Source organism: Vibrio qingdaonensis (genome assembly GCF_026191675.1).
GTDB lineage: Bacteria > Pseudomonadota > Gammaproteobacteria > Enterobacterales > Vibrionaceae > Vibrio > Vibrio qingdaonensis.
Genome location: NZ_JAKRRY010000008.1, coordinates 57,672 through 115,342 on the forward strand (window position 1 = coordinate 57,672; position 57,671 = coordinate 115,342).

At 40.6% G+C, this 57,671-nt stretch carries 47 protein-coding genes and 1 pseudogene (2 of these 48 cut by a window edge); 21 read left to right on the plus strand and 27 right to left on the minus strand.

Annotated elements, in window-relative coordinates:
* A protein-coding gene (locus MD535_RS08255; protein ID WP_265674399.1) for a GGDEF domain-containing protein crosses the window boundary here: on the plus strand, positions 1-916 show its 3' portion. The gene continues 323 nt to the left of window position 1, outside the view; only the last 916 of its 1,239 coding nucleotides appear in the window; its start codon lies off the left edge, out of view; its stop codon occupies positions 914-916.
* Between the two features lie 62 nt (positions 917-978).
* Here the strand turns inward: MD535_RS08255 and MD535_RS08260 are convergent, their stop codons facing one another.
* The gene (locus MD535_RS08260) at positions 979-1,953 is read right to left on the minus strand and encodes a Solitary outer membrane autotransporter beta-barrel domain (RefSeq protein ID WP_265674400.1); all 975 of its coding nucleotides are present in this window, start codon (positions 1,951-1,953) and stop codon (positions 979-981) included.
* 166 nt (positions 1,954-2,119) lie between these two features.
* The gene (locus MD535_RS08265) at positions 2,120-3,082 is read right to left on the minus strand and encodes a GGDEF domain-containing response regulator (RefSeq protein ID WP_265674401.1); all 963 of its coding nucleotides are present in this window, start codon (positions 3,080-3,082) and stop codon (positions 2,120-2,122) included.
* 234 nt (positions 3,083-3,316) lie between these two features.
* Between MD535_RS08265 and MD535_RS08270 the strand changes: the two genes are divergently transcribed.
* Complete coding sequence (locus MD535_RS08270) at positions 3,317-3,721, plus strand: DUF3069 domain-containing protein (RefSeq protein WP_265674402.1); 405 nt, start codon at positions 3,317-3,319, stop codon at positions 3,719-3,721.
* A 34-nt stretch (positions 3,722-3,755) separates the two neighbouring features.
* Here the strand turns inward: MD535_RS08270 and modC are convergent, their stop codons facing one another.
* The 4 genes from modC to MD535_RS08290 form a co-directional block, all read right to left on the minus strand.
* Positions 3,756-4,868, minus strand: coding sequence for a molybdenum ABC transporter ATP-binding protein ModC (gene modC / locus MD535_RS08275; protein WP_279348236.1), 1,113 nt, complete (start codon positions 4,866-4,868; stop codon positions 3,756-3,758).
* Positions 4,865-5,557, minus strand: a complete 693-nt coding sequence (modB, locus tag MD535_RS08280) for a molybdate ABC transporter permease subunit (RefSeq protein ID WP_265674403.1) — start codon at positions 5,555-5,557, stop codon at positions 4,865-4,867. The genes modC and modB overlap by 4 nt, the downstream gene beginning before the upstream one ends.
* A gap of 158 nt (positions 5,558-5,715) precedes the next feature.
* Positions 5,716-6,477 (minus strand): molybdate ABC transporter substrate-binding protein, encoded by a 762-nt coding sequence (modA, locus tag MD535_RS08285; protein WP_265674404.1) that lies wholly within the window; start codon positions 6,475-6,477, stop codon positions 5,716-5,718.
* Positions 6,477-7,946: a cobyric acid synthase gene (locus MD535_RS08290; protein WP_265674405.1), complete on the minus strand. Its 1,470-nt coding sequence runs from the start codon at positions 7,944-7,946 to the stop codon at positions 6,477-6,479. The genes modA and MD535_RS08290 overlap by 1 nt, the downstream gene beginning before the upstream one ends.
* Before the next feature lie 231 nt (positions 7,947-8,177).
* Here MD535_RS08290 and MD535_RS08295 point away from each other — a divergent pair, with 231 nt between their 5' ends.
* Both MD535_RS08295 and MD535_RS08300 read left to right on the plus strand, forming a co-directional pair.
* Positions 8,178-8,549 (plus strand): YgiW/YdeI family stress tolerance OB fold protein, encoded by a 372-nt coding sequence (locus tag MD535_RS08295; RefSeq protein ID WP_265674406.1) that lies wholly within the window; start codon positions 8,178-8,180, stop codon positions 8,547-8,549.
* A gap of 109 nt (positions 8,550-8,658) precedes the next feature.
* Complete coding sequence (locus MD535_RS08300; RefSeq protein ID WP_265674407.1) at positions 8,659-9,195, plus strand: hypothetical protein; 537 nt, start codon at positions 8,659-8,661, stop codon at positions 9,193-9,195.
* 125 nt (positions 9,196-9,320) lie between these two features.
* On the opposite strand, the gene MD535_RS08305 is transcribed toward MD535_RS08300, so the two are convergent.
* The 4 genes from MD535_RS08305 to nrdD (MD535_RS08320) form a co-directional block, all read right to left on the minus strand.
* Positions 9,321-10,025 (minus strand): ATP-dependent zinc protease family protein, encoded by a 705-nt coding sequence (locus MD535_RS08305; RefSeq protein WP_265674408.1) that lies wholly within the window; start codon positions 10,023-10,025, stop codon positions 9,321-9,323.
* A gap of 130 nt (positions 10,026-10,155) precedes the next feature.
* Positions 10,156-11,337, minus strand: a complete 1,182-nt coding sequence (locus MD535_RS08310; protein ID WP_279348237.1) for an amino acid aminotransferase — start codon at positions 11,335-11,337, stop codon at positions 10,156-10,158.
* Positions 11,338-11,467: 130 nt separating this feature from the next.
* Positions 11,468-11,938 carry an anaerobic ribonucleoside-triphosphate reductase-activating protein gene (gene nrdG / locus MD535_RS08315; protein ID WP_265674410.1) on the minus strand — a complete coding sequence of 157 codons (471 nt, stop codon included), beginning with the start codon at positions 11,936-11,938 and terminating at the stop codon, positions 11,468-11,470.
* Positions 11,939-12,142: 204 nt separating this feature from the next.
* Positions 12,143-13,465, minus strand: coding sequence for an anaerobic ribonucleoside-triphosphate reductase (gene nrdD / locus MD535_RS08320; RefSeq protein WP_265674470.1), 1,323 nt, complete (start codon positions 13,463-13,465; stop codon positions 12,143-12,145).
* 81 nt (positions 13,466-13,546) lie between these two features.
* On the opposite strand from nrdD (MD535_RS08320), the gene MD535_RS08325 reads away from it, so the two are divergent.
* The 5 genes from MD535_RS08325 to MD535_RS08345 are packed head-to-tail and all read left to right on the plus strand — an operon-like array spanning position 13,547 to position 22,370.
* Entirely contained in the window at positions 13,547-15,079 is a 1,533-nt protein-coding gene (locus MD535_RS08325; protein WP_265674411.1) for a tyrosine-type recombinase/integrase, read from the plus strand.
* A complete protein-coding gene (locus MD535_RS08330; RefSeq protein ID WP_265674412.1) occupies positions 15,072-18,884 on the plus strand; it encodes a hypothetical protein in 3,813 nt (1,270 codons plus the stop codon). Before MD535_RS08325 ends, MD535_RS08330 begins: the two co-directional genes overlap by 8 nt.
* Positions 18,877-19,545, plus strand: coding sequence for a hypothetical protein (locus MD535_RS08335; protein WP_265674413.1), 669 nt, complete (start codon positions 18,877-18,879; stop codon positions 19,543-19,545). The genes MD535_RS08330 and MD535_RS08335 overlap by 8 nt, the downstream gene beginning before the upstream one ends.
* On the plus strand, positions 19,538-20,047 hold the full coding sequence (locus MD535_RS08340) for a hypothetical protein (protein ID WP_265674414.1): 510 nt from the start codon (positions 19,538-19,540) through the stop codon (positions 20,045-20,047). The genes MD535_RS08335 and MD535_RS08340 overlap by 8 nt, the downstream gene beginning before the upstream one ends.
* The gene (locus tag MD535_RS08345) at positions 20,037-22,370 is read left to right on the plus strand and encodes an AAA family ATPase (protein ID WP_265674415.1); all 2,334 of its coding nucleotides are present in this window, start codon (positions 20,037-20,039) and stop codon (positions 22,368-22,370) included. Before MD535_RS08340 ends, MD535_RS08345 begins: the two co-directional genes overlap by 11 nt.
* A gap of 97 nt (positions 22,371-22,467) precedes the next feature.
* Here MD535_RS08345 and MD535_RS08350 read toward each other — a convergent pair whose 3' ends face one another.
* Together MD535_RS08350 and MD535_RS08355 are read right to left on the minus strand one after the other, a co-directional pair.
* Positions 22,468-22,728: an AbrB/MazE/SpoVT family DNA-binding domain-containing protein gene (locus MD535_RS08350; protein ID WP_265674416.1), complete on the minus strand. Its 261-nt coding sequence runs from the start codon at positions 22,726-22,728 to the stop codon at positions 22,468-22,470.
* Between the two features lie 91 nt (positions 22,729-22,819).
* Positions 22,820-23,071: a helix-turn-helix domain-containing protein gene (locus tag MD535_RS08355; RefSeq protein WP_023403758.1), complete on the minus strand. Its 252-nt coding sequence runs from the start codon at positions 23,069-23,071 to the stop codon at positions 22,820-22,822.
* An 82-nt stretch (positions 23,072-23,153) separates the two neighbouring features.
* Here MD535_RS08355 and MD535_RS08360 point away from each other — a divergent pair, with 82 nt between their 5' ends.
* Entirely contained in the window at positions 23,154-23,681 is a 528-nt protein-coding gene (locus MD535_RS08360) for a hypothetical protein (protein ID WP_023403757.1), read from the plus strand.
* A gap of 115 nt (positions 23,682-23,796) precedes the next feature.
* Here MD535_RS08360 and MD535_RS08365 read toward each other — a convergent pair whose 3' ends face one another.
* From MD535_RS08365 to MD535_RS08375, 3 genes are all read right to left on the minus strand, one after another.
* Positions 23,797-26,883 (minus strand): type I restriction endonuclease subunit R, encoded by a 3,087-nt coding sequence (locus tag MD535_RS08365; protein ID WP_265674417.1) that lies wholly within the window; start codon positions 26,881-26,883, stop codon positions 23,797-23,799.
* Between the two features lie 82 nt (positions 26,884-26,965).
* On the minus strand, positions 26,966-28,252 hold the full coding sequence (locus MD535_RS08370) for a restriction endonuclease subunit S (protein ID WP_265674418.1): 1,287 nt from the start codon (positions 28,250-28,252) through the stop codon (positions 26,966-26,968).
* A complete protein-coding gene (locus MD535_RS08375) occupies positions 28,242-29,789 on the minus strand; it encodes a type I restriction-modification system subunit M (RefSeq protein ID WP_265674419.1) in 1,548 nt (515 codons plus the stop codon). The genes MD535_RS08370 and MD535_RS08375 overlap by 11 nt, the downstream gene beginning before the upstream one ends.
* A gap of 390 nt (positions 29,790-30,179) precedes the next feature.
* Between MD535_RS08375 and MD535_RS08380 the strand changes: the two genes are divergently transcribed.
* The 8 genes from MD535_RS08380 to MD535_RS08415 all read left to right on the plus strand — a co-directional run bounded on the left by MD535_RS08380 (position 30,180) and on the right by MD535_RS08415 (position 41,021).
* The gene (locus MD535_RS08380; RefSeq protein WP_265674420.1) at positions 30,180-31,874 is read left to right on the plus strand and encodes an ATP-dependent nuclease; all 1,695 of its coding nucleotides are present in this window, start codon (positions 30,180-30,182) and stop codon (positions 31,872-31,874) included.
* Positions 31,875-31,878: 4 nt separating this feature from the next.
* On the plus strand, positions 31,879-33,501 hold the full coding sequence (locus MD535_RS08385) for a UvrD-helicase domain-containing protein (RefSeq protein WP_265674421.1): 1,623 nt from the start codon (positions 31,879-31,881) through the stop codon (positions 33,499-33,501).
* Positions 33,502-33,534: 33 nt separating this feature from the next.
* Positions 33,535-35,544 carry a DUF262 domain-containing protein gene (locus MD535_RS08390; RefSeq protein ID WP_265674422.1) on the plus strand — a complete coding sequence of 670 codons (2,010 nt, stop codon included), beginning with the start codon at positions 33,535-33,537 and terminating at the stop codon, positions 35,542-35,544.
* Positions 35,541-37,805, plus strand: a complete 2,265-nt coding sequence (locus tag MD535_RS08395; protein ID WP_265674423.1) for a DUF262 domain-containing protein — start codon at positions 35,541-35,543, stop codon at positions 37,803-37,805. The genes MD535_RS08390 and MD535_RS08395 overlap by 4 nt, the downstream gene beginning before the upstream one ends.
* Positions 37,806-38,451: 646 nt before the next feature.
* Positions 38,452-39,117 (plus strand): recombinase family protein, encoded by a 666-nt coding sequence (locus MD535_RS08400; RefSeq protein ID WP_265674424.1) that lies wholly within the window; start codon positions 38,452-38,454, stop codon positions 39,115-39,117.
* 411 nt (positions 39,118-39,528) lie between these two features.
* The gene (locus MD535_RS08405; RefSeq protein WP_265674425.1) at positions 39,529-39,939 is read left to right on the plus strand and encodes a DnaJ domain-containing protein; all 411 of its coding nucleotides are present in this window, start codon (positions 39,529-39,531) and stop codon (positions 39,937-39,939) included.
* Between the two features lie 12 nt (positions 39,940-39,951).
* Positions 39,952-40,401: a hypothetical protein gene (locus tag MD535_RS08410; RefSeq protein WP_265674426.1), complete on the plus strand. Its 450-nt coding sequence runs from the start codon at positions 39,952-39,954 to the stop codon at positions 40,399-40,401.
* 2 nt (positions 40,402-40,403) lie between these two features.
* A complete protein-coding gene (locus MD535_RS08415) occupies positions 40,404-41,021 on the plus strand; it encodes a hypothetical protein (protein WP_265674427.1) in 618 nt (205 codons plus the stop codon).
* Between the two features lie 370 nt (positions 41,022-41,391).
* Here the strand turns inward: MD535_RS08415 and nrdG (MD535_RS08420) are convergent, their stop codons facing one another.
* The 3 genes and pseudogenes from nrdG (MD535_RS08420) to nrdD (MD535_RS08430) form a co-directional block, all read right to left on the minus strand.
* Positions 41,392-41,859 (minus strand): anaerobic ribonucleoside-triphosphate reductase-activating protein, encoded by a 468-nt coding sequence (gene nrdG, locus MD535_RS08420; protein WP_265674428.1) that lies wholly within the window; start codon positions 41,857-41,859, stop codon positions 41,392-41,394.
* 9 nt (positions 41,860-41,868) lie between these two features.
* Positions 41,869-44,004 (minus strand): anaerobic ribonucleoside-triphosphate reductase, encoded by a 2,136-nt coding sequence (gene nrdD / locus MD535_RS08425; RefSeq protein ID WP_265674471.1) that lies wholly within the window; start codon positions 44,002-44,004, stop codon positions 41,869-41,871.
* Between the two features lie 196 nt (positions 44,005-44,200).
* Positions 44,201-45,094 (minus strand): annotated as a pseudogene (gene nrdD / locus MD535_RS08430) (anaerobic ribonucleoside-triphosphate reductase); the annotation flags it as partial.
* A gap of 322 nt (positions 45,095-45,416) precedes the next feature.
* On the opposite strand from nrdD (MD535_RS08430), the gene MD535_RS08435 reads away from it, so the two are divergent.
* Positions 45,417-46,280: an endonuclease/exonuclease/phosphatase family protein gene (locus tag MD535_RS08435; protein ID WP_265674429.1), complete on the plus strand. Its 864-nt coding sequence runs from the start codon at positions 45,417-45,419 to the stop codon at positions 46,278-46,280.
* Positions 46,281-46,295: 15 nt separating this feature from the next.
* Here MD535_RS08435 and MD535_RS08440 read toward each other — a convergent pair whose 3' ends face one another.
* The 6 genes from MD535_RS08440 to MD535_RS08465 form a co-directional block, all read right to left on the minus strand.
* Positions 46,296-46,490, minus strand: a complete 195-nt coding sequence (locus MD535_RS08440) for a YgaP family membrane protein (protein ID WP_265674430.1) — start codon at positions 46,488-46,490, stop codon at positions 46,296-46,298.
* Between the two features lie 87 nt (positions 46,491-46,577).
* Entirely contained in the window at positions 46,578-49,772 is a 3,195-nt protein-coding gene (locus MD535_RS08445; protein WP_390902910.1) for an efflux RND transporter permease subunit, read from the minus strand.
* Between the two features lie 9 nt (positions 49,773-49,781).
* Positions 49,782-50,786: an efflux RND transporter periplasmic adaptor subunit gene (locus MD535_RS08450; RefSeq protein ID WP_265674431.1), complete on the minus strand. Its 1,005-nt coding sequence runs from the start codon at positions 50,784-50,786 to the stop codon at positions 49,782-49,784.
* Between the two features lie 211 nt (positions 50,787-50,997).
* The gene (locus MD535_RS08455; protein WP_265674432.1) at positions 50,998-51,441 is read right to left on the minus strand and encodes a YeeE/YedE family protein; all 444 of its coding nucleotides are present in this window, start codon (positions 51,439-51,441) and stop codon (positions 50,998-51,000) included.
* Positions 51,442-51,447: 6 nt separating this feature from the next.
* On the minus strand, positions 51,448-51,864 hold the full coding sequence (locus tag MD535_RS08460; RefSeq protein ID WP_265674433.1) for a YeeE/YedE family protein: 417 nt from the start codon (positions 51,862-51,864) through the stop codon (positions 51,448-51,450).
* Between the two features lie 85 nt (positions 51,865-51,949).
* Entirely contained in the window at positions 51,950-52,264 is a 315-nt protein-coding gene (locus MD535_RS08465; RefSeq protein WP_390902908.1) for an ArsR/SmtB family transcription factor, read from the minus strand.
* 186 nt (positions 52,265-52,450) lie between these two features.
* Here MD535_RS08465 and MD535_RS08470 point away from each other — a divergent pair, with 186 nt between their 5' ends.
* Positions 52,451-54,154, plus strand: a complete 1,704-nt coding sequence (locus MD535_RS08470; protein WP_265674434.1) for an FAD-dependent oxidoreductase — start codon at positions 52,451-52,453, stop codon at positions 54,152-54,154.
* Between the two features lie 143 nt (positions 54,155-54,297).
* Here MD535_RS08470 and MD535_RS08475 read toward each other — a convergent pair whose 3' ends face one another.
* On the minus strand, positions 54,298-55,386 hold the full coding sequence (locus tag MD535_RS08475; RefSeq protein ID WP_265674435.1) for a ketoacyl-ACP synthase III: 1,089 nt from the start codon (positions 55,384-55,386) through the stop codon (positions 54,298-54,300).
* A 300-nt stretch (positions 55,387-55,686) separates the two neighbouring features.
* A complete protein-coding gene (locus MD535_RS08480) occupies positions 55,687-56,286 on the minus strand; it encodes an acyl carrier protein phosphodiesterase (RefSeq protein ID WP_265674436.1) in 600 nt (199 codons plus the stop codon).
* A 332-nt stretch (positions 56,287-56,618) separates the two neighbouring features.
* On the opposite strand from MD535_RS08480, the gene MD535_RS08485 reads away from it, so the two are divergent.
* A complete protein-coding gene (locus MD535_RS08485) occupies positions 56,619-57,236 on the plus strand; it encodes a YitT family protein (protein WP_265674437.1) in 618 nt (205 codons plus the stop codon).
* Positions 57,237-57,470: 234 nt separating this feature from the next.
* On the opposite strand, the gene lhgO is transcribed toward MD535_RS08485, so the two are convergent.
* On the minus strand, positions 57,471-57,671 hold the 3' portion of the coding sequence (gene lhgO, locus MD535_RS08490) for an L-2-hydroxyglutarate oxidase (RefSeq protein WP_265674438.1). The gene runs 1,038 nt beyond the window's last position; the window shows 201 of its 1,239 coding nt (coding positions 1,039-1,239); its start codon lies off the right edge, out of view; its stop codon occupies positions 57,471-57,473.

A 57,671-nucleotide genomic window follows, 5' to 3' on the forward strand; every position in this document is an offset into this window, starting at 1 on the left:
AGCTTTCTTATTTCCCGATACCGGTATTTTCAACCGGGGTATGTATATCTTTAGCGCCATTATCTTGAGCTTTTTGCTCTGGACCTACCTCATTTTGACGCATTTTTATACTGGCGGCTTTAGCGGGTTTGAAGAAGATCTTCTCTTCTCATTTCCAGCCATATCGAGACTGCCTATCGTATTGATTCTGTATTGCATCGCGATGACGGGGGCTACAGGTATTTTTGTCCTTAATTACAATCGTCCTATCGATGCTGTCGTTTATACTTGTATTTTGCTAACCAGCACAACATTCATTTTTTTCCACCTTCCTTATGTCTCCAGTACGCTTTTCTCTCTTGCTGGAGTATTAGTGATTATTTACGTAATTTCGGCAAGCCACCAAATGGCGTTTAACGACCGATTGACGAATATTCCAGGTCGACGAGCACTCGAGATGGATATGAAGCACTTGGGGCGAAAGTTCACGATAGCGATGCTTGATGTCGACCATTTTAAAAAATTTAACGATACCTATGGGCACGAAACAGGTGATGACGTACTGAAACTCGTTGCCTCTCGAATGGCAAGCACGGGTGGCAATGCGAAAGTCTACCGCTACGGGGGTGAAGAGTTCACTATTCTTTTCAAAGGAAAGACGGTCAAAGAAAGTAAGTCTTTCTTAGAAGATCTTAGAGGCGAAATTGAGCACTATAAAATGGTCATTAGAGACAATGAGCAGCGCCCTAAAAACAATAAAGCGGGGGCTCAACGTCGTGGTAAAGAAAATGACAGTTCCACAGTGAGTATTACCGTCAGTATTGGTGTATCAGACAGCAAAAATACTAATAAACCAGAACAAGTGCTCAAAAAAGCAGATAAAGCGCTATACAAAGCAAAAGAGCTAGGAAGAAACCGTGTTCATTCAATGACATAAGCACGCAAGCTACCTTCTAATGCCAGCCGTCGATCTCTTACTACACAATGTCAACAAGGTATCTAGTCTTGATTAAAGAACAATACCAAGCTCCCCCCCTTTAGAGCACTACCATAGTTAATGCTAAACCCCACGCCGATATTATCGACAAACTGAATCTTAAAGGGTGGTGTCATCAACCAACCCACGGTACCTTCATAGTAATACTGCGCGCCAATCGTACCAACGGTATCACCGCCAACATCAACACGTCGAATACTTGAATATAGCGTTTGGACAGAACGTCCCCAATCAGTAACGTCATAGAAGAATTTAGCTTCGTTGGACCAATACCAACCTTCTGGAGTACCCACATCACCATTATTCGCCTTCCCCCAACCCACACCAGAAAAATAGTTAAAGGTTGAGTTATACTTAACATGCCCCCAATTTCTTAGTGCTGAATACACAAATCCTACTTTAGGTTGCACTGTCGCCGCCCACGCATCTGTGTTGACTAATTGACCATCAATGACTGGTTTAAGATACTCTTGAGATACATTGGAGTTAAAGTCGTAGTCGCTGACATAGTATTGCAAATGTACACCTACGCCCGTTTCAAAACTCCAATGTTGAGAAAATTCAATATTTTGTTCATAGCCGGTGAATACACCAAGTATGGTTTCTTTATGTAAGTCCGTCGGTTGATTAGGGATATCAACAACATCTCCTTCTGCACGAAGGGCTGAAAACCTTAAAATCGCCCGCTGTTTCATTATATCGTTACCCTCGAGTTCGAAGGTAAAAGGTAAGGTAGAGACACCAATGCTCTTCCTTAAATCAAGTGCGTCCTGAGAACCGATATTATCGTTATCAATATTAAGCCAGTCGTTAGGATCAAAATCTTTAATGCCGAGCGTTAAGGCATCGCTATCGGTAAGAATAATCGCGGCAGCGAAGCTATCTTCAAATATGCTCGCGTAACGTGGATCAGCATGAGCCTGAGTACAGACAAAAAATAAAGCCGCCAGCGGAGAAAAGGAAGGGAAATTGCGCACTCAAACCTCTTAGAGTGTAAACATGTCACTAAATATCAAGTTCAGCGATGAAAAAGACGGTTAATGAAATCCGTATCTAGCTAAATATGTGGCCTTCGTATCTTAAACGGCGAAGTGCCCTGTACAAAACGTACCAAACATCACTCTTTGTTTTAACACAAAAATTCTATGTGATTGAAGGAGCTAAGTCTCCATTAATAGGCAAAACATATCTATTTCTACCACTACGTTTTGCTTCATACAACAATTTGTCGGCGCATTCATACAAATTAGTGATGGGTTCTGTGCCCTGCGGAATAAAACTGATGACACCGAGTGACAGCGTCACAAACTCTGCAGTAGAAGAATAAGCATGGCGAATATTCAAGCCACTTACACCGTCTATAACGCGCAACGCATGGTCTTCAGCCCCTGCAATATCACAGTTACTAATGAATATAACAAATTCTTCTCCGCCATAACGTCCAACATATTCCCCACTTCGAATAAACATAACGTCAAGAAATTGAGCAAGATCTATCAGGCACTGATCGCCTTGCGTGTGTCCATAATTATCGTTGTAGGCTTTAAAGTGATCGACATCCATTAAAATGACGGATAGTGGGGCTTGGTGGCGACCATGCCACTGGACTAACTCAAGTAATTTTTGGTCCATAAAACGGCGGTTAAATAGCTTAGTCAAACCATCTTCATTGGCTTGGTGCTGAAGCGCCTTATTAGCTTCTTCAAGTTGGGCGCTGGCCTGTTTAAGCTCTCTACGCATATGGGCAATTCTTTGCATTGCAATAAGCTTAGATTGCAACACTATTTTATCTACAGGTTTCACTAAATAGTCATCACCGCCCGCCTGAATAGCTTTAGCAATCATTTCAGGCTCTTCATGACTACTTAAAAAAATGATAGGAATCCAATCCTCTAGATACCGTTCCCGTATCTTAGCTGCGACTTCAAACCCGTCCATTTCTGGCATAGAGATATCCAGTAACACGAGTTCAGGATCAAAATTAGGATAAAGGGCGAGTGCCTCTTTGCCACTTGCTGCTGTCGCGACCTCATGCCCCAATTGTTTTAACCTGATCTGCAGTTGCATTCGCTCTAGTTGAGCATCGTCAACCAACAGTATTCTCATTGAAGAATCCATCGAAATCATAGCTTTCCCTGTAAAAACTAAACTTTCTAACTATTACTAAGATATAACACATAATAGAACAATATTCATTTAAGCCCATATTTTCCATATGATTTGACTCGTGAGTCGGGAAAATCGCATTTAAACGAGGATTTTTTTTGCGACACAGTTTATTATTGACTTTTATCCTGCCTTTTTTAGGATAGGCGAACATTTTTCAGAAGAGATAGCCGTATGTCTGATACTCAAAACACCGAAACAACAACTGTAGATCTAACCACCATCTCACCTGAATTGCGCAAAGTCATCGAATTTGATGAAGTACCGGAAGCTCTACACAACATGATTGTATCAATCCATGAAGTGACAGAAGAAGCGGTACGTGAAGCATGGGACTCGCTACCAGGAAGTGCTCAAAACATTCTTGATAACTTCGAACAATTCCATGGTCTTATCTCTGTGAGCCAAGGTTTTGCAGGGGTAAACACAATGGAAGAGTTCGCATCAATGGATCTTCCAAAAGACATGAGCGACGAAGAAAAAGAAGATTACCGTGCGAATCTAATTGATAAAGTACTACATAACTGTATTAAAGACATGGTTAAACAAATCAAAAAAGCCCGCCGTGACCCACTCTAGATCTGGGACTAACGCTAGTTCTGGGGCTATAACGCTAGATATGAGGATCTAACGCAATATCCCGTTGTGCCACACTCACCCCTTTAATTTGAGCATATACGCGTTGCCCAATGGCTAACTCTAATTCTTCGACAGCCCACTGAGTAACCACAGCGACAAGCTCTGAATCTTCACCTAAGCTCAGCAGTACTTCAACGCTTTGGGTTGAACTCCCATGCGCGCCCATGCTAATAGACTTAATCTCGCACGCGAGAATATTCCGTATCGAGGTTTTCGAAGGCCGCTCTAAAGCAATAGAGACATCACTCGCTCTTACTCGTAATCGAACCAGTTCACCTGGCTCTCCTTGTGTATGCTGCACCCAAAGATAGCTCTGTGAGTTGAGCGCTACCTTTGTTAATGCGTAACGTTGGCTCTGCTCAACAATCCTACCTTTGAACAAAGCACTTTTATCAGAAAAAGATTGCCATGCTTGCATTGAAGGTGAGCGCCACACTTTTTCAATTGATCCCGATTCAACAACTTCCCCATGGTCAATCACGATGAGGTGCTGAGCAAGCCGAAGTATTTCATTCAAACTATGCGTCACATAAATAATGGGAATGTCGATACAGCTCGAAAGGCGCTCCAAATAAGGCATTACCTCACGCTTTCTTGGTAGATCCAGAGATGCGAGTGGTTCATCCATTAGTAATAGATCCGGTTTGCTCAACAATGCCCTACCAATCGCGACACGCTGTTTTTCCCCCCCTGATAGTTGTGAAGGATATCGTTCTAGCAAATCGTGAATAGACAATAGAGCAAGTATTTCATCAAAATGCGTTTGATCGAAACTTGTGACGCCGTAACATAGGTTTAGACGAACTTTCATGTGCGGAAATAAGCGTGCATCTTGAAACACATAGCCAATATTTCGTTTTTCTATCGGAATATTAACGCCCTGATCAGAACAGAACAGAACAGTGTCTTGAACCTTAATGTTTCCACTGTCAGGTTCCGTTAAGCCACTAAGCAAATTAATAAATGTTGTCTTGCCTGCACCAGAGCGACCAAAAATAGCCGAAATACCTTTAGGAGGAAGTTCAGCGCTAAAATGGAAGTCCTGCTGTGACAACCGCTTTCGAACATTAATATCAATCACTTTCAACGCTGAACTCCTAGCCGCTTTTGGGTCCAACGGTTCAATCCTTCTGCAAACCATAACGATGCCAGTGAGACCACTATAGAAATAATACACAACCTCATTGCTGCCGCTTCAGCGCCTGGAGTTTCCAAGAAATTATACATCGCCAATGGAATGGTTTGCGTTTCTCCTGGAATGTTAGACACGAAACTGATCGTCGCTCCAAACTCACCTAGACTACGTGCAAAAGCCAACATTGTCCCACTGATTACACCAGGAATGATCAGTGGCAAGGTGATCGTACAAAATACCCTTAATGGAGAGGCACCAAGTGTACGCGCTGCCTGCTCTAACTTATGATCGACACTATCCATCGATAAACGAATAGAGCGTACCATTAATGGTAATGCAACAACGATGCAAGCTAACACGGCCCCTTTCCAGCTAAAGCTAAAACTAATACCAAACCATTGGTACAGGTGCTGTCCTATAAACCCTTGACGCCCCATAGAGATTAGCAAGAGATATCCAACGACAACGGGCGGAAGAACAAGCGGTAAATGAATCAAGCTATCGAGCAAACTTTTACCAACAAATGTTTTCTTGCTCAATATCCACGCAAAGAAAATACCAATAGGGATCAACCAGATGATTGCAACACTGGCAACTTTGAGGCTCAGCCATAGTGCTTGAAGTTCATATTCACTCAACATCGTCTATTCACTATTACCATCAATAAGTTCACCCATTTAAATCGCCGTCATTATTTTAATTATTTGTGTCAACTTGATGAAATAAGGTCGTCTAATCGCGGTAGAATGCTCATAAACTCGAACGCCTTTAGATATTGTCAGCACTGTTAGTCTCCTCCTTACTGCCCTTCAGAATCACCGGTATCAAAACCATACGCCTTCAGTAGCTGTTGTCCTTCGTTAGACAAAACAAACTCACGAAATTGTTCTGAAGGCTTAGATTGGCTCAGTTTTACCAAAGGATAAATAATGGCATCGTGAGTATTGCTATCAAATGTCGCGAGTACCTCCACCTCATGGCTAAGCAAAGCATCCGTTTTATATACAATCCCAAGTGGCGTTTCACCGCGCTCTACCATTGCCAACACTTGTCTAACATTACTCAACGGCGCCAGTTGATTTTTCACTTGTTTCCATACACCCACTGACTCTAAAGACTGCTTAGCATAAATCCCAGCAGGCACCGACGTCGGAATACCAATGGCTAAACGACCAACACCCAAAGCTTGTTTCCAAGATTGTGCCTCGAGCACGACCAAGGTTTGATCTGGCAGTAATCGAGTATTTGATACCACGACCAGTTGGTTTCTCGCGATGACAGATATTGCCTCACCCGAGGTAATACGTTGCTCGACAAGATAATCAACCCAACGTTCATTGGCTGAAATAAACACATCGGCAGGTGCTCCCTGATACACTTGCCTAGCTAAAGACGCCGACCCACCAAACACGGTTGTAACGTCTACACCGCTTTGCTCTGCATAGCTCTGAGCTAAGGCGGTAACGGCATTTGTCATTGATGACGCTGCATAAACGGTAAGTTTTTCAGCTAACACAAAAGGTGACATTGTCACCATCATTAATGCGATAACTCGTTTCATTATGAGTCCAACTGGATATCTGGCCATAGCACGTCAAGATTCATGTGTGCTTCTATCGCGTCTGCAATTAAATCAATCGCTTTTTCCTTTTCGTCGGCTATTGAAAATGATGGTATCTGAGAACCATTAACCCATTCAGCGACCAGCTCTACCATATCAGCAGAATCAAAGAGACCATGCCAATAGGTCCCAAGTACTGTTGAGTCCTCGTTTATCGCCCCATCAGTGACATTGTCACTACTGATAATAGGTTGTTTCTCATCAACTTGTGAGACACCTGCATGAATTTCATAACCTTGGATTGGTAAACATTTATCTAACAGCTGAATCTCACCAGTAACGTTTTTCAACTGCTTGTGTTCCGCTAATACCGTGTCTAACTGCAGTAGTCCTAACCCTTGTGTTGTACCAGCAACGCCTTCAATGCCCAGTGGATCTGAAATTGTGCTGCCGAGCATTTGATAACCGCCACAAATTCCCATCACTTTTCCACCATAGCGCAAATGACGGAAAATTTCTTTATCCCAACCCTGCTCTCGTAGATACGCGAGGTCATCTCTTACAGATTTAGAACCAGGTAGAATAATTAGATCAGCACTGCCTAACGGCTCGCCTTTACCGACGTACCTGAAATCAATATCAGGATGCAGCCGTAATGCATCAAAATCGGTATGATTACTTATGCGTGTGAGCACTGGAACCACGACACTTAGCTTAGTCTTATCGTTTTTAATTTGCTCGCCCACAATGGCATCTTCAGCTTCAATATTCAGCCCATGCAAATAGGGAATGACACCCAAAACAGGTTTACCCGTTTTCTTTTCTAACCAGTCCAATCCAGGCTCTAAAAGAGAGATATCACCTCTAAACCGGTTGATCACAAAACCAATGACCCGGCGCTGCTCAGATTCAGACAACAGTGCTAATGTGCCGTATAAATGGGCAAATACACCACCCCTATCTATATCGGCCACGATAATGACGGGAACGTCTGCTTTTTCCGCAAACCCCATATTAGCAATATCATTTTCTCTTAAGTTAATCTCTGCAGGACTGCCCGCCCCCTCAATAATAATGGTATCAAACTGATGAGATAGTTTGTTAAACGAGTCCATAACATAGGGCATTGCAATTTTTTTATAGCCGTGAAAATCAACCGCATCCATATTGGTAAAAGCTTTACCTTGTATGATGATCTGCGCACCCGTATCAGAGTTGGGTTTAATCAATACAGGATTCATATCTACCGTTGGTAACACCTTCGCCGCTTGGGCTTGCACCACTTGTGCACGGCCAATTTCTCCCCCATCTTGAGTGACGCCACTGTTCAGTGCCATATTCTGCGACTTAAAGGGGGCAACGTTCACCGCTCTCCTAGCCAACACCCGGCACAAACCTGCCACCAATACACTTTTCCCGGCATCTGATGTGGTGCCTTGCACCATCAGAGCTTGTGAAGTCCGACGCATACGTTCCTAATTATCCTTTCAAAGCCTTTGGTTAGTTTACCTTTTTTACTTAGATATCCCAAATACTGTCATAGTCAAAATGACAGTATTACTCAACAAAACGACAAGGCATAAATAAAAGCCAGCGTGAATTGAAAATGAATGCATGGCTCAGACACCGTTAAGCGATGGTGCGCTTTAATAGACCACGAACTCGCATAACAACCAGCCCTACAGAATAGGATATTCACCATGAAAAAAATAACTTATGCCATCATTACGGCCCTCACTTTCGCCCCTGCTCTTGTATTCGCTAAAGACGGTGGGCATAAAACAGTCCCAGCCGTCGTGTATAACGGTCCCGTTGATACTACATCGGTCAGTCAATTGCTGGCGGATAACAGCATGTTTAGCGAACAAAACGTCATCGTTGATGGTTATCTCGTGCGCCAAATTAAAGGCGACAAGTTTATATTTAGTGATGGGAACGCGGAAATACAAGTTGAATTAGATGACGTCGTTTTAACCACACCAATTGATAATAAAACCAAAGTCCGTATTTTTGGCGAGTATGAGGGTGGCTCTACACCGGAAATTGAGGTGGACCATATTCAAATAATGTAACGAATGTCTCGACATAAGATAAATTGGTCTGTATTTTGCAGACCTTTTTTATATATACTTGACGAATTGATCATTTTGACCTTATGTCGACATTCATTACGGAGTTCTCATGCTAGGTAAAGCAAGTCGTACTGCCCTTTTAGCGTTAGCAGTCACCGCCCCATCGTTAGTTCAAGCTAATAATTTTAATTACAACGCGTTTCAAGTTCGCTTAGGTGCAAACCCAGGTACAGTAGGAGCAGAGTTTAGTACTTTCTTTACCGAAAACACTCATATTATTGTACGTGGAGACTCTCGCTTTGAAGGCGACTGGGATGTCGCTGGTGGTATTGGTTTTAATGGACCTGCTGGCCAATTTGCCGACATATATGGCCAACTTCTCGTTCACAATGTAAAAACGCGCGACGATGAAAAATTTGATAGTGAATTTATGTCAGAGTTTAATATTGGCTCGCGTGTATGGCTTCTCGAGAATATCGAAGGCGTTGGTCAAATTGGTATGTTAAATCGCCGTGATGACACGGTATTTATTTGGAGTGCGGGTGCTCGTTTCCACTCAACGGATCAACTTGCTCTAGGTGCTGACATTAAAGATGGTGGTATTTACGGACCACAAGTACAAATGTCAGTCAGATTTGAGTTCTAACGATCAAACATAATCGATATAGCGTTCGAAATTTAGTTCAAATAATACTCAAACAGCAAAAAGGCTTTCATTATGAAAGCCTTTTTATTGTGTTTACCAAGTTCGATTTCTGCTTAGATCTCGGTTTACTTAGATTTTGGTTTCGGTTGTACGTATTTTCTACCAACATCCACCAAGGCTACATCTCTAAAGAAACTTCTGCCTAATAGCACTGGGTATTTAAGGTGCGTACGGTCCGCTAATGTAAACTCGGTCTTGCTTGTCATATCACCAATAGTAATTGCTGAAAGAACAACTGGTCGTTTATCACTCTCTTCTGAACCAGACTGTTTCACTTTTACCCAACGTTCAACGGGTAAGCTCATTTCTTTCGACTCAACACCTTTGTGCTTAACCTTGAATTTCACCCAGTCTTTTCCATCGCGTTCAAATGGGACAATATCCACCGCGCTCAATGATGAAGTCGTCGCACCAGTATCTACCCTTGCCTTTGTGGTTACTTTCATGTCAACAAGACGAACATATTCCTGCTCACCTAGAATCAATTTCCCTTCACCATTTTTCACAGGCGAAGGTTTCACCGCTGGTTTAGTAGGCTTTTCTGCGGGTTTGGTTTCTTTTTCAACAATCGCAGGCTTTTTGGCCTCAGGCTCAGGCTTAACTGGATCAGCTTTCGTCGTTTCAGAGTCGGCTGGAGATTGCGTTGCAGATGAGTCCGTTTTAGGCTCTTCTACTTGTGGTGGAGTCACTGATTCAGTTTGGCTTGTTGTAGAACATGCCACTAAGCCGCCACTCAACATCAGTGGTAAAATCACTTTCCACGCTTTCATTCATTCACCTTTTTATTACTTTTTTTATAGGGTTACCGTCGCCATTTTGCTAACTACCATTCAGTGGTATCAACGAACGAACGACGATTTACTTAAACTGCGCGCTATCGTTCACGCGCTAAAATTACGGTTAGCTCACAGACATAAGAGCATTAGCGACATAAGGTAACTGCGTTTCTGACAAACCGGCAATATTAATTCGACCGTCATCTACACCATAAATACCAAAATCAGTTCGTAGGCGCTGCATTTGCTCTGCTGTAAATCCTAGCACAGTAAACATGCCTTTGTGAGCCATGATAAAGTCAAATTGGTCAGATGAATGATTGTTTTTTAATTCTTTACATAGACCATCGCGTAACGAAACCAATCTTTGCTGCATTTCTGACAGTTCTGTTTGCCACTGACTCGTTAAATGCTCATCGGCCAAAATCGTTTTGACCAGTGCTGCACCATGATCTGGTGGCATCGTATAGGTAGAACGGGCCAAGGTCAGAAGTTTTCCACGGGCGTTCGCCGCTTCCTTAGCATTTTTGCCAATTACAACCGCCGCCCCAGTTCGCTCACGGTACAGACCAAAGTTCTTGGAACAAGACGTCGTTAACAACATTTCTTCGACATTTTCTGCCATGTGACGCAGACCAAATGCGTCTGCCTCCAGGCCGTCACCAAAGCCTTGGTACGCAACATCAACAAAAGGAACAAATCCATTACGTACGCTCAGATCGGTTATCTGTTTCCAATCCTCTAGCGAAATATCCGCTCCGGTAGGGTTATGGCAGCAACCATGCAGTAATACAACATCGCCAGCGCCCGCTGAACTGATATCGGTCAACATCGCATCAGTGTCGACCTGCTTGGTTTCAGTATTGAAATAGCGATAAAACTTAACGTTTAGACCTGCCGCTTCCATCACTGGTTTATGGTTCACATAACTTGGATTCGATAACCATACTGTCGTACCCGGTGCTGCAACGTTAAGCAGGTCCCCTAACATTCTTAGACCCCCACTTGCACCCGGTGTTTGAATGATAGACATTCGGTCATAAATAGGGGTTTCACCAAACACAACTTTGGCGATACTTTGATTGAACTCTTCACAACCCGCTAAGCCGACATAAGCTTTGGTTTGCTGTTCATTGGTCACAATTCGTTGTGCCTCAGAAACAGCTTTCATGATTGGAGTTTGCCCTTCACTATTGCGATAGACACCAATACCAAGATCAACTTTATCCTCGCGAGGATCGTTTCGGTAAGCGACAGAAAGAGAAAGAATAGGATCGAGCGTAGGCTCGGATAAATGAGAAAACATGAAAGTCACAACCCTTTGAAATTCAAGCAATGGCTTTCACGTTATCACTAGATTCGAATGATTGAAATACTTTTATGCGCTCGACTATGCGAGCTGCAGAGAATTACACCACAATCAGCGAAACGATGAGCTAAATTTCAGTAAAGCGATGAATAATTTGGTTAGAACTGCCGCGCCACTCAAGTTCTGGGTCAAATAGTGGCTGCTCAAACTTTCCATCCACCAGCACATCCACAAGATCTATAACCTCACGCTGCTTGGCAGACAAGTTCGCTAAGGTGTAACCTGACCATAACCAAATATCTTTTCCAACGCACTCGGATTTGACTCGCTTAACCAATTTAAGTACCGCTTCAACATTAGCCGGATGCAGTGGATCCCCTCCAGATAAAGAGAGTCCACGCTTCTTAATTCTCGTATCATTCAAATCAGCAATAATTTGATCTTCAAGGGCTGGTGTAAAAGCGTGTCCAGAGCGCAACGACCACGTAGATTGATTGTAACACCCTCTGCATTGGTGCTCACAGCCAGAAACAAAAAGCGTACATCTTGTCCCAGGTCCGTTTACAACGTCTATCGGGTGATACTGGTGGTAGTTCATAATGGTTAAGTCTCTACATGTTTACTTGGCGATTCAATGACGACCGAATAAGTGAGCCGTCTGCACATAACACTATGCGAAGACGGCTCATATTCTACTTTTGCTAGACGTCAAGTTAACCTTTAACAAGAAGTCATTACCCTCTCGTTAGGTTAGACGCAGTATCACAACAGACACTGCGCTCAACGCTGCTAGCTGGCTTTACTACAAGTGTTTTACGCGTCGCTTCACTTCTTCTTGTTTGCCGAAGTTGAAAGGGCGAGCATCCGGGCTACCTAAATAACCGCAAACACGGCGAGTCACGGATACTTTCGATGAATCGTGGTTACCACACTTAGGGCAAGTAAAGCCTTTACTCGCACAATCAAACTCACCGGTGTAGCCACATTCGTAACACTCATCAATTGGCGTATTTGTACCGTAGTAAGGCACTCGACTATAGCTGTAATCCCAAACGTTTTCTAACGCTTCGATGTTGCGCTGCATGTTCGGGAACTCGCCGTAACAAATAAAACCACCTGACGATATTTCTGGATATGGCATCTCAAAGTCAATTTTGTCGTATGGGTTGACCGTCTTTTGTACGTCTAAGTGGAAACTGTTGGTGTAATAACCTTTGTCAGTAACCCCTTCAATCACACCAAATTCTTTAGTATCAATCTGGCAGAATCTGCTACATAAGTTTTCACTTGGCGTTCCGTAAAGGCTAAATGCGTAACCTGTTTCTTCTGCCCAAGATTTTACGGTTTCTTTCATGTGTTTAATGATATCAAGCGCTTTATCACGGATGTCATTGTCATCAAACATATGCACTTCAGTACCAAACAACGCTGTCATCGTTTCATGAATACCGATATAACCTAATGAAATAGATGCTCTACCATTTTTAAAGATCGGCGCAATGGAATCATCCGCTTTCAAGCGAACACCACATGCCCCTTCCATATATAGGATAGGTGCCACACGAGCTTTCACTTTTTCAAGACGACTAATACGCGTTTCTAAAGCACGACGAGCCAATGTCATTCGATCATTAAGTAACTCATAAAACTTATCAATACACCCGTTTGCTTTAATGGCGATACGAGGCAAGTTCAAGCTAACAACACCTAGGTTATTACGACCTTCATGCTGCAGTTCACCGTTCTCTTCATAGGTATTTAAGAAGCTACGACAACCCATCGGCGTTTTAAATGACCCCGTGACTTCTACAACTTTGTCGTAGTTAAGAATGTCTGGGTACATACGTTTTGACGCGCATTCCAATGCTAGCTGTTTAACATCGTAGTGTGGATCTTGCGCTTGATGATTCAAACCATCTTTAATAGCAAACACCAATTTAGGGAACACCGCCGTTTTACGATTTTTACCCAGACCAGCAATACGGTTCTTCAAAATAGACTGTTGGATCAATTTTGATTCCCAGCTCGTGCCAAGACCAAAACCAAACGTAACAAAAGGAGTTTGACCATTATGTGATATAGTTAAAACTACTCTCACTAATAATGAAGCGGCAAACCGAAGAATTACATGCTACCCATTGATTTAAAAGGGTGATAATATGTAATCCATGTTATCTTCTCTTGCGGCTTAAGGATATTTACTCTCATGAAACTGAAGCACTTGTACATTGAAGAGCATGAATCAATACAGGTCTCTGACAATAGAGTCATTGATTCTGTTCATACAAAACTGTTTAGAAAAGCAGACAAGAGTGAAGTCATCGAATTTACTAAATTCGTTAATTACCTAAAAACTTTGACTGGAAAAAACGGTAAGCCACTAAAACCAAACACCATGCTTACGTACAGTAATGCGGTCATAAGGTTTATTGATTACTTGCATGAAGCCGATATAAAGTTTCAGTTTGATCAAGCAGACCTACATTACGTATCCAGAGTCATAAACAATTATCCGTACTACTTGTCTAAAAACGACAATCTTATCGAAGATGCCTTGCTCAACACTCTTAGAGAAAAAATGGATGGCTACAAGCCCAACCTCGGGAATAATGCTGTTAACCTTCATGCAGTTGGTGTCGATCACTTTTTAAAATTTAGTGAACGTGAAGCTAAAGCTTTTCACACTCGATTTGCGAGAGAGAATGGATTCTCACTCAATGACTTCAACTATCAACCTGCCTTTGCCGAAGTTTGGAACAACAACAAAGTTAGCCAAGCGGAAAAACTTCACTGGCAAAACAATACATTGTTAGGTGGGATCATAGGTGCTAACAATTACAGCGGACTGTCAGAAAGAGTACTTAAGCGACTACAATCGGAAGATGCTGAAATCCGATCTTATTGTGAAATGACGCAAGAACAAATTCGTGACCTTTTATCATTACCATCATTAAGTAAACGGGAAAGATTACTTTATGCATTAATACATGCAACGGGTTTACGGATTAGTGAAGCCTTAATGCTTCAATTTAGTCACATAGACTTTACCAATCGATTGATTTACATGAAGAAAATCGATTTTCGTGGTTTAACACTAATCGAAAAACAATCTTGCAAGTCCGAAAAGGGAAGAAGCACTAAAGATGATATTGTCCACCTCTTTGGTGATGCTGAGGAAGTTTTCTGGCTTGCATTAGAAGACTATCTCGGATCTAGTGAGTTTTGCTCAACCTTCAGTCACGACTTTATCTTTGTATTCCAAAAGGGATCTCGTAAAGGCCGCCCTCTCCTTTTAGTTAATCAAGCCAGAAGAAACAAACGCAGTCTCAGCAACATAGAAAAAAAATATAAGCTAGCCCTCAACAAAATTGGTGTGTCGTACATCTATGGATTTCATTTGGCTAGACACACTCTCATCAATTACCTATTAAACGAGTATCCCACAATAGAAGAAATGGAAGACGGAAGCCAAAGGATAAAATTTGGATTAGAAGTTCAAATAGTGAAAAAACTTATTGGGCATGAGTCACTTAATAGTACTTTACGTTACATTAAGATTGATGAAGATAAAGTAAAAGATGAACATGCCAAAGCACGTATCTTAGCTCGTATAGGCAATTTATCTCATGAAACAACAGCCTTGATCGAACAAAAGTTGTATCACGAAGAGCAAGCTAAAAAAATCAATCTAAAACTAACTCAAATCGAAAATTTCAGTGCAGAGGCTAACAATGTTTAATATCAGCAATCAAGTTATTTTCCCTAATGGGGAGCAGCAAGCTAACAATCAAATACCTATTATTGCTAATGCATTAGCAAATGATGTTCATGATTTTTTCACTGATGTAGGCGTTGAAAAAAAGTACGACCTAAGCAACTCCGCACTTGTCGGCACTAACATTTCAAATGGCGTTGCAGATGCTCGCTGGGCAATTATTGAACTTAAACAAAATATAATAATCACAGCGCAAGAATTATATCAACTTGCATGCATTGGTGATGGTACTACGAACTACAAAGTTAATGAGCAAAGAGCCAACGATCCACTACACAAGCAGCATTTAGCAGCTACTGAATTCATAAAAAAAGCCAAATATTTAGCTTCAAAAATGGGCGTGAATGAAGAGATTTTAACAAGCAATTTATTCAGTAATCTAATTCACTTATCAAGGTGTTTATTAATTCGCCTATGGCGATCTGGGCATATTATTCTGCCGATTTCACATACTATTGTGTCTAACAACCTACACTCTTTTGTTACGTTTAAAGCCAATAATAGACGAAATACCCCCCCTATGTTTGGGGCTACAGATGAGTACGTCAAAAATCTATCTGCCAAATTTGAAGCGATTTTTTTTGGGTACGAGAGTGCAAACCTGATTGAGCGTGAGATTGTAAAAGTTAACCGAGAAGAAGCTAAACTTGGCATTAATTCCACTAACTTTTTACTTTACTGCGGTCAAGTAACTGAAACTCTAGATTTAAGCAGTTTTGATGAAGTAACCCGACTAAGCGTGCTTTGGAAAGAACTTAACCACAAAAAGCAATCCCATTTAGCAATTCTCAAACAATTAACTGATTCAGTTAAGCCTTTTGAAGGCTTTAGCTCTGGGCTAACAAACTTAAAACGCATTTGCACAGGCTCACTGAATTTTTTTCACACAGACTCTCTTCAAAGTCACAGTAGAAAGCTCACAGAAACAGTAAAAAATGAAATAAAAGTTGCCCTGAGTCCCTGTGAATTCGATTTTAGTGCAGTTTTGTTCGATAAAGATGAACAAGCTTTGTTCGATTTTGTTGTTAGTAACAATGTGAACGTAGTCAATAAAGCCTTGAATGATACATTAGATGTAAATTTTAAACATTGGGATGAATATCAGCACCAAAGTTTCAAAAGACAAGCAACTACAAAGTCAGCGCAAACACAATACACTGCGGGCTGGAATACAATAAGACGGTATTTGCTCTATGTAGCGGCTTGGATAGAAATGTTCCCAGATGTAGCTAAATCTCAATCAATTACGATACCCGAAACGCTAAAGCTTCTTGACCGAGAAACGTTCGTTATACGTAGTTTTTCTAATCTGGATATTGATAATGAAACTTGGCCTCGAACCCTTTCAGATTTTTTATTACAACAATCGGAGCAACTCCCAACGAGCGTAAGAAGTTGTATATTAAGTATTAATGAAAATTTCGCTTTAGATCAACAACACGTACCTAGCCAAGCAGTGATTTTATCCAAGGAGTTTACTCAACATTGGCATAAGCACTGTAATGGTATTGCTCTTGGGGCGCATAATGAATCAGTTAAACAAACGATTTCTCGTGAAGAGTTTCCATTTCTACTAGAGACCGCTTATTCACTTGAAAGCTTGGGAATGTATCTTCAACAACGAATCCTAGAGGGCTATACACATACTTTACTTGGCTTCACATCCATGTCAACACTACCAAAAGCGAATCCGTATTCATTTATCGACCTAAAACCAAAACGTTCGACCCGACTTGGAGAGTTTACACTCAACTATCAGAACACTAGTCCTATTCGTCTTGCCATCCCCCTCAAAGCATATCAACTTAAGAAGGGGACTGCTGTAGTAACAAATGATTTACAAATACAAAACCTTCGAAATCAAGTGTTTTCTGAGCCAGTCGCTGGCTATACCCCAATAGCTTGGTACTTAAATGATAGTTTAGAGTATCAGTACTTCCGTTTAGATCAGCCCTCCTCAACACTATCAAATCCCTTCTGTATGAATAAAACATCAAAAGTACACATTGATGGTAAAAATATATCAATTCCTTTACTAGGTCCAATTCGAGGAGCGACAGTAGCCTTAGAACAAGGGATTCGACATATACATATCCGACATCTAGATGCGCGACATTTTGATAAGTATGCAACAGATAACACTGATGTTACTCACCTACTTGTACAAACGGAAAAGACGAACAAACGACCTTGGAAAGCCCCCTCTCATCAGGATGTTATTAGTATTCTGAGGTCTGAAAGGGAGTTTTTAAGACTACGAACAGATAGAAATATCGGTGATCTAATCAAGTACAGTTCTTCAAATCAAGAAATTGACGTTCTATTTCGAAATGCAGCAGGAAAAGATTTTGGAGAACAACAGTGGAATGGTGTCTGGGATAATCTACTTTTATTAGCTCAACAGCTAATAAATACACACTGTGGTGAGTATGTTAATAATTGTCAATTCGTTAAAATGGTTCCATTGACACCTGATGATCCAATGACTTATCTCAACTTTGTTAATAAATTAACTGCTCAGAATTCTCATGTAAAACGTTCATTTGTTGATGAAAGCAAATTGCATAAACACAAGTTTGATGGGATAGGACACAGAATCAAGTTAATGCCTATCGTAACACCTCATGGCTCACGAACTACATTTGTTTCACACCGTATAGGACATATGCCACTACATCTATTGGCGAGGACAGTTAACCAGAGTGGCAAGACAGCGGTTTACTACGGAGTTGAGAATGCTGAAGAAACAAAAGCATTATTCGAATCGAGCCGACAGGCATTAAAAATAATCAAACGCACGGATAGTAATGAAAGCGTACGAATATCTAGTAAAGCTGTTTCATCAAAAGTCGAAGATGCATTTCTACAATCGCCTTCAGAAGCGATGAATCTTTACGGCATGACTTCTATACCGTTAGTCGTGATTGATAAAGAAGGAAACGAGATACAAAAAAAGACTGGCTTAGACCTACTATCATCGACCCCACACTCAATGATTGCATTTGCAGATACTCATATATGTGTCCATAACCTCGAATGCCCAGCCGAAATTGTTGATGAAAATGGAGGCTTTCAACGTTGTGGTGTTTGCAGGATTAAAATATGCCATATTGATAATCTTGTATCGATATCAGCAATGATGGAAAAGTTAGAAATAGATGAAACACTGACTGGTGAGGAATTGAAAAGCTTAAACTCCAATTCAGATTTGGACAGTAATTTCGTCAAGCAAGAGAAAAAACGATTAAAGCAGAAGATTGATGTTATTAGTAGTGAAAAAATTGGGTGGGCAATTGCTCAAGAAGCTGTTGAAACACAGCGACAAAGACTACTTGGAACTAAAAATAATCAGCATAGCCGTTTTATGATTCCCGCACCTACATTGCTGAAAGAAAGCATTAAATGTGAAAAAGTTCAACAAAAGGTTGCTGAAATATTCTTCAACCATGCACTCACTACGGATGATATTCCTTCTCTCAGATCCGATAAGCTCAGAGTTGTCATGGCTCGGCTAACACAAAAAGTACAGTACCTGTCAATGAGTGCAAGCTCACAGCAAAGACAGCAGCTAGCAATAAGCTATCAAGAACAAAACTTAAGCCCAGACCATATTTTAGCGCCAATACTTGCGATGATCGATGCTGGAATTATCAACAAAAAGCAGATAATTGAGACTCTGGACACTGAGCTTATTAATAAACCTGTTCCACAGAAAAGCCTTGTTCAGAATCAAATAATCAAAACGTTGGAGAGTATAGAACATGCCTAGTCGAAAAGAGTTGATGCTTCTTCGTTTGAAGCTTTTAAGGGACACAGTTAGTAAAATTGAACGTTCTAAAAAGCTCTACAGTAAAGTGAAAAATTTGGATCATCTTGCAAAAATGACTGTTGAGATCATGACGGAGGATCATGCACAGGATGCTATTGGTTACTCTACCCTGCTTAAACATAGCGGGCAATATCGAGGTGTTCTTGAAGAATCACTATCAAAAATATCGAAGCTAAATGCTAGTTCACTTTCAAGCAGAAATAAGCAACATGGCAACTTGTCGATACTGGACTCAGCACCGTCAAATTGGGTTGCTGAAAAGGCTCTTTTGCAGTGTAAAATCAGCAACTTAAATGAAAAACTAACAAAGTCTCATCAACGAAATGAACAGCTTGAGTTAACATTAGCGCAAATAGATCAACAACTTGGAAATGGAAATACGGACGTAACAGGGAATAATACGGAGAACGAGACTAGAAAAATGTGCCATTCAATGGCACATCTCCTAGATTGGTTAAATAGTTCAGATCTAGGAGTCATTTATGATCAAAACAACAATACAATTACGGACATTTACGGTGAAGTTATCGTAAATAGCCAGTACCTAACCCCTTATTCTGATTGGCAGTCTAGCAGAGAGCATGGAGGAAATAATGAATAAGAGCTTCCCCAAATGTACTTTAACCGCAGAACAGAAGGCACTAAAAGGACCAGCAAAGAGTAAACTTTATCGCCAGTTGTATGATGATTGTATCGAAAAAATGAAGTTAAAAGGTTTTTCCTTTCCAAGAGATAAAAATAATGCACTAGGTATCAATGTCTCAGAACTTGCACGGTGGTGTGGATTCAAAAGCCGTCAAACAATCAACGATAATTCGTATATTCAAGCCAGAATTAAACAAGACATCATTGAGCTAGGCATTAGTAACAGCACTCTAAATTCGTCAAGTAATGAGAACCAAACTATAGAGACCGACAGCTCAACAATAGACACCCATAAAATCAATAAGTTACAAGAAAAAATCTCAAGCCAAGAGCTAATAATTCAAGATCTAGAAGCGCAATTATTAGCTTGTAAAGCTCATAGGAACAACATAGAAGGAACTCACTTAAGACAAGTAGAAAATATGCTTTTGTGCGGAGGGCGTAGTTTTGCAAACTAATTTTGTTGTCACAAGTTGTCAAAAAGACGAACTAAAAGAAGTTTACCAGATATATGCTAAGTGCTTAAAATCTCAGAAAAGGTTATGCATCGTCATAAACACAGAACTTGTATATAAAGCGCCAGAACCCGCAGAAATTTGGCAATTCACTCCTTCTAACAAACCATATGCAACAAAATACTGTCTACATTATCAAACCAATGCGATTCAACCGCGATTCGATTTGATAATGACGTTTGATAAAGAGTTATCTTTGCTAGAATGTGGTAATGCCCCCTTTACTCTCCCCCAATTACTTGGTCACCTTTTAGATAAACATCCTACTTTCAATCGTTTAGGTTGCAAACGTAAGCGACTAGAGAAAACAATAAAAGCAGCGGGAAGTGCTAGGAAATTCATCAAAATACTCACTGAACAAAATCTATCTGCTCTAAGTGTCGCATTTAACAACCCCAAAAGAGCACTTGCTGTAATGCAAGCATTCAGCAGTCTAGTAAACGAATTCGATTACATCGAATTCATTCAATTTACTGGGTATGATATTAAAACTGCAAAGTATTTGTATCAACTATTGGGTATCAAAGCGAAACAATCATTACAACAAAATCCCTACCTTCCGATTCAATTTGGCGCAAAGTTCGTAAACGCATGGGGGGTGGCAGAAAGAATAAATAAACAGTCACCCTGTTCCCCCAAATACCGATTTCTAGGCGCTATAGATACAGTGGTATATCGAGCCTTAGCTAATGGTCATACAGCCATTCCTATTGACGAATTCAATCAAAAGCTTGGCTCACTCATCAATAAAAATAATGTAGATAATGCTGTTCAAATTGCATTAAGTGAACGAACTCTATGCAAGTCTTCAGATGAAACAGCGTACCAGGGCATTGGCGTTGCTTATATTGAATCTAAGACCGAGATGTCGATACAAAGGTTAATCAAACAAGCCGACTTCTATCTATCACAATCACGATTTAACCAATTGATCAGTGAGTTTAATATCCTCGTTAACTTTGCACTTACTCATGAGCAAGTGAACTTAGTCGAAAAAGCAACCACCCAACACTTGACAGTTGCGCAAGGAGTAAGCGGCAGTGGTAAAAGTACCGCACTATCCGCTATAAAGTATATTTGTAATCATGATGAACGTGACTCGTATTATCTTGCCCTTTCTGCTGTGGCAACAAAGCGCATTCGAAAAAGCCTTATAAAACACAAAGTAACTAGGGAAAAACGCAAAGGATTAGTCGCAAAAACAGTGATGGAAGAATGCTGTTTTACTCTACGCTCATTCATTAATAAACTGACATCAAGCAGGCTCAAGCTTAAAAATAACTGTTTAATTGTTGTCGATGAAGCATCAATGTGTGATTTATCTATCACTTCAGAGCTTCTACATGCGCTTGAGAGCCACGATGCTGACTTTTCACTCCTGATGGTCGGTGATGTTGCCCAAGTTGCTCCTGTAGGTTTTGGTGCTGTTTTTCAGCCTCTGGTCGAAGCAAGAATTAACTATGTTGAGCTAACATCATCATTACGCCAAAGTACGAATAATCCAATTCAAAATTTTGCTACGCTAGTAAGAACTGTTGGTCATAAAGATACTAAACTGAATGAGCATGAAATAGATTTCAAAAAAGAACCCAATGCACACCTACCACCTTATCAATCAAAATTAAATAATGGAGTATTTAAACTTGCATGTACAAACCAAGATATCCCTGCTATATGCTCAAAATTACTCATAGCTTTAGGAATCTATGAAACTCAAATCATCACTCCTTTCTCGACTTATAAACAGTTTGTTTCGGTTGATGAGATAAACGAAGCATGCATGCTTACTATCAACCCCGAAGGACGTAAAACATTTGGTTTTAGACAAGGTGATAAAGTTATCGTAACACGCAATAATGAAGAGCTAGGATTATACAATGGCGATATGGGGGTAGTTCTGCGCATCGTGCATGAGTATAACAGTGCAAAAAAATTAATAAAAAAATTGATATGTAATCTCAACGAAACACAGATCGAATTAGATGAAGAACATATTGCTCAAGTAGGCTTAAATCATAGTTATGCTGTTACGATACACAAAGCGCAAGGATCTGAATTCAAATATACTATTGTGGTCATACCATCTTGGGATAGCGCACTAATCGAAAATAGCCTAATTTACACAGCTCTTACTCGTAGTACTGAAGCAACTATTTTTGTCGGCGATATCCAGGCATTAAATCGTGCAATTAATCGCACACCAAATGCTAAATCGCGATATTTAGGTTTTACTCCGCCTGTAGGTGAGCAGTTCAGAGTATCTTAGGTGGATTAGCCTAGACTCAACCTGTCTGTTTCCATATTACGATATAATCAAATCTGGCAGATTAGTTCTATAGCCCACTAACAGAGGGGGCTGTGATTTAGACCCCCTCGCGCCCTGATCTTGACTTAGCTTGCCATTCTTGTAATTCAGGGTCATTACGTTGCGAGTCAAAATCCGTATTAGCCATTAAGTCTTTGATGTCAAACTTTGGTTTTTTATCCAATGCCTTCACAAAGAACCCGTCCTCTTTACGGATTAGCGTGACTTTAGAACCTGGCTTCAGTTGCATTTCAGCTAAGAATTCATCTGGAATAACAATTCCTGTCGAACTTTCAATTTTTATGAGAATTGTTTCCATCTATACCTCTAACAGCCATACTGCATGCTTGTATAATGTAATTTAAAGCCTGAAATCGCCCTACAGTTCGTTTGATAGACGGCTCTATACATTATTCAGACCTTTCTTGTATTGATTCAAAAATTTCTTCATCACAGGGCAATAAGTCCTGTACAGGACATTCTAAGACGTAAGCGCACAAATAAACCTTCTCTAACGCCACGTTGGTTTCACCTCTCTCTAGATTTCCGACATAGGTCTTACTTAGACCACTGAATTTTGCCAGATCGCCCTGCAACCATCCTTTTTCTTTTCTCTTTTCAGCAACTTTTCTACCGAAGCTAACTGCTATTTCTTTTTTCATTTTAATTCTCAAACCAATTATAGTTGGTTTTTTCGTTCAAACCAACTATAATTGGTTTCGTTGTCGATTTTGGAGTTATTGTATGCAAGATTCATTTGAAGAAATTATGTTAATGGCACTATGTACCAAGGTGCCTCAAGTCTTTTATTTGAATGACCTAGTTAAACAGATTGAAAGCGATTACCAGGGAAATTTGTCTCAAAGTTCTATCAAGCGATTAGTCGAACGCTTACTAGAGTCATATGAATCTGAAGATCAGCCAATTATTCAATCGCTTGGCAGTAAACAAGCCGTTGGCGCTATTTACAGAAAGCTCTATACTGAAAATGAGCAAGGCGAACTCATTAAGAGTTACCCAAAATTGCCAGACTATTTTGAGATCGAGCACATCAAAGAAGTACGCAATACAATAGATGAAAAGCTAGACTTGCTTGAGAATCAAATTCACGCATATCAAAGATTGAGCTATAGCTTCCCTCAAACTGAGGATTGGTCTGATGCAAAGTTAAGACGACTTCTAAAACAAAAAGCATTTCTCACTGAAGATCTTGATGTCATTGACGAACTTCTAGCAGAAACACAGCATCTAGAAAACAAGTGTGATTCGTAGAAATCACACTTTTAATCTTTCATTCCAACATCAATATCTCAACTCATGATTACAAGAGTTTGTCACAGTATAGAATAGAAATTGTTTCGATATTCTATGTAGCTACTCTTAAAAGTTAAGGATTCACTAGCTCAGCTTGCTCTAATACAAGTTCAACTGCATCGGCTTGCTCATCTGGTGGGTAGCCAGTACGTTTCAATATCTGCTTAATTTTGAGGCGCATCTTAGCTCGCAAATTTTTGCGCTTTGCCCAGTCTGGTTGAGCGCTTTTACGAATTTCCTCGGCAAGCTTACGAGCGATGGTCAAGATGTCTTCTTGCTTCATAGCTTCACGAGCGGAATCGTTAGCAACTAAAGCATCGAAGAATGCTAATTCCTCTTTGGTTAGATCTAATTCTTCCCCACGATCTGCTGACTCTCTCAATTCTTTTGCAAGTTTGATCAGCTCTTCGATTACCACGCTAGTTTCTACTGAGCGATTACGATACTTATCAAGTGAATTGCGTAACATTTCTGAGAAGGTCTTGTAAGCTACAGCGTTCTTAACAGTACGAGTTTTGATTTCATCTTGAATGAGCTTTTTAAGCATTTCTACGGCTAAACTCTTGTGCTCACTCTTCTCAACTTCAGCTAAGAACTCATCGTCAAGAATGCTAATGTTTGGCTTATTCAACCCTGCTGAATCAAATACATCTACGATATCACCCGAAACAATTGTCTCAGAAACCACTTGCCTTAATGCAGTTTGAACCTTTTCATCAGACATACGCTGTTTTGAAGTCGTAGACTTTTTAATAGCAGCACGCAGAGTCTCGAAGAAAGCAATCTCTTCTTTAATTTCCTTAGCCTCATCCATGCTTGAACACAGACTAAAAGCCTTGGATAGAGATAAAGCCGCTTTATCAAAGCGCTTTTTGCCATCCTCTAAGTTAAGAATGTGGTTCATTGCGCCAGCAAGCAGTCCAAGCGTATTAGTCTTGAAATCGCTGTAATCAAAACCATGCATGATGCCACGACAAACATCCAGTTTTGTCTTAGTCACAACCATAGCTTCGCTTAGGTCGATGGTTGGAGAACCATTACCACTTGCTGTGTAATTGGCAATAGCATTACGCAACTCAGGAGCAATCCCTAAGTAATCAACTATCAAACCACCTTCTTTGTCTCGGAACACACGGTTAACACGAGCAATTGCCTGCATTAAGTTATGTCCTTTCAGCGGTTTGTCGATATACATGGTATTTAAACAAGGAGCATCAAAACCCGTTAGCCACATATCACAAACGATGACCAACTTAAGCTCATCATTAGGGTTCTTAACTCGCTTAGCAATTTTCTTCTGAATAGGCTTCTTGTGAATGTGTTTCTGGTATTTCTCAGGATCGTCAGAAGTCCCTGTCATGATCACTTTCATGCAGCCCTTTTCAGGATCGTCATCAGCCCATTCAGGTTTTAGCTCAGCAACTTTATCGTAAACCTGAACGCAGGCTTCACGACTGATGCAAACCATCATCGCCTTAGATAGAGACGTTTCTTCACGATCAGCAAAGTGATTGAGCATATCTTTCACAAGGCGTTCAACACGGTCTTCCGCACAGATAAGCGCTTCTAAAGCTGCATTACGAGACTTAGTTTTAGCTTGATCATCTTCATCATATTCAGACACCAGATAATCAACTTTTTGGTCAACGTCTTCTTCTGTGGTGTTTTTATCCATATCTAGCTTGATAAGACGACTCTCATAATAGAGTGGTTTTGTTGCACCATCCTTCTGAGCCTGTTCAATATCATATACAGAGACATCTTCACCAAATACGACACGAGTATCTTTGTCTTCCATTTCGATTGGCGTACCAGTAAAACCGATAAATCCAGCGTTAGGTAGTGAGTCTCTCAAGTGTTGAGCGTAACCATACTTCATTTCGCTCGTCTTCTTGTCTACACGAGCTTTTAAACCATATTGAGTACGATGAGCTTCATCTGCCGCTACAACAATGTTGTGACGCTCTGTGAGCGGTTTACAGCGAGTCTCGCCCTTAGGTGGTGAGAACTTTTGCATTGTTGTAAAGATAATGCCGCCAGAATGACGATTATTGAGTAAGTCGATCAAGTCATCTCTATCTTTGGCTTGTACTGGCGTGTCATTTAAAAGCTCAGCATTTTCCGAGAATGTTTCGAACAACTGCTCATCTAAGTCATTACGGTCAGTAACAACGACAATCGTTGGATTATTCATTGAAGGAGAAGCCATCAGCTTCGCACTGTAGAACGTCATCGACAGAGACTTACCAGAGCCTTGCGTATGCCAGTAAACACCGCAACGTTGATCACCATCGTGCCTTGTCGCTCGAATAGTGCTTTCTACCGCAGCTCGTACACCGTGGAATTGGTGATAACCAGCGATTTTCTTAACCACCTTTTCGACATCAACTTCATACGAAATGTAGTATTGAAGATAATCAAGCAGCAGCTCTTGATTAAAGAATCCACGTACCATTACTTCTAGGGCTAACGTATCTTCTGTATCATCACGAGAGCCATCAATGGTTCTCCAAGGTGTAAAGCGATCACGATCAGCAGTTAAAGAGCCGATATAAGCCTCAGTACCATCTGAAATGATCAATGATTCATTAAAGATAAATAGGTCTTTAATTGCACTCTTGTAAGTTTGTACTTGGTTGTAAGCACGCCACACATCAGCTTTAGTATCAGCAGGATTTTTAAGCTCTAGAACCGATATTGGTAAGCCATTCAGGAAAACGACAATATCAGGTCTACGATTGTCCACTTCGCCATTTGTCACACCGTTGACTGAGAACTGACGGATTGCTAACCAGTCGTTATCTTCATTCTCAAAATCAACCAGCATGACTCTATCACCGACAGGTTGACCATCTTCATCTTCGTAATCGACTTGAATGCCTTCTATTAATTGACGGTGAAAAGTGTGGTTAGCACGCTCGGTAGACGGTACGGTGGTAAGTAAGATGTCTATAGCTGTATCAATACAAGCTTCAGGAAGGTGTTCATTGATATCAACCAGAGCCTTACGCAAACGAGGTTTAAGCACAACATCTGATAGCGATTCTCGCTCTGGTGTTGCACCAGTCGGCTCTAGTTCGCTACCGTTGATGGTTTGATAGCCTATTTGGTTAAACCAGACCATACAATGGTCTTCTAGCATTTCTTCAGTTATTTTCATTGTTATATCTATTCTTTGTTATTGTTTTTATTGTTCTAAATAGTAATAAGCCTAGCCCTCTGACGAGAGCTAGGTCTTCTAGTTACATCGCTTCTGCTAGTTCTTCCTTCGCTTCACCAACAGAAAGTTGGCCTGAGATCAATTTTGGGAGTAATCGATCACGTAATTTTGATAGTGTTATGTTTTGAGCATTATTTGATATCACTCTCTCAAAAAGCTTTAATGCAATATCTTCAAATTTGGATATAGCATTTAATGAAGGAACTATAACTGGAGTTTGTTCTATGCCTTTGGCACTGATGTTAGGCTGAGCACTACCGTGAGCTGTTTTAACTATCGTATTAAATACAACAGGATGTTGTAAGTTTAAGTATGTAAAGTAATTATCATCCACTTCTAGCGAGGACTTAAATCGAGCTACACGTTGGTTAAGGTATGCATTTCTTCCATCACCTACATACAAGCCACTTTTACCAACTGTTGCACCAGTCATAGCCATCAAAATATCACCATTATTAAGCTTGAATCTCAAAGATGAAGATGCCAGGTCATCATCAACACACTGGCAATCGTTCAATCGTATAGTACCATCGCCAACAATATTCTTAATTTTTACTACTGGATTCCCTTGCTCGATGAAACTTTTGCTCTTAAAGGCATATCCACCTTGAACACTTGTAAAATCACCTAAACACCCAGCTTTCCACCCCTTCGGAATCATCCCCAACTCAGAGCTTTCAAACTCACTTGGAAACAACGCTTGGATCTCAGGTGATAACCCATCGAAAGGCAAACCTTCTTTGTTCGCTTTTACTGGGTCAAAGTCGATAAACCATGATTTGAAGATGCGTTGGGCAATCTTTTCGAGGGTTTGATTCATTACTTTATTGTTAGCGATTTTGCCCTCTAATTGCTCAGCAAACTTACCAACAAATTTAGCTGCATTGTGATCTATAATCTCAACTTCGAAATTGTTTAGCGCATCTTTACCAAGATTAGGAAATGTTGTTCCCGTTGCAACCTTTAACAAACCAGCTAAATTTGACTCAATTACTGATTTTACAAAGGGGGTGGAATAACCGCCTTTCCCTCGTATAGCTCCAATACCTCGTCCTATAGCATATTCCTGCTCACCATAGTTCATTCGTCCCGTGGTTGACCCACGCACACAAAATAAAATATCACCTACTAGGGATGTTTTTTTTGCATCCGTTGTGAACTGCGTAGGGTAAGGGTGTGTAGTGCCAAATTCTGTAGGTCCATTTAACAATGGCATCCCAGAGCCATCATTATTACATGTATCCCCTTTTGGGGACTGCCCCATAACAATTTCGGCAATGTCGCCTAATCTAACTTTGCTAGATGTCATACCCAACCTCCGCAAGCGAAGCCTTGATTTTCTCATCAAGAGTCACAGACTTAGCAATTTGACCTGATAGCTGTTCAGTTAAGATTGCCATATCTTCTTGATAAGAAGCTTCATCTTCCTCAACTTCAGCAGCGCCAACGTAACGACCTGGTGACAGAACAAACCCTGCTTTCTGAATATCTTCAAGTTTTGCTGACTTACAAAAGCCTGGAATATCAACATATTTACTGTCTTTTTCAGCAAATTCAGTCTTCGCCCACGCATGGTAGGTCTGAGCAATTTCATTGATATGCTCTTCATCAAACACAAGCTGAGCGCGAGTCTCTAAACGACCTAGATGACGAGCATCGATAAACAATGTTTCGCCTTTACGTTTCTTGTCTTTGTTGTAGACGAAGATACAAGATGGGATTTGAGTGTTGATGAACAGCTTAGGTGGCAAGGCAACCATACATTCTACTAGGTCATCTTCGATAATAGCTTTACGTATAGCACCTTCCGTATTGGCAGTGGAAGTCATCGCACCGTTCGCCATTACTACGCCTGCACGACCAGTTTCATTCAGGTGGTACAACATATGTTGCATCCAAGCATAGTTGGCGTTGCTGTCAGTCGGCGTACCCCACTTCCAACGTACATCATTGGCAACTTTGCTTGCGCCCCACTTTTCTTGGTTGAATGGTGGGTTAGCTAGGATGTAATCAGCGCGAACATCTTTGTGTAAATCGTTTAGAAGCGTATCGGCATTCTCTTCACCTAGGTCAAAATCAAGACCACGAATAAGCAGGTTCATCGCTGCCATTTTCCAAGTCGTGTGGGTGTACTCTTGACCGTAAACGCTAATATCGCCTCGTTCACCACCATTACGCTCCATGAACTTCTCAGACCATGCAACCATACCGCCAGATCCAATAGCTGGTTCGTATAAAATACCTCGTGTTGGTGCAATGATTTCTACAAGCGTTTTAACGATAGATTCAGATGTAAAAAATGCACCCGCATCAGCACCTTCGGCAAGAGCGAATTGCCCAAGGAAATATTCATACGCCAAACCCAGAACATCAGCAGATCGATGTTCACTGTTCGTGAAGCTTAAAGAGCTAAGCAAATCAACCAGCTCACCTAATTTACTTGAAGGGATTTTAAGAAGACCAAAACCACGGTAAAGCATGCCTTTTAACTCAGGGTTATGCTCTTCAATCGCTTTTGATGCGTCATCTAGAACTTTTGCGTAATTAGTTTGTTTAGCGTTATCAACTAAGTATTCCCAACGTGCAATTTCTGGAACCCAAAAGATGTTACCAGCTTCGTATAAATCACGGTCTTCCAAGTTCATCTCGAAAAACTCATGGTCTTCATCTTTTACCCATTCTTGAGCGTCTTCACGGAATTCTACAAAGGAGTCGCTAACATACTTAAAGAATAGAAGAGCAAGCACAGGGTGCTTGTATTCAGAGGGCTGCAATGCACCACGTAACGCTACGGCTGATTCCCACAACGTGTCAAAAAACTCTTTGTCACCAACGTTTTTAACCATTTTTTATTTCTCATCATAATCTGACTTTAATTACCAAACATCGTATCTCAAACAGGTTGAAATGTCCATTTGCGCTATGTAACATAGAAACGATAAAAATCTTAAAAAACAACAAATTATAAAAAACATAAGAACAGTCAAGACATATCGCCTTAGAGATAGAGCTTGATCTTAAGATGAAGCTTTATAAAAGAATGGACTTACTATGAAAAATTGGTTTTTAGCTAAGGCTGGACAGGACTTTCCAGAGTTGCTCCCCTAACACGAAGAGCGATGGGGAAATATCGAAATCAACAGCTAACGAATATGAAGCGTCAGCTTAAAGGAAGACTTAATGTTTTCTAAACCTACCTGACCTTACTCTAGACCTATAAATTAAAGGAAACTCAATTGGAAATTTCATCTCTTCATCTCAAAGGCTTCAGAAACTTCGATGATGCTTTAATCAATTTTAATTCAAGCACGTTAATCATTGGTTCAAATGATATAGGTAAAAGTAATATGCTCCATTCTCTTCGCATATTATTAGATAAGAGTCTTTCTGAAGCTGATATTGAACCCTCGGAGCTAGACTTCCACATTGGTTTAGATGGCACTTCTCAGTATGTAGAGATCACAATAACCTTTAAAGATGTGAAAGAAGATGCTGTTCTGTCGATTTTAAAAGGTAATGTAAATGACAATGGAGAAACAATTTTTCGCTACACGGCCAATAAGTCAGACCTCAGCTACAAGCTATGGGTTGGTCAATCGCTAGAAGATTTACAAGAAGTCACAAGTCGCTTTTACCTCAAGTACATTAACCTAAAGTACATTCAGTCACAGCGAGACTTAAATCGTGTTATCGCCAAAGAAAAGAAGCAACTTCTTCGTATTGCTCAACAAGTACTAAATGAAAACGATAGCCAAGAAGATGAAACTTTACTCACAGAAATAAGTACTGATTTAGCAAAATTAAATAGGAAAGTTGCCAAACTAAACTATGTTAAGTCAGCAACAGACGATATCAACAATGAACTAAAAAAACTAGCACACCATAACTCAAATTATTCCGTTCAGCTTGACACTGGCGCTATAGAAGTAAATGATTTTATTGACAAACTACAGCTCGGTGCATCCACTGGTGGCGAAAGTGTCATGCTTGGTGGCGATGGACGCAACAATCAAATACTGCTAGCTTTATGGAAAGCAAAAAGCATAATTGAACAGGATATAGATCACGAGGTTGTTTTTTACGTGGTTGAAGAGCCTGAAGCCCACCTCCACCCTCATCAGCAGCGTAAATTAGCGACATACTTGATTGAAGAGCTTCCTGGACAGACCATTATATCGTCACACTCACCTCAAATTGCTACCAATTTCACTCCAGATTCTATCGTGCGCCTACTTTCATTTAAAAACTCAACTCTAGCTGCTAGTAATGGGTGTTCGCAATGTATTGCGGAGAGTTGGAAGAGTATGAGTTATAGAATGAGTATCTTACCAGCAGAGGCTTTCTTCTCTAACGGCGTGTTTTTGGTAGAAGGTCCATCAGAGATGCTCTTTTATCATGAATTAGCTAAGCAAATCGGAATAAACTTAGATTTTAAAAATCTATCTATCCTCTCTGTTGATGGCATTTCGTTCTCTGTATATGTACAAATATTAAACGCTTTAAACATTCCTTGGGTTATGCGAACTGACAATGACATCAACAAAATTAAAGGTAAAAGTCAGTGGCAATTTGCAGGAGCTAATCGTTGTTTAAGCGCTGCTAACCTCTCAAAACTAAAGCATAGTGATATTAAACTTTCACCTACCGATGCGTTTAATAATGGTACTTGGAAAATTGTATCGGATGCAGTGAATTGTAAAGGTATTTATCTTTCTAAAGTAGACCTAGAAACTGATCTAGTAACAGAGCTTCCTGAGTCAATAGTTAAAGCATTAGGAAAAAGTGATACAAATGGTGCTATTAAGTACCTACAGGGGAAAAAAGCACTTAGAATGCACCCGTTGCTTAAAAGGATTGATAACGATCTAGCTTCAATTACTTCAGGTGATTTGGCGAGACCACTACACAAATTAGTGGAAATGGTAAGGTAACGCTATGAAGCAGTTTAAGCTAACAGCGCAGCAACAAGAGGCGATTGATTACAATGGAAGTATGATTATTACGGCTTGTCCTGGTAGTGGAAAGACAACCGTTGTAACCGAAAAAATTAGACAATCCACCCTAAATTTACCTTCTTATAACGGTGTCATTGCTATTACATATACTCGAAAAGCGAGCGCAGAACTGAAGCGTAAATGCACTTCGAATGCACATGACACCAAAGCAAGCTTTTTTGGGACAATCGATAGTTTTTGTTTCAAAGAAATTATTTTACCATTCTTACCGAGAATTTGGGGATCACCAGCTTTAGAATTAAGAGCAACGAAGAAGTTAATTAGTCCATACAATGAGTATTTAAACCAAGAATATAAATCTCCAACAACAGCAGATATTGTCAATGATCCTGGATTCAAAGCTTTATACGATGACGGTATTTTGTGGATGAACTCTTTTTCGGCTCTAGCGTTATTTGTTCTCAAGAATTCTTTAGCAGCAAGGCGTTATGTTTCTGCAAGGTATTCAAGCGTCTACATTGATGAGTATCAAGATTCATCTTTTGCTCAACATCAATTGTTCGTTGAGCTATTTCAGTTAGGATTAACTGCCACCGCAGTTGGTGATTCATGGCAAAGTATTTATGAGTTTCGTGGTGGTGACTCAAAGCTACTTTTGGCGTTGACAACAGATCCAAGATTCAAGCACTTCGTTATTGACAAGAACCATCGTTGTCACCCTTCTATCGTCAATTACGCTGAGCGATTGATTGATAGCAATGCTCAGTTGTTAAAACATGCCCCTGACGATATCAGAGTTCATCGCTCCTACCTCCAAGGTAATCTAACAAGTATAGGAAACGGTATATCTACTTACATTAATACATTGCTCAAAGATGGCAACATCAAACAAGCATCAGATGTTGGTGTATTAGCTAGAAAAGAGCAATCCTTACAGATGATTGCTAATGGAATGACCGTCAAGTATAGGTTATATAACGACAACCCTATTGATAAGCATGCTTCAACCGAGTGTGCCGATTTTTATACGGATTTATTATCTTATCGATATGGTGCGATTTCCACGATGCAAGACATAATTGATACCTATTTCGAGTCTATTGATCAAAAAAAACTATCAATCAATAACTTGAGAACAATGATCCAAAAATTAAAAGATGATCAAACTGTGGAAGAGTTGATTGGTAAATTTAACCAATTAGCCACTTTAATTGGCATTAAAGATACAAGATCTACAGATACAGCACTAATATCGAAAGTTCATGATGAATCATTTTTGAAGCAGTTTAAATTAAAAGATGAAAATGAAGTACAGGTCATGACACTTCATAAATCCAAAGGGCTGGAGTTCAAGTATGTGTTTCACTTAGATCTAGAAGAATGGTCTTTTCCTCATCTGACACCTGGAAAATCTTGGGGGGAACAGACGTTCACTAATCTAGAACAAGATACAAACCTTCATTATGTGGGGATTACCAGAGCTGAAGAACACTGCTTTCTCGTTAGAGCCGAATATAGACAAAACGCAAAAGGTAAGGATTCATACTCGAATCCATCATATTTTTGGACGTTACCACAGCTTGAAGGGTTGTATTCAGAATGAAGCTATTACCAAGCGTAAATGACAGGCAAGCAAATGCCAAATACTGAAAAAAAACAAAATACAAGTTCTATGGTTGCAATTGAGCATTTATTCACAGAGTTTCAATACGCACTTGCTCAATCAGAAGATAAGAATGTTGAAACATTCATGGAAAGGTTGCAGCAATTAGTTCTCGGTAACAATACGTTAATATTGAAATCGATTTCAGAGTTACTGCAACTAAAATTTTTTGTAGATGACTACCAGCGTGGGTATAAATGGACAAAAGATCAGGTTGAAGATCTGCTTAATGATATTGATGAATTTAACACCACTCAAAGCGATTTTTATTGCTTACAACCTGTTGTAACAAAATATCATGCTCCAAAATATAACGAGGACAGCCCTCTATGGGAGGTTGTTGATGGTCAGCAAAGAATGACAACTAGTTATATGATCCTCTCATATCTTCAACATGATAAATTTAGCATTGAATATAGAACCCGAAAAAGCAGTAGTGAGTTTTTAGCTCATTACTTACCAAGCACATTGAAAATTACCCCTTGGGGTAACTATATCAAACAATTTGACTCGATTTCCGATGAGGAATACCCACCCCCTCCTCTATCACAGTTTGATTTGGATAATGTAGATAACTACCATTTTTATACAGCTTACCACACGATTTCAGAATGGTTTTCTGATAAAAGCGAAGAACAAAAACATGAATGGTTAGACAAGTTTCTAAATCATACAAAAGTAATCTGGTATGCAGTTGAGCCTTCGAATAATAACTTAGAATCCATTGATATTTTTATGCGCTTAAATAGTGGAAAGATTCCGTTAACAAACGCTGAATTAATCAAAGCTTTATTTCTGCATTTCGTCAGTTCCGATGAAGGAACGGAAATAATTAAGTTAAAACAATATCATATGTCGCAGCAATGGGATGCCATAGAACAGTCATTACAAACAAAAGACTTTTGGGCTTTCTTACAGCCTTTTAACAGTAACCAAAACTATACGAACCATATTGAATTATTATTTGATTTACTAACAAACAAACCCACAAAGCAATCTAAAAACACTGAAAGTGATAAAAAATATCATTCATTCAGTCATTACTATTTAATCCTGAAAAATATAGAGACAAAAACAGCCTTTATCGAACAGGAGTGGCACAAATTAAGACAAGGTTTCTACCGTTTGCAAGAATGGTATGACAATGACGAACTATATCACCTAGTTGGTTTTTTGATCACTCGTAAGATTTGTACAGTTCAAAAGTTATGGAAAATGTCTGAGGGTGTGACTAAATCTGATTTTATCGAGTCATTAAAAAGTCTTATCGGTATAGAACTAAAAAAATATTTTGTTGATGATAATCAAAAGCCATCTTTTAGCGCGTTACAATATGGTGGTAATCGTCAGCATATAATTTCTGTTTTTATTCTATTCAATATTGCAGCTCACAGAAGGCAAGGTACACGATTATCATTTAACTCTTACGCCAATACTCAATGGGACATAGAGCATATACATGCTCGAAACTCTCAAGAATTAGAAGATGCTAAACAGCAAGATATATGGCATGAATCTCAGGTACATATCTTAGCTTCAGAAGACATACCAGAGGAAACCAAAACCAATCTAAATAAACTTCTATCGAAATGGAACCAGTTAAAAGTGAGCGGTTCTAGCAGTCAAGAATTAAAATGTTCACAGAAAATTTATTTAACCCTACTTGATTCCGTGATAGGCACTATCGAAGAAGAAGAAATGGATGACCTTGATAACCTTTGTTTGCTGTCTTCTACAATCAATAGAGGTATTGGAAATTTAATTTTCACCCAAAAAAGACAATCAATATTGAGATATGAAAGATCTATGTGTAAAAACGGGACTCATCATTTTATCCCAATAGCAACAAAAAATGTCTTTTCCAAATTTTATAGTGAAAAAGTGGCGAATATGTACCAATGGTCTACCAAGGATAGAAAAGCATACCGCAAAGAGATCATCGAATGCATTAATTATTACTGTGACATTGAGGGGTTGAAATGAGCATAAAATGCACATTCTGGCAATTACTTGACCTACATTCGATATGTATCCCCATCATCCAAAGAGATTATGCTCAAGGTCGTATAGACAGTAAATCGAGTCAGATTAGAACCGAGTTTATAGCTACTTTATTTACTATGGTTAGTGATATTGAAAAAAGTCAGGATCTTGATTTCATCTATGGGTCAGTAAAAGACGCTGACCTAATACTATTAGATGGACAACAAAGAATCACAACTCTATTTCTACTACATTGGTATATTGCAGCAGGTTCTGGTCATTTAGCTGAAGCTTCGAAAAAGTTGAGTAAGTTTAAATATGAAAACAGAGTTACATCTAAAGAATTTACTAACTCACTACTGCAATTTGGAAGCGAGTTAAACATTCACAAGATTAATGGCTCACTTTCTGAAACGATTTGTGATGCAGGTTGGTTTTTTTCAGTATGGGGAAATGACCCTACTATAAGAGCAATGCTAGTCGTTTTAGATGAAATGCATAACGTGTTTAGAGATTCACTATCTTCTTGTTTGTGGCAAAGGTTGATTTGTACGGAAAATCCACCAATTACCTTTCACTTCTTAAATATGGATAACTTTGCCTTAACAGATGAGTTATACATAAAAATGAATGCTAGAGGACAAGCTCTAACAGATTTTGAAAATTTCAAAGCTTGGTTGCAAGGTTATGTAAATCATTCTGATGATATCGGTTTAAAAGGTGATTTCTGGCTAAAGCTAGACAAATCCTGGACAGATATTTTTTGGAAAATGAGACCAGAAAATGTTAATGAAGTAGACAATGTATATCAAGCGTTTTTTAAAACAATAGCTCTTACTGAGTTTGGCTTAACTATTGAAAATAAGAAAAAAAATTCAGTTAAAGAACTCTCCAATATTGTAAATGACTTACGTAATAATTCGTACTTTAGTCATGCGATGTATGAAGAACTAGCTTGCTTTTCTGGTGCTTCATTAAACAATACACATCGATTCCTTGATTTTATACATAAGGTTCTATTTCATTTTGATTGGAGTAACGAATTCTCAGCCAAAGAAAAGATTCTTGAGGTTTTTAACAATGGAATCCGTGAAAATGGCTATCTTGAGAAGGTTCGTTTTGCTTCACTCTACACATTTATTTCAGAAAATAAATCATTCGATAACTTAGCCCCTCTCTCTCAAAATGAATTAGATAACTTAAGTCATTGGCTAGGTGTATCTGAACGATTAATTAATAATTCAACCTTCGACTCGGCTACTGATTATGTCAATGCCGTAAAGTCGCTATGCAGCTTAGCTAAAGATTTAAACTCTCGTGTTTTTTCAAATTTGTCTAATCTAAAAAGTAAAGACATATCTTTTTTCAATGATCGTCAAAAGAACGAAGAGATACTTAAAGCCCAGCTTATTTTAGATAATCACGAATGGCTTGCCGCTTTTGATACTTACCATGAGCATTACTACTTCTATGGTCAAGTTGGATTTCTACTCGACTCTTGTAAAAATGAAAACTTATATTGTTTAGATAAATTTAAGACTAATGCTCAAAAGTCTTCCGTTTTATTCTCGAACGAAACCCTCAATAGGAAGGATTTCTTACTTCATCGAGCTTTATTAACGTTTGGTGATTATCTAGTATGGCAAGGTCGAAATAAAAGTTTTTGTAGAAACTCTCGGAGTAACGCTCGTGATCGGAATGAAAACTGGCGAAGTATATTTAACGATAAAGAAAATAGACAAAAAATATTGTTCCAACTAATCAATGCACTTGACGTTGGTAACGAACTTGAAGGTATGACACAGCTCGTGAAAAGCTCTTCTATTTCCGACTGGAGAAAATGTGTTATTGATGAGCCAGACATACTTAAAGAATGCAAAAGGATGTGCGCTCGCTTTAATTACGAAGGTAGTGAGATTTATCTTCTATGTAGCTCTAGGATGTCTGGCTACCACTATGGCTTATACAGCTACTATATTTTCCTAAAACTAAGCAAAATGAATTTAGATACTGACCATCCTATGTCTAGTTTGTTAGAGGGACTTGAATGCTATGATTTTGTAACTGGCAGTAGTGAAGTGCCTAGTATCAACTTCAAATACAAAGATGATAGCAACCTCTATTTTTATCTTTATGAAAAATTTACTTATGAACTATGGCAAGGGGACGAGGAGTTAGAATTTGATGAAAGCCGTTCAATGAAAGCGTTAACCAAGTTCGCCTACCAGATTACAGGTTTAAGTGGTTGTCTGAACAATTAGAAACCTCAGACGAATTAGAGTAGAACCAAACAGGTTGCTGTGCGACCTGTTTTTTATAAACTAACTCCCGTATGTTTTTTTAGATGTTTAACGCTATTTTTGTAGGACAATTAAAAGTACATCTTCGATGTCATTAGATTTAAAATCAAGAACTGATCATTTATTTTTAAGCACTTAGTCCACACCAATAAGATATATTTGACTCTACTTTTGTATTTTTAAATATCTGGAAACAGATATTAGTACGCCATATTACACTTGAGTTTATAAAGTTAACCTAAGAAATAGCATTTTAAACCAGTTAGAAATATGATGCGTTTTATCTATAATTCCAATCCATATTGAGGCATTGTTTTTATCTTTATTAATAAGGATATCTAGATTCAAAAACACCTATTTCCGTTGCTAGTGAACCACACTTAACCTATTCCAAAGATATATTAACCTTCAGCAATAATACTATTGCTATTAATTAACTTTATAAATCGATTAACTTAGTAGGCTATATGTCTCTAATAGGTATACTTATATAGAACTGTTAAAACGATGTACAAATTGTCTCATTTAGAATCAAAACATTAGTTGTGGCAACTTAAATGATACTGTATCATTTAAGTTGTACATATTAGACTACCGTGAGGTTTTTATGACTGTTAGGATCTACTTGAGGGCATCAACTTCTGAAGCAGACGCATTGCGAGCCAGAGAATACATCCTCGAACAGGCTTTGCTAAATAATCTATCATTATTAAATTCTGTCGAATATATCGAGAATTACTCTGGACGCAAGGTCGCTCGCCCCGAACTGACTCGTTTACTATCAGAGTCATCATCAGGCGATATTATCCTCGTTGAACAAATAGATCGATTAACACGCCTTACCTCTTCTAACTGGAAAACGTTAAGATCAGAAATCGAGCAAAAAGGCTTAAAGGTTGTTGCTTGTGATGTAGCAACTAGCTTTAAAGTCTTAGAGCACACTCAAGATGAAATGCAGCAAAGAGTGCTGGAATCAGTAAATTCAATGCTAATCGAAATCTTGGCTGCCACAGCCTCTAAAGATTACGAAGATAGACGTAGAAGACAGCGGGAAGGCATTGAAAAAGCTAAAAACCACGGTAAGTTTAAAGGCAGGCAAGCAAATCCAGAGACAGCTATAAAATGTGAGAAGGTTCACCGAATGGTAAATGCGGGAGTCGAAAAACTCCCTGAAGCTTTAAAAACATACAACTTAGGGCGTGCAACCTATTATCGATGGAAATCTTCACAAACTCAAACAACCGCTTCTGCCCTATTGCATGTTGATCAATGATTTGATCTTTAAGAATTTTTAGGTATGAATACTTATCGCACTCAACAGTATGATAGTGTTGAGTACGATAATTTCTGATGGATAGGTTTTACAACCGAGGTGATCACGCTGTGTATGCAAACCAACAAGCAAGAATTTGCCCCATTCTCATTTTCGACCAAAATATTTGTGGTCGTAGGTTGCGGAAATTTACTCATATACAGTTCATGCAATGTCAATGTCATTCATGCTTGAATAGTGCATTTTTATATTTACAAAGGTTCTTCGGGACAAAGCAACTTATTGTATTTCCAAATGCCTGATCTCAATCCATAGGTCATGGATTGCACTTTCCTAACTGTCTCACTTACGCGAGCCTAAGATAATGTGGTATAAAACACTCCCATACTTTCAGACTACTAGGTCATAGATATGACATCACTTTATATTGTTGTTTTTGCTCTTATATTAGCAGTTATACAACTTTTTTTCTTGTTGAGAAAATACAGGAAAAAAGTCCAAGAATTACAAACCACCTATGTTGAATCCAGTACGAACGCTAAAGAGGCTGACCTACAGGTTAATACTGTCAAAACTTCAACTGATGATATGGCATACTTCAAGTCGGAAAACGATCGCATTTTGTTTTTGTTGTTAGAGGTTGATGGTAAGCGCCGTAACCAATTGCTTGGTATCACCTCAGAGATGTATGAGGACGAGGAAGCAGCTAAAAAATGGTATAAATCACTGTCAAATAAGGTTCATCCAGACAAAAATGATGATCCAAGGGCAGCGGAGGCTTTCGATAAATTAAAGCAACTCTACAACAAAGTTACATTTTAATGGGTAATGTTCATGAGTGACACAAATTTACCCATAGAGCGTAAGCCACTATCCGAGTTGATTGACGTGAAACCCACCCAAATCTCCCCCGATTTGGATGAAAAACTCACCCAAAACAATCAAGTATTGGCAAATAAGTCTATTATGGAGATAGATCATCAGACCAAAACGCCCACTCCATTTTTTAGTGTTGACTCATTAGCATCATCCATTGGAACTGATAGAAAACCATTTAGAGCGTTAATGGCTGAGGCGGCAGATGGTGAGGTGAAAAAAATAAATAATGAATATCTTATTCGCAGCGATATTACCAAACAATTTTTGCAAGAGCGCTCTGAGCAACCACGCTCTTGCGGAGAGCGAGCACGGATTGAAGCAACACGTAATATAGTTAATGAGGCAAGTAAGTTACAGTATGAACGGGTCATTGCGCTATTAAACAAAGATCAAGGTGATGAATAAAAATGTCCGAATTTAAATATCTTTTAGACACAAAAAAAACACTTTCCGTGAATGAACAAGGATTAAGTGTGGTACAAGTGTATACAGATACTGAGATTACAAATAGTCAATTGTTTATCAATGTTAACGATCTCGTTGAAAACTCTCCATTGACTCGTGGTGAAGTGAATGAGCATGTCGCAGATAAACCTGAAGAGCAAGTGATAACTGATGGAGGGCAAACCTTAATTCGTGTTTCTAGTGCTTTGAAATTGAATGACCCTAAGTTGAGAGATGTTGACCCAAACGTGTGTGCTCAAGCTCGGCAATTTGAGCAAGATATTGATAATATCAATATGATGCCCAAGCTTAATGAGGAGCGGATCATTGCATCAGAGACGGTAAAAACAAAGTCTACTAAAGCAAAGCAAGACTACAAGAAGCAAAGAATTAAACAGGGTTTAGGTAACATTTGTGAAAAAACGAATCAGCCCATACCTCAGGGTGATAAACTTCATATTCACCACGATCCCAGAGAAGCGGACTTCCCAGAACTGGCTGCGGAACAGGCATCTTTATCTGCCAACGGTTCAACCGTTCACAATGAGGGGCATAAAAACGATAATGAACCCTTTAAATAGTCAGGTAGAGTGAAGTCTGAAAAGCTGACTACTTTAGACATTAATTTGTTGATACTTACCTTTGTGCTTTTTCGGGACAAAAGTACTTTAATGCTACTGCTCTAAAACGCTTCTGTCCAGAAACGTGCCAGAATTAGTGCTCATGACCAGCATTTTTGCTCACCAAGCTGGCTGTAGAACCAAGTCTTGACTAACCAGAAGATGTGTAAGATTGAATGTGAGTTAATACACTCTAGCGATACAAACCACCCTGAAATAGAGATAAAACTTTTAATCCGTTTTGAGACTGACAGGTTAATTTTTCGCATACTTTTAACCAATCACATCAAATAGATTAAGTGGACGAACCTATATGTTGTGATTGGTTAAATTAAAGCTTAAATCTGTGAATGATCTGATTGCTAGAACCTCGCCATAGCAACTCTGGATCATACAAGTCTTCTTTAAATTGCCCGTCAATCATCACATCGATTTGTTCAACAATGCCCTTCTGGTAATTGTTAAGTTCACCTAGTTCGTAGCCTGTCCACAACCAAATATCTTTGCCAGGACATTCTGTTTTGACCCTTTTAACAAGCTTTAATATTGCTGACACATTTGCTGGATGTAACGGGTCTCCGCCGCTCAAAGATAATCCTCGTCTTTTAATTCGAGTATCTTGTAGATCAGCGATAATTTGATCTTCTAATTCTTGGGTGAAAAAATGACCCGAGTTAGGGTTTAGCGTTGATTTGTTGTAGCAACCTCTGCAATTATGCTCACAGCCAGCTACGAACAGGGTACAACGCGTACCCTCTCCGTTCACAACATCAACTGAATGATACTTATGGTAATTCATTTAGCCTCACTACATGTGTTTAACTCTACGAATCACTTCTTCTTGTTTACCTGAGTTAAACGGTCTAGCATCTGGAGAACCAAGGTAGCCACACACTCTTCGGGTAACTGATACTTTCTTTGAGTCATGATTACCACATTTTGGACACTCAAAACCTTTACTAGTACAGTCAAATTCGCCTGTAAACCCACATTCATAACACTCATCAATAGGAGTATTAGTTCCGTAGTAAGGCACACGTGAATAGCTGTAATCCCAAACGTTTTCTAAAGCTTCAAGGTTGTGTTGCATATTCGGGTATTCGCCGTAACAGATAAAACCACCTGATGCTAAAGCTGGATATGGCATTTCAAAGTCAATCTTATCGTAAGGATTAACTTTCTTTTCAACATCCAAGTGGAAGCTATTTGTGTAATATCCCTTATCTGTTACATTTTCTAGCACACCAAACTCTTTGGTATCTAACGAACAGAAACGAGTACAAAGGTTTTCAGAAGGAGTACTATATAAGCTAAAGCCCCATCCCGTCTCTGTTGTCCAAGCCTCTGTCGCATCTTTAAGTCGCTTAACAATAGCTATGCCTTTCTGGCGTAATTCTTCGCTATCGTAAATGTGCTCTTCAGAGTCAGCGTATAGAGCATTAATTGTTTCATGAATACCGATATAGCCCATCGACACTGAAGCACGACCGTTTTTGAACACATCCAAAACTTCATCTTCAGGATCTAAGCGAACACCTAGCGCACCTTCAGTGTACAGAATAGGAGCAACCTTTGCTTTAACTCCCTTCAGACGATCAATACGAGTCTCAAGAGCTTTACGAACCAGTGCAATACGCTCATCTAGAATCGTGAAGAACTTATGTTCTTCACCTTTTGCTTCCATAGCAATACGAGGTAGATTTAGACTTACAACGCCAAGATTGTTACGACCCTCATGAACTTCATTGCCTTGTTCATCAACATATTTGGCTAAGAAACTACGACAGCCCATTGGAGCTTTAAATGAACCAGTGACTTCAACAACTTTGTCATAATTCAGAATGTCTGGATACATACGTTTGGTTGAACATTCTAATGCCAACTGCTTAATGTCGTAATTTGGGTCTTCTTGCTTATGGTTAATTCCGTCTTTAATTGTAAAAATTAACTTCGGGAACACCGCTGTTTTCTTGCTCTTACCCAGTCCAGCAATTCGATTATCAAAAATAGCTTTTTGGATTAGTCTAGATTCCCATGAGGTTCCTAACCCTATGTTTATACTCAAAAATGGAGTCTGACCATTGCTAGAAAATAGGGTATTGATCTCATATTCTAGCGATTGAAAAGAATCAAACACCTCTTTTTCTGTTAACTCTTTTGCATACGCTTTCGTATCGGGAATATTCCATTTTTCAGCAGTTGCAAGATGCTTTGCATAACTGGCAGTAACGTAAGGTGCTAAGACTTCATCTAGGCGATTTAACGTTGTACCACCGTAGGTATGACTTGCCACTTGCGCTACGATTTGCGCTGTAACTGCGGTGGCTGTTTGAATTGACTTAGGAGTCTCAATCTCAGCATTACCCATGCGGAAACCGTTCGTCAACATATTTTCTAAGTCAACAATCATACAGTTAAACATTGGGAAAAATGGCGAGTAATCAAGATCGTGATAGTGAATTTGACCAGTTTCATGTGCTGCAACGACATCACGAGGCAACATGTGATTTTTAGCGTAATGTTTAGATACAATGCCTGCTAATAAATCACGCTGAGTTGGTATAACTTTACCATCTTTATTTGCATTTTCATTTAGTAGCTCAGCATTACTTTGTTCGACTAAGCCTGAAATTTCAGAGCTAAGAGTACTAGCTTTTTCACGTTTGATATCTCTATCGTGTCTGTATTCGATATAAGCTCTAGCAACATCCTCATCATGATGCATCAATTCAGATTCTACTAACTTCTGTATATCATTAATTTTGATTTCAGCTTTCCTCATCAGTTGTTCCGCTACATTTGCGGCAACAATATCGCTCAAATCAAGTTTTACAGAACCTACCTGATCGGCAGCAGCTTGTACGGCATATTTAATCAGTTGAGGATTAAACTGCACTTTCGCCCCATCACGTTTAATAACGATAGATTTAGTTACTGGTTTCATGATCATTATTTTGTCCTACGTAATCGGATTAAGCTGCAATAGCAAGAAAGTTAGCGTCATTTTCTGAAAATAAGTGAGAGTGCTCTCGCTTAACTTTTAATGCTGGATAGGAATATAGATTAGACTTACCAAAGCATTTTAATAGTGGGGTTAAGTAATCTAACTGAGGAGTTGCGAACTCCTGAGGCATACATACACCGACATTATTTGGAAAAACTTCTACCACATAATGTCCGTTTGCGGTATGTAACGTGTTCACTTCATATTCTAAAGATTGGAAGGCGTCATAACACTCTTTTTCAGTTTGCTTAATAGCAAACTCTTCAGGCGCATGAATATCCCATTCTTTAGCAATCTCAAGGTGCTTGTCATAACTGGTCTTTACATACGGAGCAAGCACTTCATCAATGCGGTTGATGGTGGTGCCGCCATAAATATGGCTTGCCACTTGCGCTATGATTTGAGCCGTAACCGCCGTCGCTGTAGAAATAGATTTAGGGGTATCGATCTCAGCGTTGCCCATTTTAAACCCATGAGTCAGCATACCTTTCAGGTCAATCAGCATACAGTTAAACATCGGGAAAAACGGGGCATAATCGAGATCGTGATAATGAATATCACCTTCATCATGCGCTTGTACAATATCACGTGGCAAAATACGTGTTTTCGCGTAGTGCTTTGCGACAATACCCGCTAACAAGTCACGTTGAGTTGGAATAACCTTGCCGTCTTTGTTCGCATTTTCGTTTAATAAGTCGGCATTGCTTTCTTCAATCAGACCTTCAATCTCTTTGGTCAGCGCACTTTTCTTCTCGCGCGCTAAATCACGGTCGTGACGATATTCGATATACGAACGAGCCAGTCCTTTGTATGGACCTTGCATCAATTCGTTCTCGACGAGAGTCTGGATCTCTTGGATGTCTACATTTTCGCAATCCTGCAGTTTAAGCTCCACTGCTATCGCGACATTAGCCGCATAAAGCTCGAGCGCTTTGTCTGCATGTTCTGCTGCTCTTACTACGGCAGCTTCTATACGATCCTTTGTAAACGGAGCACGAGAGCCGTCTCTTTTGATTACGATTGTTTTCACCCTTTCTCCTATCCCCTCAATATTCACAGACTTATCCACAAATACACTATATGGGGGTGTTACGATTGATTCTGACACAATATATTGTGGTGTATTTAACGAGAAGCGCCAACTAAAAGTATTGATCTAGATCAACCAACATGAGGTAGTGAGCAAGAAGAATTCAATCTTACTGAACTTGATCCCAGTTAATAAATTGCAGACAGTTTTCATTAATTTTTGCCAACTTTATGTTGATCTTTTGGCATCGCTTGCGGCACATTGGCTGGACGAATATTTAGAATTGGCAAGGGCGATGTTTAGAACGATCTGTTATGAAATAATGAAATTTACTTGCATAATGGCTATAAGTATTTTTCCTACAATCACGTATGCATTAACGGTAACAAGTTGGAATATAGAGTGGCTATCTCTTACTCCTTCCAATCGGTTTGAACAGAGCAAGCGAACCGATACCGATTTTCAAGCACTCTCGCGCCATTTAAAACAAGTGTCACCCGACGTTCTAGCATTCCAAGAGGTAGACTCCATCGCCGCCATTCAAAAAGTGGTGGGAGACGAGTACACCATCTACTTTTCTGACCGAGCACTTTCCCATAACCATAAACACCAGTTTAATGAGATCAACCAGTACACTGGCTTTGCCATACGCGACACATTACAAGTCAACGATCTCCCTGATTTTCCTCTTACCCAAGGAAATCGACTACGATTTGCATCTGCGGTGACACTAACCCATAAAGGTAAAAAAATTCAGCTACTTTCTGTACATCTTAAGGCGGGGTGCAGTGGAAAATACTCCTCAACATCGTCATGTAAACAGCTCAAACGTCAGGGCAAAGCTATCAACAGCTGGCTTAAGCAAGTAGAGCAACGAGGACAGCACTACATTTTACTAGGCGACTTCAACCATAATCTGGCTTATCGCGGAGATTGGTTGTGGACTCAAATGACCAATGGTCTCACTTACAGCCCAAGATTAACGAGCCAATCCACTAAAGCAAGTTGTAAGGTACGATCTAATAGAAACCCCAATCGTACCCATCAGTTCCGATCACTGATCGACCATATCATCGTAAGTCCATCGCTGCGTACGTCCCCAGCAATTCAAAATACCATGGAGACCAAAGACGTGCTGTCTTTTAACATGAGCGACCATTGCCCTATTAGCGTGACGCTGTATTAGCCGCCACACTGATATCTATAGCGAGTGTTTAAAACCCAACTTTAGCAGTAGCTTTCTGGGTGGGCAGAACCCCGTAAAACCACTTTGAATTAGGTTTAGTCCAATAAATACGGTAAACCAAACAAAGTGGTGACTCGCAAATACCGTTAGTAACACAGACACTAAAACCATCGAACCCGCTAACACTCGAATACCATCTTCAACTTTCATGACGCTCTCCTTTTATACTTTCCTTAGTCTCATTCTTCTTTGCAAACGTTTACTGTGTGACGCTACGAGTCATGGCTGAGCACACCATTAGTGACTGTCAACCTGAATAACACCACGCTTTAACGCAACATAATAAAGAACTGGAATAATCAATAAGGTTAAAAGTGTTGAAACAAAAATCCCGAAGATTAGGCTGATTGCTAACCCATTAAAAATAGGATCATCGAGAATGAACACAGCCCCTATCATCGCGGCTAATGCCGTCAGCATAATGGGTTTCGCTCGGACTATCGCGGACTCAATCACCGCCTCGCCCAAAGCCATACCATTACGTAATTGGTGGTTAATAAAGTCGACAAGTAGTATTGAATTACGAACAATGATGCCGGCAAGTGCAATCATACCTATCATAGACGTCGCGGTGAATTGCGCACCCAACAAAGCGTGCCCCGGCATTACTCCAATTATGGTCAAAGGAATCGGAGCCATAATGATCAGCGGCACGACGTACGATTTGAACTGCGCAACAACTAATAGGTAGATAAGTACCATTCCCACTGCATAGGCAATGCCCATATCACGAAATGTCTCGTACGTAATAGTCCATTCACCATCCCAAAATATCTCCACACCTTGTAACCCAGAAGGTTGATTAATAAAGGACTGTTTCGCGTCTAGTCCCTTATCAGCCATGGTAGTGGCAATATCCGCCATCCCATACAAAGGGCTATCCAGCTCACCAGTCATATCACCTACAACCATGATCATAGGGACAAGATTTTTGTGTACGATATAATTATCCATTGGCGTTTCACTGATTCTAATCAGATCGGCGAGTAAATACGGTGAACCATTCACACTACTTATTTTCATGTTCATCACCTGTTCTAAACGAACCTTAGCACTCTCTTTTGCTTGAATCTGAATAGGTATTGGCGTTTTGCTTTGCTCACTGTGCAAATAGCTAACGGGCTTACCGCCTACTGCCGTCGCCAATGTATCTACGACTGATGAATAAGAAACCCCCAACCGAGATACTTTGCTTCTATCTATAACCACTTGCCATTTTTGATGTGACTCTGGTAGGTAAAGATCAACATCAACAATGTCTGGGGTCTCTTTGAATATTTCACGTAATGTCAGCGCCGCTTGTTCACGTACCTCTTGCGTTGGTCCATAAACTTCCGCCACTATCGGAGACCAAACGGGTGGTCCTGGTGGCACTTCGACGACTTTGACTTTCCCACCAAATCCATTTGCGATATCCACTAAAATCGGTCGTATCTGGGCTGCGATCTCGTGACTAGAACGCGTTCGCTCAGACTTATCGACCAAATTAACCTGAATATCACCTTTATCTGGTGCCTGTCGCATAAAATAATGTCGTACTAAACCATTAAAATTAATTGGCGCTGCAGTGCCCGCGTAAATTTGGTAATCCTTTACCTCCTCAACGTCATTAAGCGCATCACTCAATTCAAACAACACTCTTTGTGTTCGCTCCAAGGCGTTACCTTCTGGCATATCCAGAATCACTTGAAACTCAGACTTATTGTCAAACGGTAGCATTTTCATTACGACCAACTGTTGCACCGGTAGCCACAATGACACAGCAATCGCCACCAACACTCCAGCTCCCAACAAAGCACGATTGCGTTTTTGCATACCGCTTGTGACAAACGGAGATAGTATTTTATTAAAGAAATCAGCTTGCTTACCATTAACCGGCTTACTCGACTCATTGCTTTCTTTTAACAAAACGCGTGCAAGCCACGGCGTCAGTACAAAGGCAATAACCAGTGAAATTAACATTCCCATTGACGCATTGATTGGTATTGGGCTCATGTATGGCCCCATTAATCCGGAAACAAACGCCATGGGCAGTAATGCAGCGATCACGGTGAGGGTTGCCAGTATCGTCGGTCCACCCACCTCATCAACAGCGCCAGGAATCAGCTCTGTTAGGTTTTGTTTCCCTTTCACCATATGTCGATGAATATTCTCTACTACTACAATAGCGTCGTCGACCAATATTCCGATGGAGAAAATCAACGCAAACAAAGAGACCCTATTCAAAGTAAAGCCCCAGGCCCACGATGCAAACAACGTCAGCAATAAGGTTATGATTATCGCGACGCCAACAACAGCCGCTTCACGTACCCCCATGGTAAACAACACGAGTAGCACCACGGCTCCCGTGGCGAAAGCAAGCTTACCAATTAAAGTGTTGGCTTTATTGGCAGCAGTCTTTCCATAATCACGGCTAATATCAACTTGCACGTTGTGAGGGATCAGCGTGCTTTGTAACTCAGTCAGACGCTGTTCAACCGCTCTAGCAACATCGACCGCGTTTTCACCACTTTTTTTGGCAATTGCTATGGTAACCGCTGACTTCAGTTGATTTTTATCGCCTGTCCATACCACTTGCGTTGGAGTGTCCGCGCCTAACTCGACTTGCGCAATATCGGATAAATAAACAGGTTGACCATCATGAAGCCCCACCACCAACTGTTTCACCTCGTCAGTTTTGGTTAGGAACTCTCCGACCTGCAAAGGAATTGACTGATTATCTTGCGTTAGGCTAAGCAACGTCGACGTGGCGTTAGCATCCGGCAAAATTCTATTTAACGCATCAATAGTGACGCCGTAACCAGACATTTTCGCTGGATCCAGTCTAACATCCACGATCGTCGGTTGGCGGCCTACTGTATAGATATCTCTTGTCCCTTTAATTCGCTTCAGTTCTGTTTCTAGACCGGAAGCCAAACTGGTTAAGGCTTGCAACGACACCTGATCGTGCTTGCCTGACAATGTCACAGTAACAATCGGCACATCTTCGATACCACGTGGCTTAATTAGCGGCGTTCCCACGCCCATATTTGGTGGCATCCAGTCATTATTGGAATAAAGCTTATTGTAGATTTTAACCACCTCCTCGTTGCGAGGAATGCCTACCTCAAAAATAGCCACAATCATCGCCCCACCATGCTGCGAGAAAGAGTAAATTTTGTCTATCCCGTTAATTTCTGACACGATTTGTTCTATAGGGTTTGTCACTAAACTTTCTACTTCGCCTGGGGAGGCGCCGGGGAAGGGAATATATATATCAGCAAAGGTGACGTCAATTTGAGGCTCCTCTTCCTTCGGTGTCACCGTTATCGCCATTAAGCCAAGTAATAGCGCGACTAACGCCAATAACGGCGTCATTGGCGACGCTTGAAATACGGCAGCAATACGACCAGAGATCCCCATTTTTCTAGAGCTCATTTTGTTATTATTCATCATAGGCTCCTACTTCTCTGTTAGATATGACACAACATCAGAGATGATTTCATCACCCGCTTCAAGGCCGCTCAATACTTCCAGTTGATCGCTATGTTCTTGCCCTACTCGTATTGGGTTCATAGTGACTTGCTCACCGTTCACTCGGTAAACCATACTGAGTTCTCCACGTTGAATGACCGAACTCTGTGGGACCAACAGCATCGGCTGGTCATCATAATGAAACATGATGTTGACCCACTCACCAGGGAGAAGTTTTTCTGGTTGTTCTAAAAGCTCGAGACGAAGACGAAAAGTACGAGATTGGTGGTGAGCATAATTGAACAGTTTTGCGTCATAGGGGTTTAAAGTCTCCCCCATTTGTGTGATCACTGTAAATTGCTCTGCATCGTTAACATCATTGCGATAACGTTGCGGAATCTCAGTAACCACTCGTAAGGGGGATAAAGAAAACCCAGTGATTAACTGGCTGCCCGGCGCAACGGTTTCACCAAGTTCTACATGGCGCTTAGTCACAATACCGGTATAAGGCGCAGTAATGCTGGTATACCCTAACGACTCCTTCGCCTGCGTCACCGCAGCGGTTGCTTGTTTTACGTCGGCGAGCGATGATCGCGCAGCCGCTTCCGCAGTATCGAGTCGCTCTTTGGAAATCGCACCTTTGGGGAATAACTCACGATAGCGTTTTACCTGCGCCATTGCTTTCGTCTTCTGAGCATTCGCGCTATTGAGTTGTGCTAGCGCAGCATCAAGTGAGGCCGACTGCTGCTCTGCACTAATTTCTAGCAATACGTCCCCTTGGCTAACCAAGTCATTAACATCGGCATTAACTGCCACAATACGCCCTGAAGTTTGCGCTGATAATGTACCTCGGTTAACCGCTTCAACTGTTCCGTCTAATTCAACTACAACATCGACAACCTGCTGATCAACAACGGTGGTTTCGAAAGCGCACGAGATTGTACTGACCATCGTACTGCCCAATACCGCCCATTTAAGAAAACCCACTTTCATGTTCACCTCTTTTACTTTAATTAGACACTGCTAATATATATCCATTATTTAGCAATGTCTAATATTAATATTAGTTAATGCTAAAATATAACTGCTACTCACTTATTGGGTGAAATGTTGACCCGTGCTCAGGCAAAAAAAAAGGCTCGGTCATCAAACCAAGCCTTTCTATCGGTGCTGTTACGTTCAAGTAACCATCAAAGCATGTAGATTATTGCTTCGCTAATACTGAACCAGTGCGTTTAGACAACAAAACATCGCCAATAAACATTCCGACGAGCATCATAACCACAAAGCCAACAATGCCCGTGCTTCCATTGGCGATTGACGAGATAGCAGGTCCAGGACAAATGCCCGCGATACCCCAGCCGAGGCCGAACAAAGCAGACCCAGTTAACAATTGAGCATCGATCTTCTTATCATCTGAAACGCAGAATTGATCAGTACACACTGGCTTCTCCTTCTTACGAATAATCAGCCAATAGCTTGGTGCAAACACCATCAATGCGCCGCCCATCACAAAAGCGAGGTCAGGAGACCAGTGACCAAATATATCCAGAAAAGCCATCACATTTTGAGGATCGCTCATACCAGAGACAATCATGCCGATACCGAACAAAAAACCACTAATAAGTGAGATAATACGTTGCATCATTGCCTCCTATAGTACGTGTAACATAACGCTAGTCGTTGCCATTGCAACGGCCATAAAGGTCATTGTCGCGACAATAGAACGCTTTGATAAACGGCCCATTCCGCAAATGCCATGCCCACTGGTGCAGCCATTACCCAACCTAGTTCCCAAACCGACGAGCAAGCCAGCGACTAAAACTAATGGCGTAGACACAACCATCTCAGCAGGCGCAACATTCAACAGTTTTGCTGATAGAACACCTCCAACCACCATGCCTAACACAAACAAGATACGCCAACTGGTATCGCCCGATTTAACTTGATAAATTCGGGCAACAATGCCACTTATTCCAGCAATCTTGCCGTTGAATAACAATAACAGTGCGGCGGATAGCCCAAGTAACATACCACCGAGCATCGATGCCCAAGGGAAGGTAAACTCCATAATGACCTCTTTAAACATAAAAATGATTTAAGTTGCAAAATTCATCAAAAATTCTGCAAGTTAAATCAACTTCAATGTCCTGTAACTAGTGGCAATATAACGTATGCAACTGTTTAATAAGTCCCACAACACGCTCATCTTTGAGTGCGTAGTAAACATGTTGTGATTCCTTTCTTGAAGAGACTAAGTCCGCCTTCTTTAACACGGTCAAATGTTGTGAAAACGCTGATTGACTGAGGTTTGAGTTAGCTTGTAATTGACCAGCCCCCTGCTCTCCATCCACTAACTGGCACAACACAAACAAACGGTCTGGATGCGATAACGTTTTTAATACCTCTGCGACATCCGTTACGCGATCTTTCATATGCAATAAATCCACGTTGTTACCTCTGTGTGTCATGGTTTTGGTTGATTATCTACGCATCACATACTTTAGTCAAACCTTAATTAGAATAATTGAATTTAGATTAAATTACATTAGACAGTGCTAATTTAACGCGTTATAGTAATCGAAACTGAAATGAATTGACGGCAAGATCGTCTATTTAGCACGATTAGCTTTAAATAAAATGAACAGAGGTATTGTATGACTAAGATAGTAATCGTAGGTGGTGTTGCTGGAGGCGCATCTGCCGCGGCACGAGCGAGACGTTTAAGTGAAGATGCTAAGATCGTGATGTTCGAACGTGGACCTTTTGTTTCTTTTGCGAACTGTGGATTACCTTACCATGTAGGCGGCGACATTCAGGATCGAAGCAAGCTGTTATTACAGACTCCTGATAGCTTTCTAGCTCGCTTTAACGTCGATGTTCGTGTCATGAATGAAGTCACGTCAATCAACCGCAGCGATAAAACTGTTACGGTCAAAAATTTAGTCGATGGCAGTCAATATACTGAATCGTACGACTTTCTCTTACTGAGCCCCGGAGCGGCCCCTTTCGTTCCACCTATCAACGGTATTGCTAACCCCCTTACGCATACTCTGCGTAACATCCCGGATATGGATCGCATTCTGCAAACTATCCAAATGAATAAACCCGAGCATGCCACTGTCGTAGGCGGCGGTTTTATCGGCTTAGAAATGATGGAAGCGTTCCACCAGCTTGGTATTAAAACCACCCTCATTGAAATGGCAGATCAAGTCATGACACCTGTCGATAAGGAAATGGCGGGCTTTGCACATGCGGAAATCAGGGCGCACGATGTTGATCTTCGATTGGGGGTTGCGCTTGAGTCTGTCCACTATACCAATAATGTTCAAGTGGCCAGTAAGGATGCAGGCGAAGCAACTGAACACCAACATTTACAAGGTAGTTTACAGCTCACCCTTAATAACGGTGAACAACTCAACACCGACATTCTGATCATGTCCATTGGCGTGCGTCCAGAATCAAGTCTAGCAAAAGAAGCCGGATTACAATTGGGCGCATTTGGCGGTATTTACACTAATGACGCCATGCAAACCAGTGACCCTGCAATCTATGCCGTCGGTGACGCGGTCGAAGACAAAGACTTTGTTACTGGCAAACCAGGCTTTGTTCCACTCGCTGGACCTGCAAATCGTCAAGGCCGTATGGCGGCAGACAACATGCTTGGGCGTAGTGAAACCTATCAGGGTACACAAGGTACCGCCATCGTTAAGATCTTCGACTTAGCTGTTGCGTCGGTAGGCAAAAATGAAAAAGTACTAAAACGTGAAGGCATTCGCTATGAAAAAGTGTACGTTCATACAGCCAGTCACGCCAGCTATTACCCTGGTTCTGAAATTGTGTCGCTAAAACTGCTCTTTAGCCCGGAAACAGGCAAAATTCTTGGGGCTCAAGCCGCAGGTAAAGATGGCGTGGACAAGCGAATTGATGTTCTTGCCGTTGCGCAGCGTGCGGGAATGACAATAGAACAACTCCAGCACCTTGAGCTAACTTATGCTCCTCCATATGGCAGTGCAAAAGATGTCATTAACCAAGCTGCGTTTGTTGCCAACAATATACTTAAGGGTGATTCAACTCCGATTCACTTTGATGAGGTAGATAACTTGACAAGCGATCAAATATTGTTGGATGTTCGTAACCCTGGTGAGCTCGAAAATGTCGGCTTTATCGCTGGTGCAATCAATATTCCCGTCGATCAACTTCGTCAACGTATGGATGAGCTACCGAAAGACAAAGAGATCATCATTTACTGCCAAGTTGGGTTACGCGGTAACGTCGCCTATCGCCAACTGGTTAACAGTGGCTTTAAAGCGCGTAACCTTATTGGTGGCTACCGTACTTATAAGTTTGCGTCAATTTAACGGGATACCGTGATACGTTGGCTTATCACGGCTCATGATACAAAATGACCCGTTATAGATATCGACTAATTACAACAACTCAATAACCCAAAAAACAAAAGGAAGCCTAGGCTTCCTTTTTTGTGTATTGAGCACAGTGCTAATTATTTTGCAGGCTTGTTCTGGCAATGTTCAATGGCGGTAGCCATCAGTTCCAATGCAGATTTTTCACACGCTGGTAGCTGCGCATCACTACTGTTAATCGGTGTAACACGCTCACCCCATTTTATGTACCCTGCTCCCCAAGTCAGTCCAGCACCAAATGCCGCTAAAAGAAGGTTATCATTGGGTTTTATCTTCCCTTGCTCTACCGCCTCACACAACGCGATAGGTACTGTCGCCGCTGACGTGTTGCCATACTTCTGAATGTTCACAAACGCTTTTTCACGTTCAATGCCCGACAGGTCGCACAAGGTTTGAATAATACGAATGTTTGCTTGATGAGGGATCACCACATCAATGTCTTCTTTGGTCAAGTTTGAGCGAGACAACACGGTATTCGCAGCAGCGCCCATACCTTTTACTGCACGCTTAAAGATCTCTTTACCAATGAATTCAAATTCAAAGTAACCGTTATCCGCCGCGAAACGATCCATTGACGTACCAAATTTTGGCACCGCTAGAATGTCTCGCCCTTTCGCGTCACAGCCAATCTGAGCGTCTTGCAAGCCCACTTTGCTTTCTGTGCGGCTTAATACCGCTGCCCCTGCGCCATCGCCAAACAATACCGCCGTATCTCTTTCACTCCAATCAAGGAAGAAAGACAAACGCTCAGCGCCAATAACAATCGCATTGCGGTAGTTACCCGACTGAATCAATTTAGTCGCGGTTTCTAAGCCGTAGACAAAACCCGTACATGCCGCGTTTAGATCAAACGCCGCCGCCGCTGGAACGCCCAAATTCTGTTGTACACGAGAAGCGGTATTTGGAATCAATGAGTCTGGTGAACAAGTAGCAACAATAATCAGATCAACGTCTTCTGCCGTAATACCAGCGCATGCCATTGCATGTTGCGCCGCAACCGTCGCCATATCTGAAGTGTTAACGTGGCTAATACGGCGAGTTTCTATCCCAGTCCTAGAACGAATCCACTCATCAGAAGTTTCCATTACCGTACTTAGGTCATGGTTAGTCAATGTTGCTGGTGGAAGGCACTTACCCCAACCAGTGATTTCGGCATAATAAGCTGTCATTCTGTACCTATCTATATTGAATCATTAAGCAATTTTTCCATCATATCACAACATTTTGATTGTTAATGCAAATGCAAACAATGCTTGTAGGCTGCATTCACCACACAACCATTCACACAGCAAATACAACCAACCCAAACTCATACCTAAAACAGATTGGGCAGGCTTTTTCATGACAAAATCGGATGATAATTAAACAAAAAACCATCCAGCACTAATGGTTAAAACCGAATATCAACAGGTCTTACCAATAAAAAACCATGAGCTATAGAGCGTCGTCAATGACTTTCAATTATGACATTAAGCTTGGTTTTGTGAGAAATATCGCGCATGAAGAAGAACTTGCGGATAGAGTTCAGTGAACAAGCTCGAGAATCGTTGGTAGTTCTGCTCTAAGTCAACGCCACATTCGGCTAGAGGTTCCATCCTTAGGCTGCGTTGCGACATTCTTTCCAAGGCGTACTGGATATTGCCCAGCTCTTGATACGACTCTAACCACCTATCACGCCACATAAATTCACTCATGCGTAGAAAGCGTTCTGGCAATGGCGCAGCATCCACGACTTGCGGTGTGGTAACGTCGCGATGTGCATTATCAACAAAATGCCGTAAAGGCAACGCATGATAATGCTGCCAGTGTTTCGCTAAACAATGATCCCAAAACATATCCAACGCTATAGGGGCAAAGCGGCGCTTCTCTGGCGCAAATAGCGCTTTGCATTGTTTAATAATGTCATGACTATCCGTGTACGAGTCCACGCTGCGATGTAGTTGGATACCACGAGCTAACTCCACGCCATAGATTTTTGCTGGATCGCCTTTAACGAAATCACCTAACAAGTTTCCTAGCAAACTACTATGACAGTGATCGGCAATGTGAAGGTGCGCTAAAAAATTCATCCCGTTCCTTTTATTCAACTTTAAAACAGTGTGGCTACTACTGCGCGTTTATTCAATCTATACCGCAATAGATTAAAAGCCTGGTTCTTCCTATCACTTACCTGTAAAGGTTTCGCAACACTTCTCACAATGCTAATTATCGGCAAAACCTCGACGAAATCTACTACGCAAGGCTACTATCCCAATCTTCGTGGAAACATAATATCCGTGCTAGTGGCAAGGAAACCACCAATCGGAGCATGCTGGACACGCAATATACTGGCTACTTATTGCAGCCAAACCAACGCACAAAAAGCTAACATAAGCTCAAATCAACAAAGGAATGCATTAACATGGACAAGGATCATAGCTTAAGAGAAAACCTACTAGCGTTATTACTCGGTAGTGCATTGGTTTCACTTGGTGTCATTTTTTTCAATCACGTTGGATTACTCACCGGTGGGACTGCGGGTCTGGCTATTTTCATTACTAAAGTATCAGCATTTACGTTTGGACAGGTATTTTTCGCACTAAACCTGCCTTTTTACCTACTCTCCGCAACTCGAATGGGCTGGCCATTTACCATTAACACGTTTATCGCCGTTAGTATCGTTTCATTTGCGGTTGACCATCTACATCATGTTATTCAAATCAGTCATATTGAGCCTCTGTATGCCGCCATTATCGGTGGTGGTTTGATTGGTATTGGCATGCTCGTGATCTTCAGACACAAAATGAGCTTAGGTGGATTCAATATTCTTGCATTGTTTCTACAAGAGCGCTTTGGTATTCGTGCAGGTAAAGTTCAAATGGCGCTCGATTGCTCCATCGTGATTCTGTCTTTCCTCATCGTTGACGTGTCACTAATTGCACTGTCTATCTTGGGAGCAATTACCACAAACCTTATTCTTGCCATGAACCACAAACCTGGTCGCTATCAAGCTGTGGCTGCTGCTAAGCCTCAGACTTAACACAAATAACACTCGAACTGATAAAATTCATACCAATCGCTACCGTGACTGGATGGTTACTGTAAGGCGTTAGGTACGGCAAGGAAGATAGGTACGACAAGGAGTTAGGTACAGCGAGGATATAGATACAGTGAGGGTATAGAGTCATAAAGGGCTTGTGGTCACAAAACCTCAAGCCGCTCACATGTCACTTCATTCTTTATGGCTTATGTCAGACAGAATAACAGTCATGTCTCAAAGCTCGCTATCATTACGCTTATTTGTGACCTTGTCACAGATATACTCTCCTATTGGAATAGCGGATGTCGCGGCTGGGGATGGTGCGTTACAAACATGCAAGCTCCTCGCACTTTCCGCAAACAAAAAGTCATGGACTAGCGTACCGTCAGATAAGACCGCTTGGGCACGAATACCTGCTGGATAAGGTTTAAGGTC

Bases quoted from the DNA above. Each gene is read 5' to 3' on its own strand.
- MD535_RS08265 (WP_265674401.1), bottom strand. From the start codon at position 3,082: ATGAGAATACTGTTGGTTGACGATGCTCAACTAGAGCGAATGCAACTG.
- MD535_RS08270 (WP_265674402.1), top strand. From the start codon at position 3,317: ATGTCTGATACTCAAAACACCGAAACAACAACTGTAGATCTAACCACC.
- modB (WP_265674403.1), bottom strand. From the start codon at position 5,557: ATGTTGAGTGAATATGAACTTCAAGCACTATGGCTGAGCCTCAAAGTT.
- modA (WP_265674404.1), bottom strand. From the start codon at position 6,477: ATGAAACGAGTTATCGCATTAATGATGGTGACAATGTCACCTTTTGTG.
- MD535_RS08290 (WP_265674405.1), bottom strand. From the start codon at position 7,946: ATGCGTCGGACTTCACAAGCTCTGATGGTGCAAGGCACCACATCAGAT.
- MD535_RS08295 (WP_265674406.1), top strand. From the start codon at position 8,178: ATGAAAAAAATAACTTATGCCATCATTACGGCCCTCACTTTCGCCCCT.
- MD535_RS08300 (WP_265674407.1), top strand. From the start codon at position 8,659: ATGCTAGGTAAAGCAAGTCGTACTGCCCTTTTAGCGTTAGCAGTCACC.
- MD535_RS08305 (WP_265674408.1), bottom strand. From the start codon at position 10,025: ATGAAAGCGTGGAAAGTGATTTTACCACTGATGTTGAGTGGCGGCTTA.
- MD535_RS08310 (WP_279348237.1), bottom strand. From the start codon at position 11,337: ATGTTTTCTCATTTATCCGAGCCTACGCTCGATCCTATTCTTTCTCTT.
- nrdG (WP_265674410.1), bottom strand. From the start codon at position 11,938: ATGAACTACCACCAGTATCACCCGATAGACGTTGTAAACGGACCTGGG.
- MD535_RS08325 (WP_265674411.1), top strand. From the start codon at position 13,547: ATGAAACTGAAGCACTTGTACATTGAAGAGCATGAATCAATACAGGTC.
- MD535_RS08330 (WP_265674412.1), top strand. From the start codon at position 15,072: ATGTTTAATATCAGCAATCAAGTTATTTTCCCTAATGGGGAGCAGCAA.
- MD535_RS08335 (WP_265674413.1), top strand. From the start codon at position 18,877: ATGCCTAGTCGAAAAGAGTTGATGCTTCTTCGTTTGAAGCTTTTAAGG.
- MD535_RS08340 (WP_265674414.1), top strand. From the start codon at position 19,538: ATGAATAAGAGCTTCCCCAAATGTACTTTAACCGCAGAACAGAAGGCA.
- MD535_RS08350 (WP_265674416.1), bottom strand. From the start codon at position 22,728: ATGGAAACAATTCTCATAAAAATTGAAAGTTCGACAGGAATTGTTATT.
- MD535_RS08355 (WP_023403758.1), bottom strand. From the start codon at position 23,071: ATGAAAAAAGAAATAGCAGTTAGCTTCGGTAGAAAAGTTGCTGAAAAG.
- MD535_RS08360 (WP_023403757.1), top strand. From the start codon at position 23,154: ATGCAAGATTCATTTGAAGAAATTATGTTAATGGCACTATGTACCAAG.
- MD535_RS08365 (WP_265674417.1), bottom strand. From the start codon at position 26,883: ATGAAAATAACTGAAGAAATGCTAGAAGACCATTGTATGGTCTGGTTT.
- MD535_RS08370 (WP_265674418.1), bottom strand. From the start codon at position 28,252: ATGACATCTAGCAAAGTTAGATTAGGCGACATTGCCGAAATTGTTATG.
- MD535_RS08375 (WP_265674419.1), bottom strand. From the start codon at position 29,789: ATGGTTAAAAACGTTGGTGACAAAGAGTTTTTTGACACGTTGTGGGAA.
- MD535_RS08385 (WP_265674421.1), top strand. From the start codon at position 31,879: ATGAAGCAGTTTAAGCTAACAGCGCAGCAACAAGAGGCGATTGATTAC.
- MD535_RS08390 (WP_265674422.1), top strand. From the start codon at position 33,535: ATGCCAAATACTGAAAAAAAACAAAATACAAGTTCTATGGTTGCAATT.
- MD535_RS08395 (WP_265674423.1), top strand. From the start codon at position 35,541: ATGAGCATAAAATGCACATTCTGGCAATTACTTGACCTACATTCGATA.
- MD535_RS08400 (WP_265674424.1), top strand. From the start codon at position 38,452: ATGACTGTTAGGATCTACTTGAGGGCATCAACTTCTGAAGCAGACGCA.
- MD535_RS08405 (WP_265674425.1), top strand. From the start codon at position 39,529: ATGACATCACTTTATATTGTTGTTTTTGCTCTTATATTAGCAGTTATA.
- MD535_RS08410 (WP_265674426.1), top strand. From the start codon at position 39,952: ATGAGTGACACAAATTTACCCATAGAGCGTAAGCCACTATCCGAGTTG.
- MD535_RS08415 (WP_265674427.1), top strand. From the start codon at position 40,404: ATGTCCGAATTTAAATATCTTTTAGACACAAAAAAAACACTTTCCGTG.
- nrdG (WP_265674428.1), bottom strand. From the start codon at position 41,859: ATGAATTACCATAAGTATCATTCAGTTGATGTTGTGAACGGAGAGGGT.
- nrdD (WP_265674471.1), bottom strand. From the start codon at position 44,004: ATGAAACCAGTAACTAAATCTATCGTTATTAAACGTGATGGGGCGAAA.
- MD535_RS08435 (WP_265674429.1), top strand. From the start codon at position 45,417: ATGAAATTTACTTGCATAATGGCTATAAGTATTTTTCCTACAATCACG.
- MD535_RS08440 (WP_265674430.1), bottom strand. From the start codon at position 46,490: ATGAAAGTTGAAGATGGTATTCGAGTGTTAGCGGGTTCGATGGTTTTA.
- MD535_RS08445 (WP_390902910.1), bottom strand. From the start codon at position 49,772: ATGAATAATAACAAAATGAGCTCTAGAAAAATGGGGATCTCTGGTCGT.
- MD535_RS08450 (WP_265674431.1), bottom strand. From the start codon at position 50,786: ATGAAAGTGGGTTTTCTTAAATGGGCGGTATTGGGCAGTACGATGGTC.
- MD535_RS08455 (WP_265674432.1), bottom strand. From the start codon at position 51,441: ATGATGCAACGTATTATCTCACTTATTAGTGGTTTTTTGTTCGGTATC.
- MD535_RS08460 (WP_265674433.1), bottom strand. From the start codon at position 51,864: ATGGAGTTTACCTTCCCTTGGGCATCGATGCTCGGTGGTATGTTACTT.
- MD535_RS08465 (WP_390902908.1), bottom strand. From the start codon at position 52,264: ATGACACACAGAGGTAACAACGTGGATTTATTGCATATGAAAGATCGC.
- MD535_RS08470 (WP_265674434.1), top strand. From the start codon at position 52,451: ATGACTAAGATAGTAATCGTAGGTGGTGTTGCTGGAGGCGCATCTGCC.
- MD535_RS08475 (WP_265674435.1), bottom strand. From the start codon at position 55,386: ATGACAGCTTATTATGCCGAAATCACTGGTTGGGGTAAGTGCCTTCCA.
- MD535_RS08480 (WP_265674436.1), bottom strand. From the start codon at position 56,286: ATGAATTTTTTAGCGCACCTTCACATTGCCGATCACTGTCATAGTAGT.
- MD535_RS08485 (WP_265674437.1), top strand. From the start codon at position 56,619: ATGGACAAGGATCATAGCTTAAGAGAAAACCTACTAGCGTTATTACTC.